Source organism: Mucilaginibacter rigui (assembly GCF_014773275.1).
In the GTDB taxonomy this organism is placed as follows: Bacteria; Bacteroidota; Bacteroidia; order Sphingobacteriales; family Sphingobacteriaceae; genus Mucilaginibacter; species Mucilaginibacter rigui_A.
Window position 1 is genome coordinate 57672 of sequence record NZ_JACWMW010000008.1, and the last position, 45688, is coordinate 103359.

Below are 45688 nucleotides of genomic sequence, written 5' to 3' on the forward strand. Positions count from 1 at the left end.
AGGGAGCTTTAGCTATTAAACAGTAGCTATCAGGTTTTGGATCTTTTCCATCAGTTCATCCGGTTTAAACGGCTTGGCAACATAATCATTCATACCGGCATTGGTCACCTGGTCGCGAATATCAAATAAAGCAGATGCCGTTAAAGCAATGATAGGGATATTAGATTTAGCCGGGTCAGTCATTCTCCGTATCTCCATCGAGGCGTCAAACCCATTCATCACCGGCATTTGCAGGTCCATCAAAATAATATCAAAATTACCGTACTGCACAATCTCCACCGCGCGTTCGCCATTTTCGGCTATGGTTGGTACAATCTTCCATTTAGAGAATAGTTTTTTCATCAGCATCACGTTAACCGGGTTATCCTCGGCTATTAAAACACGCAGGCTGCTGCCCGGGTCTTCAATTTCGGCTAAAACCGGTTGCAGCTCCTCGTTATTATTTCGTTGCTGCTGAGGTATTGCTAAACGTTCTTTTGGCTGTGCAATAACTTCGGTAGATACCGGAAACTCCATATTAAAAGAAAACTCCGATCCTGCACCAACGTTACTACTCACATACATCTGGATAGATTGCAATTCCAACAGGCGTTTAACAATGGCCAATCCCAAACCTGTACCCCCATACTGTCGGGTTGTGGTGATAGATTCCTGAGTAAAAGGCTCAAAAATGGTTTCGAGGTTTTCCTTTTTAATACCTATACCGGTATCCTTTACAGAAAAGCCCACCGTAATGTTATTATGGCGGTCTTCTAAACAAGTTACCCTTACCCACACGCTGCCTTCCGATGTAAATTTTATAGCGTTGCTAACCAGGTTAAATATGATCTGTGTAAGGCGGGTTGGGTCGCCAAATATTACTTTCCTTCTAAGCGTACTATCAATATCCAGTTTAAACAACAGACCTTTTTCTTCAGCTTTGATGATTTGCCCGCCGCAAATATTTTGCATCAGGTCAACCAGGTTAAATTTTATCTTTTCGAACACCACCTTACCTGATTCTATCTTATTAAAATCAAGCACATCATTTACAATGGCCAGCAGGTTGTTGGCCGAAAACTTCAATATCTCCAGGTTCTCACTCTGATCCTGCCGGGGGTTGTTCATCAACAGCAGGTTACTCATCCCGATAACCGCGTTTAAAGGCGTACGGATCTCATGCGACATGGTAGATAAAAATTCCGACTGTACCTGCGATGATTTTTCGGCTTTTTCTATAGCACGCTCAAATTTGATGTTTAGCGCAGCCTGCTCTTCGCCGTTATCTTTAAGCTGTTTGATGTTCTTTAAAAACGCGCTGTAAAAGTGGCTATGGATAAATATAATGAGTATAAAATTGGCAAATACAGCTATAATAGTGGTTGACTCATCTGCCTTTTCAGGCTTAAAATCAATAAAGTAATTATGGTCATACTGCATCACCATAAATATTAAAACAGGCAGTAAATTTAGCAACGAGTAAAACATGCCCCAGTTTTGCCCAAGCATATAAAAGCTAAATACAATTACCAGTATTATAAGTTGTATGGTAATAATATTTACGTCTTGTAGTATAACAAAAACAGTTGCCATATTTACCATGGTGCCAACTACCAGCAGCAAATGCGATATGGTATGCCAGTGCGGTTTATAGGTAAGATATTTAAACAGCGCCAGTACTGCTGCTAATGCAATGGTGGCAGTACTGGTCATAACGCGCAGGTTTTGCAGGTAAACGCTTAAAAACAAAGCGCATAAACCAACAGCTGCAAGTAATAAACCATAATATAGCAAACGGATGCGTGCCTGGTCAAGAATTGACAGTTCGCGCCTGAGTATTTTATTAATCGAAAAATTAAAAAAATTCACTTGTTTGCGTGCCGGTATTAATATTAGGTAAATTAAATAATAATAAACAGTGGTATAATATACACAATATGTTACTATTTGATTATAAATACCCCAACATTATACAATTAGCCTGCCAACCCGCGCAAATTATCTTCAACTATCTTTAAACGGGCTTCTGCATCAGCCTTCTTTTTCAATTCGTTCTCTATTATCTCGGGCTTGGCATTTGCCATAAAGCGTTCGTTCCCTAATTTAGCGTTTACCGATTTTAAGAAACCTATCAAATAATCGCGTTCTTTTTCAAGGCGCTCCCGCTCTGCAATAACATCAATTTCTATGTTAAGCGATACAAAAAACTCGTCAGTACCCGCAATAAAGCTGTTTGCGCCGGTTATAGCATCATTAACTTTAGTCAATTCGGTAACATTACCCAGTTGTTTTATAATGGGCTCGTACAGGTTATAATCAATAGTCGAATTTGCTTTTACCGCCAGCGGCAACGCCTCTTTTGGCGACAACTGGTTACTGTTGCGCGTGTTACGAATTTGTGTTACCACTTGCTGAACTATCTCGATCTCGGCAACAAGCTGGGTATTTATTTTCCCGATAGCTGGCAATTGTGCAACAATGCAACAATCTAATTCGGTACGCGTACCAAATAATTCGTCGTGCCAAAGCTCCTCAGTAAGGAACGGCATATACGGGTGCAGTACTTTTAAAATATCCTCAAAAAATGAAACAGTAGCGTTAAAAGTTTCGGCATCTATCTTTTGCTTTTCAACCCCTTGCTGATAGGCAGGTTTTACCATCTCCAGGTACCATGCACAAAAATCGTCCCATACCAGTTTGTAGGTGGTCATTAACGCTTCAGATAGGCGGTATTGGGCAAAGTCGCTGTCAATCTCAACCAAGGCCTGGCTAAAGCGGCTTGCAAACCACTCAATAGCTACTCCATTTTTGGGGGCGATGCTCTCATCAATTTCCCAGCCTTTTACCAGTTTAAAGGCGTTCCATATTTTATTGGCGAAACCGCTTCCCTGTTCACAGTATTTTTCGTCGAACATCAGATCGTTCCCCGCAGGCGAGCAAAGCAGCATACCTACACGTACCCCATCCGCACCGTATTTTGCGATCAGGTCAAGCGGATCGGGCGAATTACCTAACGATTTCGACATTTTACGGCCAAGCTTATCCCTAACAATACCGGTAAGGTAAACGTTGGTGAACGGCTTAGTCTCGCGCAGCTCATGCCCTGCCATGATCATCCTGGCCACCCAGAAGAACAAGATCTCGGGCGCGGTTACCAGGTCATTTGTGGGGTAGTAATAGTTTATTTCGGCATTATCAGGGTTACGCACACCGTCAAAAACCGATATTGGCCACAGGCCCGATGAGAACCAGGTATCCAGTACGTCCTCGTCCTGGGTAAGCTGGTCTATGGTTAGCGATGCATCAATTTTATGTGCCTCGGCTAATGCTTCTTCTTTTGTTTTGGCCACTACAAATTCACCGTTTGGCAGGTAGTACGCCGGGATCTGCTGGCCCCACCAAAGCTGGCGGCTAATGTTCCAGTCCCTCACGTTCTCCATCCAGTGGCGGTAGGTGTTAATGAATTTTTCGGGGATCAATTTTACATCTCCATTCAACACATACGCTAAAGCAGGCTTTGCCAGCTCAGGCATTTTGCAAAACCATTGCATAGATAGCTTTGGTTCGATAGCCGCATTAGTACGTTCGCTATAGCCTATCTGCGAGGTATAATCCTCCGTTTTTTCGAGCGCACCGGCTTCTTCTAAAAGCACTGCAATTTTTTTACGGGCAATGAAACGATCTTCACCAACCAATATTTGCGCTTTCTCGTTCAGCGTGGCATCATCATTTAATATATCGATGATTGGAAGCTTATGTTTTTGGCCAAGCTCGTAGTCGTTCAGATCATGCGCCGGGGTAACTTTTAAACAGCCGGTACCAAAATCCATGGTTACGTACTCATCCAGTATCACCGGGATCTCGCGGTTTATCAGCGGGATAAAAACCGATTTACCATGCAGGTGCGTATAACGCTCGTCATTAGGGTTTATACAGATAGCGGCATCAGCCATAATGGTTTCAGGCCTTGTCGTCGCGATGGTTAGGTGACTATTTTCGCCCGCTACCTTATAATTTATGTAATAAAGTTTCTGATTAACTTCTTTACGGTTAACCTCTTCGTCGCTAACCGCGGTTTTACTTTGCGGGTCCCAGTTTACCATGCGTACGCCACGGTAGATCCAGCCTTTTTTATGCAGATGAACAAAGTAATCTATAACAGATTCGCTCATGCCCTCGTCCATAGTAAATTTTGTACGCTCCCAATCACATGAGGCGCCGAGCTTTTTTAATTGCTCCAGGATAATACCGCCGTATTTTTCTTTCCACTCCCAGGCGTAGCTTAAAAACTCTTCGCGGGTAAGGTCTTTTTTATTGATACCGCGCTCTTTAAGCATGGCCACAACCTTTGCTTCGGTGGCTATGCTGGCGTGGTCTGTACCCGGCACCCAGCAGGCATTTTTGCCTTTCATACGGGCGCGGCGTATCAGTACATCCTGTATGGTATTGTTAAGCATATGGCCCATGTGCAGCACACCTGTTACGTTTGGCGGAGGGATAACGATAGTGTAAGGTTCACGATGGTCAGGTACTGATCTGAAAAAGTTGTGTTGTAACCAGTAACTGTACCATTTTTCTTCGGCTGCAGTGGGCGAATAGGTTTTTGCAATACTCATAGCCTGCAAAAATAACTATTTGGCGCTAATATTCTCACGCAAAGACGCAGAGACACAAATTTACTCACCCGATCATCGCTTCGCTTCACCACCCTCTCTTCGCTGCGCGCAAAGAGGGTTTTGCTTTTTCTTTCCTCACCCTCTCTGCTGCGCAAAGAGGGTCGCACACGAAGTGCTGCGGGGTGAGTCAACTAATGAAGCGACATATATAACTAAACGTTTATATGGAACAATTATAAATTACAGCATGCTAAATATTAGCAACAATAATTTTACATATAGCCGTTTATATATTATAAATAATGCACCGAAGATGAAAACAATACCTGCAAATCGTTTTTTGGCCGCTTTTATCAGATTATCGAAGTTATCTGTTGTGATCAACTGGTTCAACAAATAGAGTTGCCCCTACTTATTATTTGCTACACGGCAGATAAAAAATTACCTTGATCTTTTTACTGACTAAATCATGAAATTAAAGTTCACCAACTTAATGCTGATGGGTGCGTTGTGCCTGTCGGCTACCGCTTTTGCCGCCAATGGCGACAAACCCGTTAAAGGGAAAACCCAAAGCAAAACCACAAACGATCCGCCCCGTAAATTCATCGACCCGGCCAATATGGACCTGTCTGTAAAACCCGGCGACGATTTTTTTGACTATGCCAATGGTAACTGGATAAAACAGAACGCCATACCGGCAAAAGAAACCCGCTGGGGCAGTTTCAACATCCTGAGGCAGGATAACACCAACCGCCTGTTAGGTTTACTTAACGAAGTAAGTAAAACGCCCGGCCAGCCAAAAGGCAGCCTTAAACAACGTGTTGGCGACCTTTATGCCAGCGGTATGGATAGCCTTGCAATCGAGAAGAAAGGTTACAGCCCAATAACAGCCGACCTGGCACGCATCAATAATATAACTGACCTGAACGGTATTGTTAACGAACTGATTTACGAACGCGTAAACGGCATCGGCAGCCCACTGTTTGGTTTTGGCGTAGGCCAGGACGATAAAAATGTAGAAAAATACATTGTAAGCCTTAGGCAAGGCGGTACCAGTTTGCCTGACAGGGACAACTATTTAAAAGAAGACGCCCGTTCAAAAAAGATCCAGGATGCATTAAGAACTTATATTACTACCCTGTTTACCCTCACCGGCACCAATGCCGATGAAGCGGCTAAAAACGCGGCAGTGATCTTTGACCTGGAGAAATCACTGGCTAAATCGCAACTGAGCCGTGTTGCGCAACGCGACCCGAATGTTACCTATAACAAGTTCTCGATAGCCGATTTCGCCAAAACCACACCACATTTAAACTGGGTAAAGCTGCTACCCATGTTAAAAGTTACCGGGCAGGACACCATTATTGTGGGCCAGCCAGCCTTTTTTAAAGATGCTGATGCTTTATTAGCCTCTGCCCCGGTTAACGATTGGAAAACATATTTGAAGTGGAATATACTGCGTGGTTCGGCTGGTTCGTTAAGCTCGCCGTTTGTGAATGCAAGTTTTGCATACAGCAGTGCGTTAAGCGGCCAAAAAACACAAACCCCGCGTAACGAACGCATGAGCGGCCTTGTTGATGGTAGCATTGGCGAACTGTTAGGCCAGCTTTACGTAGAAAAATATTTTACCCCGGCCGCCAAAAAATACATGGTAGACCTGGTGAACAACCTTAAAGGTACCCTTGGCGACCGCATAAAACGCCTTGATTGGATGAGCGAGGAAACTAAAGCCCGCGCATTGAAAAAACTGGCCGCTTTCCGTGTTAAAATTGGCTACCCCGATAAATGGGAAGGTTATGACGGCCTTGTTATTAACCGCGATGATTATACGGGTAACTTAAGGCGCATTTCGGTTTGGCGCTATAACTTTAATGTGAGCCGCCTTGGCAAACCGGTTGATAAAACCCGTTGGGGAATGACGCCGCCAACCGTTAATGCTTATTACAACCCAACTAATAACGAGATTGCTTTCCCGGCGGGCATCCTGCAGTTCCCGTTCTTTGATTTTGGTGCAGATGACGCAGTGAATTATGGCGGCATAGGCGCCGTTATAGGCCACGAAATGACTCACGGTTTTGACGACGAAGGCCGCCAGTACGATGCCGACGGCACCCTGCGCGACTGGTGGACAAAAGACGATGCTGATAAATTTAAAGTACGCGCAGACCAGGTGGTTGGCCAGTACAACGCCTTCACGGTGTTGGATACCATGCATGTAAATGGCAAACTAACCCTTGGCGAAAACCTTGCAGATCTGGGCGGCCTCAACGTTGCTTACGAGGCTTACAAGAAAACCAAACAAGGTCAGTCGAACAAAAAAATTGATGGCTTTACGCCCGACCAAAGGTTCTTCCTTTCATGGGCGCAGGTTTGGAGAGGTTCGCAACGCCCCGAGGCTGCCGCGCAACGTATCCTGACAGATCCGCACTCGCCGGAGCAATACCGCACCAACGCCCCAATAAGCAATATGGACGCCTGGTACACTGCGTTTGATATTAAACCCGGTGATAAAATGTATAAGAAACCCGAAGACAGGATAAAGGTGTGGTAAGGTTAGAGATTAGAGATCTGTGAATTAGAGATCAGATGAGAGGAAGCCCGGTTGAGAGACCGGGCTTCTTCTTTATTTATCGTATTTATTTAAAAGAATTTCAAGAAAATTTGCCGGGATACGAAAATCTGTACCCTTTATCTTTTCGAAGTACGGTTTTAGTTGTGTGATTACTCCGCGTGTTCTTGCCAGAATTAACACTCCTATGGTTCCGGTGTATGCCAATTGTAATTGTTCGGCTAATTTACGCCCTTTAAGGTCATCAAGAATTAAAGATGGGGAGCTAACTTCTTGTGCTAGTGCAATGGCACTGGCCTCGCCAATATCAACTATTTCGGCATAGGTATAAAGTAAATCCCGATTATCAACTGCGATAACATTTACCCATTGAGGGAGTCGTTTACCATACTCTGCGGCTATTTCGGGAGTGGTTATAACTTGCCCATAAAGGTCTTTAAGAATATTGAGGCCGTCAATTTTATCCAGCAAAATAAAACAGCTGGAATCTGTAATAATTGTGCTAATGTTTGGAGATCCTTTCAACATCTGCAATTACATCTTCGGCGGTGTATTGAAAATAGTTTACATTAAACTGAGCTAACACCGCCGGAAAATCCCACTTTTTCATTCCGCACATTTCGGCCGCTTGCCCTAACGACAATTTACCAGCTTCATATAACTTGGCAGCAATAAACCTTACAGTATCATTTTGATACTCGCCAAGACTATCCGGTACTTGAAGTGTTATAGTTGTCATATATGTAAATATACGATTATTAAAAAAAATGTTTACAATAAATCAAAAGCAAAATAATCTTTACCCCCCACTCACATTTCTGCCTTTTAACACTCACAACCAAAAGCTATCTTTGCGGCACTGACACATTATATGATAGTTCATCAATTTTACGATAAGGGATTGGCGCATGCTTCGTACGCCATTATCCGCTCGGGCAAAATGGTTGTTATCGACCCTGCCCGTAATCCGCAGCCTTACTATGATTTTGCCCAGCTGCACAATGCAGATATCACCGGCGTTATTGAAACACATCCGCATGCCGATTTTGTGAGCTCTCACCTCGAGATCCACCAAACTACCGGCGCGGTTATCTATGTAAGCAAACTTGCGGGTGCCGAATACCCGCACGAAAGTTTTGATGATGGCGATGTTATCCAACTGGATGATATTAAGCTGAAAGCTATCAATACCCCCGGCCACTCGCCCGATTCTATCTGTATTTTGCTGGAGGATGAAAAGGGTAAGGATTGCGCCGTATTTACCGGCGACACCCTGTTTGCAGGTGATGTAGGCCGCCCGGATCTGCGCGAGAACGTTGGCAATATCACTGCTAAAAAAGAAGAACTTGCCCGCCAGATGTACTACAGCACCCGCGAAAAACTGATGGTTTTACCGCCCGATGTAACCGTTTACCCCGCACACGGCCCCGGTTCGCTTTGCGGTAAAAGCATGAGCCCCGATCTGCAAAGCAGCATTGGTAAAGAACTGCGCGATAATTATGCCTTACAGCTGATGGATGAGCTGGCCTTTGTAAAAACCCTGATGGCCGACCAACCCTTTATGCCAAAATACTTTGGGTATGATGTAGAACTAAATAAAACAGGCGCGCCAAACTTTACCGAAAGTATTGAAACGGTATTGCGGCCATCGCAGGATATTGTCTTAGAAAAAGGCGTATTGGTTATTGATACCCGCGTAAAAGAAGCTTACCGCAGCGGGCATGTTAAAAACGCCATCAACCTGCAGGATGCCGAGAAATTTGAAACCTGGCTTGGTTCGGTTGTTGGCCCTAATGAGCTATTTTATTTACTGGCAGCCACTAAGGATGAACTGGAAACCGTTATTAAAAAAACAGCCAAAATAGGTTACGAAAAAAATATAAAAGCTGCTATTTTGATCCCTGCGGATGCTAAAGTGCAATCGCCGGTGCTCAACTACGCTGACTTTAAGAGTGATCCGGACCATTATACCATTGTTGATGTTCGCAACTGGGCCGAGATAAAAGCGGGTAAACTGTTTAAGAATGCTTTGACCATCCCACTGCCCGAGCTAAGGGAGCGTGTTAATGAGATCCCTGTTGATAAACCCATTGTGGTGCATTGCGCAGCGGGTTACCGCTCTGCTGCAGCCGCAGGCATCATTCAGGCTGCTGTTAATCTCGTACCTGTTTATGATTTAGGCGAAGCCATTAATGAGTGGAAGTAATTGAGATATCACTGTATGCTGCCAATGGGGCGCAATCTTGTCAGTATCGAATAATAACAAATCACTGACTATCAGATCATTGCATGCGTTCACGTGTGTTCACGGTAGTGAACGTGAACACTTCGGGGGTTTTGAGGGGCGTTTTTGGACGTTTTAAGGGCGATTTTAGGTGAGATTGATTTATTGTTCGACAAGCTCACCATGACATACAAAACTTTTGACGCATAGCGGTTTATCTTACACCTCTCCCTTTTTTAATGCATCAGCGGCATAGTTTGCAGCTCGGGCAGTTAGTGCCATAAATGTTAATGATGGGTTTTGGGTGCTTGTAGATGTCATGCAGGCGCCGTCGGTTACAAAAACATTGGGGCAGTTATGCAACTGGTTCCATTTGTTTAGCAGAGACGTTTTAGGGTCATGCCCCATCCGGATACCGCCAACCTCATGAATATCCAACCCGGGCGCTTGTTTACTGTCCCTGGTCACTATATTTTTACAGCCTGCTTTATCCAGCATTTCTGTACCCTGCACCAAAAAGTCCTTCAATAACTTTTCGTCGTTATCATCATAATCTACCGAGATACGCAACTGAGGTATGCCCCATTTGTCTTTTGCATCTTTACTCAGCTGTACAAAGTTGCTTTCTTTAGGGATAGTTTCGCCCTGCATCATCATATAAATATTCCATGAGCCGGGTTCGGCTATAGCATCTTTATATTCGGCGCCAATTTGCTGCCCATCCGCGGTGTGCCTCCACCTCGGGCGGGTAGCGGTGTAAAATGTCATATATCCGCGCAAAAAGTCGGTCTCCTGCTTATACACATTCCTAAAGTTAGGCATCATAACGGCAGTGGGCCTGCGGCCATAGTAGTAGCTATCCATAGGCCCCTCAAAACTTGCAGACATCGATCCTCGATAGTTATGAAAAGCCACGTATTTGCCCAACAAGCCATTATCATTACCTAAGCCATTAGGGAAACGGTTTGATGTTGAATTAAGCAAGATAAGATTACTGTTTAAAGCGGCTGCGTTTACAAAAATGATCCGGGCAAAATATTCAATAGCCTTATTGGTATGCGCATCTATAACCCTTACGCCCACGGCCTTTTGTTTTTTCTCGTCATAAATAATGGAGTGCACTACCGAATCGGGCCTTAAGGTAAGTTTACCTGTTTTAGCTGCCCATGGGAGGGTTGACGAGTTAGAACTAAAGTAGCCGCCAAACGGGCACCCCCGTTCGCACAAGCTACGCGCCTGGCACTGCCCGCGGCCTTGCTGCAGGTGTATTTCTTTTGGCTTGGTAAGATGTGCACAACGCCCTATAACTACGTCACGGTCTTTATAATGAGCCATAATACGCTTCCGGATCTCCTTCTCCACCACATTCATTTCCCAGGGTGGTAAAAAGTCGCCGTCGGGCAGGGTTTCCAATCCATCATGGTTCCCGCTTATACCTGCAAACTGCTCAACGTAGGTGTACCACGGCGCCAGGTCATCATAACGGATGGGCCAATCTACCGCGAAACCATCCCGTGCCGGGCCTTCAAAATCAAACTTACTCCAACGCTGGGTTTGCCTTGCCCATAGCAGTGATTTGCCGCCAACCTGGTACCCGCGGATCCAGTCGAAGGGTTTATCCTGCACATAAGGATGCTCCTTATCCTTCACAAAAAAATGTTCAGATGCTTCACCAAAGGCATAGCAGCGTTCTACAATTGGGTTTTCTTGCTGAACAACTAAAGGCATTTGGCCGCGGTGCGGAAAATCCCATGGATTTTTAGTGGCCGTGGGATAATCTTTTAAATGAACAACATCCTTGCCCCGCTCCAGCACCAGGGTTTTAAGGCCCTTGCCGCAAAGTTCTTTTGCTGCCCAGCCGCCGCTGATACCCGATCCTATCACGATAGCATCAAAAGTATTAGCCGCAAATTCGTTTGAATTTACATATGCCATTATAATTGGTTTTGGAAATTGAAATTAGCGATTGTTAATGACAACAACAAAAGCACGGCCTGCAATTTCCGTTTGGTTCGATGGCTCACCATTGCATACCACATTTTATGTCAGTATGAGCTTATCGAAGACCTAAAACCGTACAAAAAGTTATAACAAATAGTTTTTGGATGTAAATGTTATTCTTAAATTTAGATTTCAACTAAACTTTATGGAAACTATTAAACTGAACAACAACCTATTGCTAACATTTGAGCCCGATAACAAAAGGTTGCGCCTTGTTATTACTGATGGCTTTACAGAACTGGCCTGCCGTAAAGAAACACCCGGCAACCTGCGCCGTTTTCTGGCAGGGGGGCAAAACAGCCTGTTTAAAGGGCGTCTGCAATTACATAAAGATGCCGGCGATATTTCTGTTGTAATAAAAGGGCAAGTGGCTGGTCTAATTAAAACTGAAAGCTTTGCAACAACGCTAAATAATTTATAAACCTATACCTTAAACCAAATGACTACTACCATTGCCGAACCTGTTTACTGGTCTGCCGGGCGTAAGATAGCCCTGCGCTTTTTCCTCCTGTTTTTTGTACTGTATGTTGTTTTAAACCCCAATGGGGTACTGCCTTATATTGATGTGGCCTACAGCGCTTACATTCCGCCTTTTCAAAAACTTATTGTTTGGATGGCAGCACATGTACTGCATTTAAGCAACCCTATTACCACCTTTACCAATGGCAGCGGCGATACTACTTACGATTACCTTGCCCTGCTTTTTGCAGGCGTAGTAGCCATTGCCGGTGCCATTATATGGAGCCTGCTTGACCGTAAGGCACGCAATTACAATAACCTGTTTTACTGGCTTACGGTTATTGTACGTTATTATGTGGCTATTACTATGGTTACTTATGGCTGCGTTAAGATCATCAAACTACAATTCCCGGCGCCATCGCCCGACAGGTTGCTGGAGCCTTTCGGTAATGCATCGCCAATGGGCCTGGCCTGGACCTACATGGGCTACTCAACCGGGTTTAACTATTTTACCGGCATAGCCGAACTAAGCTGCGGCTTGCTGCTCTTCTTCCGCCGGACGGCTACGCTGGGGGCAATTGTGGGCTTGGTTGTGGCAGGTAATATTATGGCCATAAACTATGCGTTTGATGTACCGGTGAAGCTGTTATCAACTATGCTGGTGGTGATGTGTATCTATCTGCTGAGTAAGGATGCGATCAGGCTTATCAACTTCTTTTTTTTAAATAAACCGGCGCAGCCTGCAAACCTTGGCAGGCACCTGTTTAAAAAACGCTGGAAAAACGTCACCCTAACTACTGTAAAGTACCTGCTGATTGCCTATACTTTAATATTAACCTTTTACGTTGATATACAGGCAATGAGCCAATATGGGGATGCCGCTAAGAAGCCGCCGTTGTATGGTATATATAATGTACAAACCTTTATACGCAATAAGGATACTATTGCACCTTTAAAAACTGATACCACCCGCTGGGATAAGTTAACCATAAGCTACCCGGGCGCGGCCAGGCTAATCATGATGAACGATAGCAGCAAACGTTATAATTTTGTAATAGATACCGCTAAGCATACTATTGTGATGAATACATATGCCGATACCGTTAACAAAGCTTATTATACTTACAGCCTGCCCCAAAAAGATGTGTTGCTGCTTAAAGGCAAATTTAAAAACGATTCGCTTAGTATCAGCCTTAAAAAGTACGACCTGAATAACTTTTTGCTGCTAAGACGCGGGTTTAATTGGGTTAACGAATATCCTTTTAACAGGTAGATCAATAAAATCCTGCATAAAAAAGAGCGGCTACCCTGTGGGTAACCGCTCTTTTTTTATGTTCAATGTTGTTAATTATTTTACAGCACCTGGTGTAGTGTAAGGCATAACTTGTGCATTAAAGTTAGTCCAACCGGTAGTCCAATCAGTAGTACCAACCGCACCGCGGAATGTTACCACTTCAAAGAATGGATCTTTTAATTTATTATCTGTAAATAACGCTCCTGAAGCTGCAAGAGAACCCGCTTTAGGTGTAAAGATTGGTGTACCAGGGTTTGCAAATTCTGAAGCAAATTTAAATGGATCAGTAATTAATGCATCAGCATACAGAGTTGCATCAAAGGTATTATCGGCCCTTAGTTTAGCTTCAAACAATGCTTTTTGTGTAGCATTGTCACCTTTAACTTCGTTACCTTTTTTGTTTGAACCGTATATAAGGTTGTTTTTAATTACAAGGCTACCAGAAGTAAAGTTGGTAGATGTTGCACCTGCAGTAGCTACTTTAGAATCGTCAATATAAATACCTTCAACATAGCCTGCAATTACAGAGTTAAATATGCTGATAGATGAATTACGGCGAATTTGAGCCGCGTGCTGGTGGTTAGCATTTACGTTTGCAGTTGTTGCAGAAGTTTGGGGGCCTAACATTGTCATGTTAGTGAATATAGCTGAAGTTTTTGGTGCATTGTTTGAACCATCTTTATCGTTATCAGATTCGAACCCATTTGAACCAGATACATCCGCAACAGTATTATAACGCTGAGCAATACCAAATTGAATTTTACCTGAGAAACCGTTATCGGTATCAAAATCATCATCAACGTTACCGATAGCTAAAAGGTGTTTACAATTAACTGTACCACCAAACCATTCAAAGCCATCATCGCCCGAACGGAAAACCTGTACATAATCAATAGTTGTACCTGCTCCAACACCACCAAAAGTGATACCGTTTATCTCGTTATCTGGTGAGAATGGGATACCTGCGTATTCCACACGTACATATTTTAAAGTACCAGAGTTGTCGTTTGCATCAGCACCACCGTATTGAATGTATTTTGCAGGATCGCCTTTAGCATCTAATCCGCCTTCGATGGCAGCATTGCCACCATTGTTTGAAGGTGCTTTACCTAAAAGTATTAAACCACCCCAATCGCCTGGAGCACGTGTGCCAGCAGCAAATGATGAAGTAAATACAATTGGTTTGTCAGCTGTACCTACTGCCATAATCTTAGCTCCGCGTGTTATGGTTAATGTACCTTTACTTGCTTTGTCGCCTTTGATAATGGTGCCGGGCTCAATTGTAAGCGTAGCGCCATTGGTTACATATACAAAACCTTTTAAGGTATAAATTTTGTCAGCAGTCCAGGTAGTGTTGGTTGCTATATCACCGGTAATCTCAACAGAAGTGCCGTTTGTAGGAGGTACAACTATCGGATCGATAATGGCGTTGTTCTTAGAGCAAGAACTTGCCAGGATAATAGCGCTAAACGCTAAAAATAATAATGGTTTTTTCATGTTGTTTATTGTTCGATTTCTATCAAATTTCGGCTATTAATATTAAGCCAACATTAACTGTAGTTTATCAAACTACTATTAGTAAACTATTTCTTAAAATGAGTAATTAAATGATAATGAATAATTTGCACCCCAGTTGTAATTCCTGAAGATGTTACCCAAACCCGATGGCACATACGGTTTTCCATCAAGTTCGTAAGTAAAATTATATTTCTGATTAAGGATATCACTGCCGCTCAATTTGATCTCACCACGGTTTTTAATAACCTTGTAACCTACCTGGAAATCGAGCACGTTACGTGGGCTTTCCCATACACTTGGGTAGGTTGAACCACCTGCATAGAATATACGTTTACCAAGGCGATTGAACAGTATGTTTAATGATAGTTTATTATCCATTTCGGTATGAGTTAAACCGGCATTGATAACATATGGCGATTGACCAACCAGCGGCCTGCTTTTTTCTAACCTTACTATGCCGTCATCAGGGTTTGTAACTTTTGACCTGTTGATAGAAAAGTTGGCATACGCTGTAGTATTTTTAAAGAATTTACTTTCGTCAATAAAATCAAGCGATTTACGCGCTTCTAATTCAAAGCCATACACGTATGCAGATTTTGAGTTAAAATAACTGATTGTGGTTGAAGAATTCCTGTCATCAATTATGGGCTCTATAGCATTAGCAAACTTTTTGTAAAATGCCGAAACTGAAAATATTTGCCCGGCAGCAGGGTAAAATTCGTATCGTAAATCTGCATTATCAATAGTTGTTCTTTTCAGTGTCGGTTCGCCCTGTACTGTAGCTAATAATTCATAATCATAATAAGCAAAGTTTGCTAATTCCCTAAATTCCGGGCGTGCAACTGTTCGCGAATAAGATGCCCTGAAATTGGCTTTCTGCGTTAAAGCATAGGTTAAATTAACCGATGGAAGAAAGTCGAGGTTATCAAGTTTACTTCGGGGTTGCGTTTGGTTTGTTTCTGCCGTTCTTAAATTAAGGTCAAATTTTTCAACACGTAAACCGTAAACAATCCTAAGCTTTTCGTTTAGCTTGCTATCCAACATCGCATAACCCGCGTTTGTATAGCTCTTAGCGTTATAGGTATCGGTTGGGTTAGATAACTCATCAAGATTATAATAACCAGCGTTGATAATATTAGGACCAAATAAGGTAGAAATAGGGCGTTCCAGGTTACTTTGATCGGCGTTATTATAAACCAAACCCAAAAACCTTGCAGCGAAATCTCTTTGGCGATACTGTGAACTAACCCCAACTTTAAGGTTGCTTTTCCCTAAAAAATCCACCGGTAAATTATAATCAACTTTACCTGAGTAAATATTCTCATTTAAATGAGAGAACAAGCGTGCATTCTCTTTTTGCAGGCCCGTAACCTGGGCTATATATGGTTGGCCGGGGGCACTGCTCCTGTAATTAACTTTTCTTTGATCGGGCTGATCATTTGTTACGTTGCTGTAACCCAGGTTCCATTTTAATTTAGAGTTTTTTTCACCTATTTGGTGCTCACCTTCAAGGTTTGTTTTAAATAATCCTTTTTCTAAAAGATCATAAGCGTAATAGCGGTTATCGCCTGTTTCGCCACCCGTACCTAAGTTTTTACCTGTACGATATGTAAACTGATCATCAAATACGCGGTTATATAAATTCTTTAAGGTTATCTTATTCTTACCAAAGCTGTATGCAAAATTTGCTAAAGCACCTACGTTGGTAGAGAATTTATTAATGCTGCTTACATAATCAAAATCGCTGAAACGTTGTATCTGATCTGGAGCGATAGTTTGAGAGTTACGGTATGTTAAAGCTATGGTGGTACCAAAACGATTTTTGTTTGCACCTATTTCTTTTACGTTACCAATAGTTAGCTGGTAGTTTTGGCCAGGCAAGGCCTTATTGTTGTAAACGTTAAAATCGTTATTTAAGCTTCTTATCGACTGTATAGTTTGGGTTGGGGTAAGCTGCCTGTTAACAATCTGGGTAGTTGTAGGGAAATTGCTAACCAGTTTACGTGTGCCATCATCAAAGCCAAAATAATCGCTTGCGTTACGGTAACCACTTTTAAAATCCTTAAATGTGCTCTGGTTATTATAGCTGTAACCAATACCTACAGTAACAAAATTCTGCTCAGGTATATCTTTAGTTAATATCTGAACATTACCACCGGCAAAATCGCCCGAAAGATCTGGCGTAGCTGTTTTGCTGATAATGATATTGTCAATAAGGTTTGAGGGTACAATATCAAATGAAAATGCTTTGCGGTTAGGTTCTGTACTTGGCAGTGGCGAACCATCTAAAGATGCAGTATTGTAACGGTCGCTCAGGCCACGAACTACTACAAACTTGTTATCTTGTATTGTAGCACCACTCACACGCTTTAAAACGTCGCTGGTGTTCCTGTCCGGTGATCTTCTGATCAACTCTGAAGATATACCATCAGATATAGATACGCTGTTTTTCTGAATAGCGTACAGCGCACCCACTGATTCCTGGCGATAGGTGGCTTTGATCACAACCTCGCTCAGGGCTTTTGACTCAGACTGGCCAAGCGTAATATCAAGCGGAGTAGTTGCGCCTGCTTTAACCTCCACATCTGAGATGGTTTTAGATTGATAGCCCATGTACCTTACCAATATGGTGTATTTTCCGGGCTGTAAGCCACTTAAAGCGTAATGGCCTTCAACATCGGTAGCAGAGCCCTTGGTGGTGCCCTCAATGTTAACTGTTGCCCCAATTAAGGTTTCGCTTGTTTTCTGGTCAATTACCTTTCCAGAGATGCGCCCTGTGGTTTGGGCAAATAAATTACTCGCCGTTAAGGTAAAAACGAATAATACGATGATCGCGGATAAAAGTTTTTTCACGTGTATTAATTTAATACCGCAAAACTATTACCCCGATGTTAGTTGAATGTTATGTATTGATTACCATAACCACCACTTAATATTACTATAATGTTAAGCACTGTGGTAAACCTGTTGTTAACCAGCTTTTTGCTGTGAACCTTCTGCATGCTGCTGTATTTCCTGTAGCTGTAGTTCGTAAGCACGCATACGGGCGTGCAAAATATCTACCTCGGTGCGCAGCATTTGTATCTCGGTTATCAGTTTGGCCGAGTCTTGTTTGTGGATCATTTTATCGCCTGTGCCCAGTATCAGCCACTCGGGCGAGTACTTTAACTGGAAACATAATTTACGGATTAGATAGTAACTAATGTCCTGCTTTTTGTTGATGACCTTGCTGATAAAGCCCTGATCAACACTTATAGCATTAGCCAGTGCCAGCTGACCGCCGTGCTCCTTCACTATAATTTTTATCCGCTTTAATACTGCATCGTCAGACATGCTACAATTATAAACATTTTTGATAAAGTTGAAACTATCGAATAAAACTTGTTATATATCGGTAACCATTCCCATTTTCGTTCCATTTTAAAAACGGGACAATATGTGACAGGCACTTTTGGATAATCGGGCCTTTCATTACGCTACAAATAATAATAAATAACAAAGAAGCGGACGTGCTATAACTAATTACAACTATAAAAACTAAAAATAATATTTAACAAAAAAATAGATAGTATATTGTTTGGGGTTTACAACCATTAATACATTCTATTAAATGCCCTTAAAGTACAGATCCAGAATCAGAAAAATGCGGAAGTTTTTCGGCCTCTTAGGGCCGGGGCTAACCACCGGCGCAGCCGACGATGATCCATCAGGAATTGCAACCTATTCGCAAACCGGCGCACAATTTGGCTACGGGCAGTTATGGACAGCATTATACATGCTTCCATTTATGATAGCAGTACAGGAAGCCTGCGCAAGGATAGGGCTGGTAACGGGCAAGGGCATTGCCGCAGTAGTTAAAGAACATTATAGCCGTAAAGTGCTTTACGCCGTTGTAGGGCTTGTGGTTGTGGCTAACACTATCAATATCGGTGCCGATATTGGGGCTATGGCTGAGGCAGCGCAGTTGCTGGTGCCTGTTAATTTTGTTGTGCTTACTTTACTTTTCACCACTGGAATATTGATACTGGAGATCTTTACGAATTACAGGGTTTATTCTAAAATATTAAAATGGCTGGCGCTGGCATTACTGGCCTACCCTATTACAGTTTTTATTGTTCACCAGCCCTGGCCAACCGTTTTAAAGGCAACCGTAATCCCTCACTTTGAATTCTCTTTTGCTTTTCTGTTTATTATAACCGGTGTATTTGGCACCACTATTACCCCGTACATGTTTTTCTGGCAGGCATCGCAGGAAGTTGAGGAAGAAAAAGCTAAGGGATTGATAAAAAATGGAAAGCCAAGAATTGGCTGGCCGCATATCCATGCCATGCGTAAAGATAATAACATAGGCATGGTTATCTCTGAATTTACAACTTGGTGTATACTTTTAGTTGGCGCAACAGTTTTGCATAACAGCGGTGTTACCGATGTAAAAAATGCAGCCGACGCCGCAAAAGCGCTGGAGCCCTTAGTGCATTCCTTCCCCAACTCGGGCTACCTGGCTAAACTCATCTTCTCAGTAGGTATTATAGGGCTTGGGCTACTGGCCGTGCCTGTACTTTCAGGCTCTGCAGCCTACGCCGTGGCCGAAGCCTTTGACTGGAACGCCAGCCTAAACCTTAAACTAAAAAAAGCGCATGGTTTTTACGGCGTAATTACCATTGCTACACTTATTGGCCTAACCATCAACTTTGTGGGTATCGATCCGGTAAAAGCTTTGATCTACACCGCTGTAATAAATGGTGTGGCAGCAGTTCCCCTATTATTCCTGATCATTAAAATTGCTACGAGTGATAGCATAATGGGCGAATTTAAAAGCGGGTGGTTATCAAAAGCTTTATTGTGGGCAACGTTTTTTATTATGGGCGCTGCTGCCGTAGCTTTGTTTTTTACCATATAAATGTGTATAAAGTTACCGCAAGCGTCCCGTTTGTGGGTTTAGGACAGTAATGGACAAATACGGGTGTGCACTTAGCATGCGGCCACAAGCGGGACACTTGCGGTAGCGACTGATCAAATCAATCTTTAATAAAAGCTTCAATTTTATTAATAAGTTTTTCTCTTAAATCATTTGAATCTTTCCACACTATATGTTGATAATTCCTTGTATCAAAATGAGTCTTTCCCAAATCTGTATCCTTACAAGTATAGATAACTTTTTGCCCTCTTCCCAAAGCATATCCAGCTTCAAAATATACACCTGCCTTGTGCCCAGTAAAATCCGCGATAGTAAATTTTGCTCTTTTAATCCCAGCTAAAATAGCGTCATTTATTGTTGTATCAGATTCTATATTAATGTTGCTTACAATGTACGGAGCAAAACCGCATTGCTTAATCGCAGGTGAAATAGCTTCATTAAATATAATGTTCATATCGTCATCAAATGACATAGCCACAAAACACTGTTTTGACATTTTAATTTCAGAATTATTGATAATCTTCGTCAAACCTTCAACTATGAGAGATATATAACTAGCTGTTGTACTATACTTTCCTCTATTTATTAATTCTTTGTTTTCAGCTGTCGCAACGTAAAAAATACATTCCTCTTCATTCTGAAAATATAAATCACTCAGCATTTGAGAGTCCCCAAACTTGAATAATATACTTTCTCCGTCATATAAAGTTTTACTATGTATGTATTCTAATAAATTATTTATTTTGTCTTCGGGAAATAACTTAGGAAGATTTATGTCTAAAAAAGCGTCAATATTAGTTGAATTATAAATTATTGATTTGTCAAAAGCGACTTTTCTGTTCAATAATAATTTAAGTTTTCCCTTAATTGAATTTGATAGTAATTTATCTTGTTCAGAATTTTGCCACTTCAAAATAGTCGAAAAAGTGCCGTCAAGACTGTGAATTATAAAAGCTCCCCAAATGGAACATACTCAACACTTTCTTCAACTACAAAACCTAAATCTCGAATTACTTGCTTCATGTTGTTTTTATTATTAGCTAATATATCAAATACAATATATATGAGGCGTGTTAAAGTTTGAGAAACGTATTTCTCCCCCATCATCCCTCTGTAAATTCCCCAATACAATTCCTACATCCAACCCAAAACCCCTATCTTTGCGGCACAAAATTAAACACCTATGTTAAAAGGATTTTTTAACGTTCCTGTCCCTGTAAATGAGCCCGTATTAAACTACGGCCCACGCAGTGTAGAACGTGCAGCGCTGAAAGCCGCTTTAGATGAAGCCCGCTCAAAACAAGTAGATATTCCGATGTACATCGGTGGCCGGGAAGTTCGTACAGGCAAACTGATGGAACTGCGCCCGCCGCACGATCATAAACACCTTTTAGGCACTTTCCACTATGGTGATAAAAGCCATGTGACTGCCGCTATTGATGCCGCCCTTGCCGCAAAAGCCGACTGGGAAAACCTGCCATGGGAACAGCGTGCTGCTATATTCTTAAAAGCTGCCGACCTGGTTGCAGGCCCATACCGCTATAAAATAAACGCGGCTACCATGCTTGGCCAAAGCAAAAACGCTTATCAGGCCGAAATTGATGCTGCCTGCGAATTCATCGATTTTTTGCGCTTTAACGTGCAATACATGACGGAGATCTATCAGCAACAGCCGCCGGTATCAGGCAAAGGTGTTTGGAACCGTTTGGAACAACGCCCGCTTGAAGGTTTTGTGTTTGCGCTTACGCCGTTCAACTTTACAGCTATTGCGGGTAACCTGCCTGCCTCAGCAGCTATGATGGGTAACGTGGTGGTTTGGAAACCTGCCGATACGCAGGTGTACGCCGCCAATGTTATTATGCAGATATTTAAAGAAGCCGGTTTGCCTGATGGTGTTATCAACCTGATCTACGCTGATGGGCCTGAAGTTGGCAACGTGGTATTTAACCACCCTGATTTTGCAGGTATCCACTTTACCGGATCAACTAAAGTTTTCCAGCATATATGGCAGGAAATTGGAACCAACATACACAAATATAAAACCTACCCGCGCATTGTGGGCGAAACTGGTGGTAAAGACTTTGTGCTTGCCCACCCAAGCGCCAATGCCGACGCGGTTGCTGTAGCCTTGTTACGCGGTGCGTTTGAATACCAGGGGCAAAAATGCTCGGCTGCTTCACGTGCTTACATCCCTGCAAGCCTTTGGCCGGCGGTTAAGGAGCACATGGTACGCGAGATGGCCAGCTTTAAAATGGGCCCTACCGAAGATTTTGGCAACTTTATTAATGCCGTTATCAGCGAGGTATCGTTTGATAAATTGGCTAAGTATATTGATGCCGCTAAAGCAGATAAAGGCGTTGAGCTTGTTGCCGGTGGTGGTTACGATAAAAGCCAGGGCTGGTTTATTGAGCCAACCGTATTACGTGTTGACGACCCTTACTATGTAACCATGTGCGAGGAGTTGTTTGGCCCGGTACTAACCATTTATGTTTATGATGATAATGAATGGGATAAGATACTTGACATTGTAGATAAAACATCCATCTACGCTTTAACAGGCGCTATCTTGTCGCAAGACCGTTATGCCATTGCCGAGGCTACCCAACGCCTGCGCAATGCTGCCGGTAACTTCTACATTAACGATAAACCAACCGGCGCCGTTGTAGGCCAGCAGCCATTTGGCGGTGCACGCGGCTCGGGTACTAATGATAAGGCCGGATCAATGATCAACCTGCTGCGTTGGGTATCCCCGCGTACTATCAAAGAAACGTTTGATTCGCCAAAGGACTACAGGTACCCGTTTTTAGAGAAAGAAGTTTAAGAGAGGCAAGATTATTAGAGTCAAGACAGGAAAAATATATGCATAAATAGGAAGGGCCGGAATAAATATTCCGGCCCTTCCTATTTCCCACTTGTCATTCTAAACGATAGTGAAGAATCTAATAACGAGCTATACAAACGGATCTGCATCTCGGTGAATAGATCTTTCGCTATCGCTCAGGATGACAAACTGGCTATGTATTGAGTCTTAATTCTAATGTCTTGACTCTTGATTCTAATAGTCTTGGCTCTACTTAGCAAACCTAAAAACATCAGCCATTTTAGAGTTGTTGCTGGTGCTTACTTTCATATCGGTTATAATGCCCGAGGCAAGGCTGTACACCCAACCATGTACGTTAAGTTCCTGGCCATTTGCCCAGGCATTTTGCACAATGGATGTTTTGCAAAGGTTGCTTACGTTCTCTATCACGTTCAGTTCCACCAGGCGGTCGCCGCGTTTGGTTTCATCTTCAATGGCATCAAGTTCCCGGGCATGTACGCGATAAACATCTTTTATATGGCGCAGCCAGTTATCAATAAGGCCAAATTGTTTATTAGTCATGCTTGCCAGTACGCCGCCGCAACCATAATGGCCTGTAACTATTACATGCTTTACCTGCAATACGTTTACGGCATAATCCAAAACCGAAAGCATGTTCATATCGGTATGGATTACCATATTGGCAATGTTACGGTGTACAAATATCTCGCCCGGGTTGGTATTGGTTATCTGGTTAGCAGGCACACGGCTATCGGCACAGCCAATCCATAAAACAGGTGGTTTTTGGCCATTCGCCAGTTTTTCAAAATACTGAGGGTCTTCTTTAAGTGTATCTTCGACAAACTGTCGGTTGCCATTCAGCAAACTCTCGTAAGAGATATGGCTGGTATCGTGAATTAACTTAGTAGCGCACATAGATAGGTATATTTAGTTTTTGATATTTTTTGTTTTAACAGGATAAATTACCTGGAATATTTTGTGAAAAAACAGGGGCAACATATCATAATACAATATAGTCAGTAGTATAACAGGCACAAAATAAAACACTTTAAATTCGTACAGGTTAAAAAAGTAGCCGCCCATCAATCCGCCAAAAATAAAAAAAGTAAGGATAGTTAGCCGCACGTATATTTTGTTCTTCACGTCTTCACTTTCCTTAGTTTTGGGGTGCATCCAGTCGGCCAGTTCGCTGCCCAGATCTGTAAACAAGCCGGTAAGATGGGTTGATTTGATCAACCCGCCTGATATATTTGAAACCAACCCGTTTTGTAACCCCATAGCAAACAACAACGAGCCTATAACAACCTTACGCTCAAATTCCGTTTCCTTGTAAAACTTATGCCCATAAACGGCAACAAACAGTAGTACTACTATTTCCAGTATTATTGGTACCGAATGCGCCCTGTAATAGCTTTTGTGTTTTAGAGATTGCACAATAAAGTTAGATACGAACGAACCTACCATAAACATCAGCAACCATATTGCAAATATGATAATATCATTAAAATCCTGCTGAAGGATGTTTTTTGCGAGGTTTGCCACATGCCCTGTAACATTTGATGTAAAGGCTAAAAAAGCCAGTAGCCCCACTACATCTGTTATGCCCGCCACAAATGCCGACGATGATGCCAGCATAAGGTTATGCTTAAGGGTACGTTTCTCTCTGAGTTGGCGCAGCATATAGTGTTATTACAGCTTAAACATATAAAAAATAATCCTGTTTTACTGTAGCAAAAAAAACCCGGCTGCATCATACAACCGGGTAATTAATATATAGATAGAATATAGGGCTTATTAATTTGCAGCTACAGTTTCATTATCAAACTCGTATACATAACCCAGTTTGTGCGGGTTGCTGGCGCTTACGCCAAGATCCTTAATGAGGCCCGAGCTTAAGTCAATTACCCAGCCGTGTACTTCCAGATCTGTACGGTTCATCCATGCGTTTTGTATAATTGATGTTTTACAAAGATTGTACACCTGCTCGGTAACGTTAAGCTCAACCAGGCGGTTAACCTTAGCTTTTTCATCTGTAATACGATCAAGCTCGTTGGCGTGCAGGCGGTAAACATCCTTAATATGGCGCAGCCAGTTATCAATAATACCAAACTGCTTGCTGGTTAAAGCTGCTGCAACCCCGCCGCAGCCATAGTGCCCGGCAACAATTACGTGTTTTACTTTTAATACGTTAACAGCATAATCAAGCACGCTAAGCATGTTCATGTCAGAGTGCACACACACGTTAGCAATATTGCGGTGCACAAACACTTCGCCTGGCTTGGTACCGGTAACTTCGTTTGCAGGCACGCGGCTGTCAGAGCACCCAATCCACAATACCTCGGGGCTTTGGCCTTGTGCAAGTTTCGTAAAAAACTCAGGGTCTTCCTGTACCCTTTTCGCAGCCCAATCGCTATTATTTTGTTTTAGTTTATTATAGCTGGCACTTTGTGCCAGTGATATACCTTTGGTATCTATCCCGTTTTTTCCGTTTTTATTTTCTGTATTGTTCATGGTAGTTTTAATTTATTAAGGTTTATAAACCAGGTCTTTCAATGGCGGTATTTCATACCGCTCTTTTATATCTTGTAATTGCACAATAATGCCTTTGGTGTAAGCATTGTGCTTATAATTGTTGATTATCTCCAGCACATCCGGGTCAATATAACGCGAGTTTGAACCATCAATAACCACGTCGCTGCCTTTTGGCAGGCTGGTTAAAGTTATTTGTATGGCGGCTTTGTTTAAAAAGGATACCTCTTCGGCCAGCTTTATGCGGATGGTGTTTTTTTCGCCGTTTGGTGCAATGTTGTAGAAGTAAGGGTTACGCAGATTAGTGCGCAGTATATAAAATACCCCTACCAGCATACCAATACCCACACCTACAAGCAAATCGGTAAGTATAACAGCCACAATGGTTACTACAAACGGCACAAACTGATCAAGCCCCTTATGCCACATGTGCTTAAACAGCCCTATCCTTGCAAGTTTGTAACCTACCGTTAACAATATGGCCGCCAAGCATGATAGCGGAATTTTGTTGAGCAACGATGGGATAGCCAGCAAACATACCAACAGTAAAATGCCATGAAAAATAGCACTCATTTTTGTACGGGCGCCTGCATTTACGTTAGCTGATGAACGCACGATAACGGCCGTCATAGGCAAACCGCCCAACATACCGCTCACCAAGTTCCCCGCACCCTGGGCAACCAACTCGCGGTTTGTAGGCGATATACGTTTAATAGGGTCAATTTTATCAACCGCTTCAAGGCTCAGCAAAGTTTCTAAACTGGCTACAATGGCAATAGTAGCTGCTGTTATCCAAACCTGCTTATTGCCTATGCCGCTAAAATTTGGTGATTTAAACAGACCAAAAAACTCTCCTGTACTGTTTACCAATGGTATTTGCACATACTGTTTATCTAACAAGGCCAGGCCAGTGCCCGAAAACACCGTGGCTAACACCACGCCGGCAACAACAACCATTAAAGGTGCGGGTACAACAGCCAGCTTTTTAAACTTAGGCCAGTATATCATCAGCAATAAAGAAACAGCGGCAATAATTACCGCGCCATAATTTATTTTAGCTAACGCGCTGAATATGCCCGAAAAGGTATTATCCTTATCTATCTGGCTAAAACCCTCATCACCCTCAAAATCCGAATCATAGCCCACCGCGTGCGGGAATTGTTTCATGATAAGAATGATACCGATAGCGGCCAGCATCCCCTCAATAACTGATGAAGGGAAATAGTTGGCAATAGTGCCCGCTTTAACTAAACCAAAAACAATCTGCATACCACCTGCCAGCACCACGGCAAGTAAAAATGCATCAAACGAGCCAAGGGTGGCTATTGAGTTTAACACAATAACGGTTAAACCCGCTGCAGGCCCCGCCACACTTAGCTGCGAACCGCTTAAGGTGCCTATGACTATACCGCCAATAATACCCGATAATATCCCCGAGAACAATGGTGCGCCAGATGCCAGGGCTATGCCTAAACACAGTGGCAATGCCACAAGGAATACAACCAACCCGGCGGGCAGATCTTTTTTTAAATTTTTAGCCAGAAAATATTTCTTCAGGTTAAGGTCGCCGGCGGAAACGCCGCCTTGCTTGATTTGCATAACAATAATTTTATAATGAAAACTTAAATAAACAGCATGTTAAGCAACACCCGTAGGGTTGAAAACAGCGCATCGTTTTACGCCCTTGTTAAAAAAACAGGGTGTGTAGTGATTCACCGGATATGAAAATATCCGGCCATAAGTGTTATGCGTTGGGAGGCGGTGTGGGCACCACAGGATGATACACCTGCTTGTAAAGAGATTTTTCTAAGTTATGCAGTATGTTGTTTTCAACAACAAGCGGCCTGTAAACGATAAGGTGGTTTACATTTTCATCAAAAAACTTCTTGTCTTTAAAAATTTCCTTATCAGGATCTTCTTTTTCGTTTTTTGATTCATGCTCAAGCTGCATAATAACCGCACGAACGGTTTTGTTATCCATACATAAAAAAACAGGCGCAATTGATATAACCATCTTTATTAAAAAGATGCCCATAAACAATACTGCTATTGAATTTTTGAAAATTCTGTTTTTCATGAGTCACAAAGATAACGTTTTTTAGAAACGTAAAGTATCATTGTGGCGTTTAAAGCTAATCTTACAATATAATTACTAATTTTATCGCTTTACCAATAAACCGCATAGTGAATAAAAAGCTGGAGATTTTACAAAAAAAGCGCGATCAGGCGCTTGAGGGTGGTGGCGCTGTACGCATTGAAAGTCAGCATAAAAAGGGGAAATTAACTGCACGCGAAAGGCTGCATTTTTTATTGGATGATGGGTCGTTCCAGGAGATAGGGATGCTGGTTTCGCACCGCAGTACAGATTTTGGGATGGAGAAAGAAAAATACCCCGGCGATGGTGTGGTTACCGGTTATGGTACCGTAAACGGCCGTTTGGTGTACGTTTTTTCGCAGGACTTTACCGTTTTTGGCGGCTCGCTCTCAGAAACCCACGCCGAAAAGATCTGCAAGATAATGGACCTGGCCATGAAGAATGGCGCGCCCGTTGTAGGCCTGAATGATTCGGGCGGTGCGCGTATCCAGGAAGGTGTTGTATCTCTTGGTGGCTACGCCGATATATTTTACCGTAATACCATGGCCAGCGGCGTAGTGCCGCAGATCTCGGCTATTATGGGCCCATGCGCGGGTGGCGCAGTATACTCGCCCGCCATTACCGATTTTATTTTGATGGTAGAACATACCAGCTATATGTTTGTAACCGGCCCCAATGTGGTAAAAACGGTAACACACGAGCAGGTAACATCAGAAGAATTAGGTGGCGCTAATACCCATGCCACCAAAAGCGGTGTAACCCACTTTGCCTGCGCTAACGAGATAGAGGCCATCAACAACGTAAAAAAACTATTAAGCTATATACCGCAAAACTGCGAGGACCGTGCCCCTGCCCTGCCTTACGAGGTAAAGAATGAGGACCGCCCCGCATTAACAGATATACTACCCGAGAATGTTTCACAGCCCTACGATATCCGCGAGGTGATTGAGCAGGTGATTGATGATGGCACGTTCCTTGAAGTGCATAAAGATTTTGCCGAAAACATTGTGGTAGGCTTTGCCCGCCTTGCCGGTCGCAGCATTGGTATAGTGGCTAATCAGCCTGCATTTTTAGCGGGGGTTTTAGATATCAACTCATCAACCAAAGGAGCACGCTTTGTGCGTTTTTGTGATAGCTTTAATATACCCCTGCTGGTATTTGAAGATGTACCTGGTTTTTTACCGGGCACCGACCAGGAGTGGAACGCCATTATTACCAATGGCGCTAAACTGCTTTATGCTTTCTGTGAGGCTACCGTGCCGCGTATTACTGTGATTACCCGCAAAGCCTACGGCGGCGCATACGATGTAATGAACTCCAAACACATTGGCGCTGATATGAATTACGCCTGGCCAAGCGCCGAAATAGCCGTTATGGGTGCCAAAGGTGCTGCGGAGATCATCTTTAAACGAGAGATAACCGCAGCCGAAGACCCGGAAGCCAAATGGCGCGAAAAGGAAGAGCAATATGCCACCATCTTCGCCAACCCGTACCGTGCCGCCGAACGTGGCTTTATTGACGAGGTAATTGCCCCGGCCGAAACCCGCGTAAAGCTGATCCACGCCTTTAAAATGCTGGAGAATAAGGTGGTGAATAACCCTAAGAAAAAGCACGGGAATATCCCGTTGTAGGAAGTAAAAATGCAAAGCAGAGTCTCGTGTGATTCGCTCCCAATGAGAGGGTGCAGGGAGGGGTTTAACAAAGCGATATATAGCGTTCAATCCCCTCCCTGCCATCGCATTATCCTGCCCCCTCCCAAGGGAGGGAATTAATAAGAATAAAAAGAAAACCACTACCATGCTCTCCATCGAACAAATACCCCCTCGCCTTACCTGGCGCCTGCGCAGAGATATCCTGTACCCGGGCCAGCATCTGCACAATATGGAGATGGAGGAGGATAACCATGGCTACCACTTTGGGGCATTTAACGATAATTTGCTGATTGGTGTGGTATCGCTGTTTCAAAACGGCACCGACTGGCAGTTCCGTAAATTTGCGGTAATAAGCGATGTGCAGAAACAAGGCATCGGCACGCAACTGTTAAATTATATTACCGGCTTTGCCGAGCGCGAAAATGCTACAAGGCTTTGGTGTAATGCGCGCCTTTCGGCTACTGGGTTTTATATCAAAAATGGTTTTACCGAAACTGGAGAGGTATTTTATAAAAACGGCTTTGATTACATTATTATGCAGAAAAGCCTCCCCTTAAAATAAAAAAAGTCAGCCTGCCTTGCGCAAACTGACCTTTATTAACTAACTAAATTAACTGATCTTATTATTACGCCGCAAAGGTGGGGTTACATTGTAAAGTGAATGTTAAGTAATAAATAAGGTTTTACTGCTTTACATAGATATTGCTTCATTATCAACAGCTTTATTATATTTGCCCACGGCTACCCTCCCCCTGGTAGCGTTATTAGATACAACACATGGCAAAAAAGAAACCAGAGGCCGAACAAAAACCGGCTATAGTAAACGAAGCATCATTAGCATTTTTTGAAAAATACATCAACAACCCTTCTCCAACCGGTTTTGAGTGGAAAGGCCAGCAGCTTTGGCTTGATTATTTAAAACCTTATATCGATGATCATTTTGTAGATAATTACGGTACCGCAGTTGGTGTTATCAACCCAAAAGCCGAATACAAGGTGGTTATTGAGGCACATGCCGATGAGATCTCGTGGTTTGTAAATTATATCACAAACGATGGTTTGATCTACGTTATCCGTAACGGAGGCAGCGATCACCAGATAGCTCCATCAAAACGTGTAGATATCCATACCGATAATGGCATTGTAAAAGCCGTATTTGGCTGGCCAGCTATCCACACCCGTTTAGGCGGCGAAAAGGAAGAAGCACCGACTTTAAAGAACATCTTTTTAGATTGCGGCTGCACCAGTAAGGAAGAAGTTGAAGCACTGGGCATACATGTAGGTTGCGTTATTACTTACGAGGATGAGTTTATGGTATTAAACAACCGCTATTATGTTGGCCGTGCGTTGGATAACCGTGCGGGCGGCTTCATGATAGCTGAGGTTGCGCGTTTATTAAAAGAGAACAAGGTTAAGCTTCCTTTTGGTTTATACATTGTTAATGCCGTACAGGAAGAGATTGGCCTTCGTGGCGCCGAGATGATAGCGCACCGCATTAAACCAAACGTAGCTATTGTTACCGATGTTACGCATGATACCGGCACCCCTATGATCAACAAAATAACACAGGGCGATTTGGCCTGTGGAAAAGGCCCGGTTATATCATACGCCCCTGCAATACAAAACAACCTGAATAAGTTACTGATAGAATCGGCACAAAAAGCAGGAATACCATTCCAGCGCCAGGCATCATCACGCTCAACAGGTACAGATACCGATGCGTTTGCTTACTCAAATGATGGCGTGCCATCGGCCTTAATATCTTTACCGCTACGCTATATGCACACCACGGTTGAGATGATCCACAAGGATGATGTAGACAACGTTATCCGTTTGATATATGAATCGTTGTTGAACATCAAGAACGGACAGGATTTCAGGTATATTAAATAATTTTTAAAACTTTAATACGCAATAAGCCTTTGTGTATTACAACATACACCTATACCCCAAATTTTAGAATGAAACCTACATTATTAATTTTGGCCGCAGGAATGGCCAGCCGCTATGGCAGCATGAAACAAGTAGATGGCTTTGGCCCTAACGGCGAAACCATTATTGACTATTCTATTTACGATGCTATAAAAGCAGGTTTTGGAAAAGTTAGCTTTATCATCCGCGAGGAGTTTGCCGAGCCATTTAAAGCCATATTTGAGCCAAAATTAAAAGGCCGTATTGAAACTGATTACGTTTTTCAGAGTTTTGACCTGGAGCCTTTTGGCATAACCGAAAAAATTGAACGTGCAAAACCATGGGGTACCGCACATGCTGTTTTGGCTGCACGTAACCAGGTTAACGAGCCTTTTTGCGTTATTAATGCCGATGACTTTTATGGCTTTGATGCTTTTGATAAAATGGCCAAGTTCCTGAACACTGAGGTTGCCGACGATCAGTATGCTATTATTGGCTACCAGATAGATAAAACCCTGTCAGACTATGGTACCGTATCGCGCGGTGTTTGCGCGGTTGATGCCAATGGTAATATGACCGAAGTAACCGAGCGTACAGAAGTTTACTTTAAAGAAGATGGCACTGTTGCTTATAAAGACGCTACAGGCGAGCATGGTTTACCAAACGATACACGCGTATCTATGAACTTCTGGGGCTTTACCCCTGCGGTTTTCAAACAAAGCCAAGACCTGTTCAAAAAATTTGTTGAAGAGAACAAAACCAACCCAAAATCAGAGTTCTTTATCCCACTGGTGGCTGATAACCTGATCAAAAACGGGACTGCTGCATTTAAAGTGATCCCTACTGCCAACAAATGGTTTGGTGTAACTTATAAAGAAGATAAACCTATCGTTCAAAATTCGATTTCAGAATTAGTGGCGAATGGTACTTACCCAAGCAACCTTTGGGAATAATACCTGTATGGATAACTCAAAAAGTCCTGCCCTAAAAGCGGGACTTTTTGGTTATACCCCATCCGCTCGTAACTTTCTTGTTAAATAATATTAATATTTATCATTTATCTATCCACCTAAGTAAATAGTTAAAGGGCTTCAGTATATTTATATCCTTAACTATTAATATGAAACTAAAATTATCACTTATTTTACTGCTGATGGGCGGCTACGCAAGCCAGTCATCGGCACAAACCACCAATGCATGGAAAACGGCAACATCGGGCGGTTACACCTATAAATATGTAACCGGCGACCCAACCCACTCGCGTTTTTACACCTTAAAGAATGGCCTTACGGTTATACTTAGCCCCACCGCAAAACAGCCCCGTATACAGGCTTACATTGCCGTAAAAGCGGGCAGTAAAACCGATCCGGCCGACCATACAGGCCTTGCCCATTACCTGGAACACATGATGTTTAAAGGTACCGACAAGTTTGGCTCGCTTAACTGGGCTAAAGAAAAACCTTTACTTGACCAGATAGACGAGCTTTACGAGCAGTACAACTCCACCAAAGACGAGGCTAAACGTAAAGAGATTTACAAACAGATAGATAAAACATCTGGCGAGGCGGCAAAATTTGCCATCGCTAACGAGTATGATAAAATGATGACCGGCATGGGCGGCCAAAACAGTAACGCCTTTACATCGTTTGAACAAACTGTTTACACAGAGGATATCCCAAGCTCATCCATTGATAAATTTTTGACCATGCAGGGCGAGCGCTTCCGCATGCCGGTACTGCGCATCTTCCACACGGAGTTAGAAGCTGTGTACGAAGAAAAGAACCGCGGGCTTGACAGCGACCCCAGCAAGGTGCAGGAAGCTATGTTCGAGGCCTTGTTCCCCAATAATAACTATGGTAAACAAACCACCATTGGTACTATTGAGCACTTAAAAAACCCATCATTAAAAGCTATCCGTAAGTACTACTACAGCTATTACGTACCAAATAACATGGGCGTTATCCTGTCGGGAGATTTTAATCCCGATGTGATGATAAAAAAAGTGGCGCAGCATTTCAATTACATGAAGCCCGCTACCGTGCCACCATACAAATATGCCCCCGAAGTGCCTATTACCACGCCTGTACAGCGTGATGTTTACGGCCCTAACCCCGAAAACCTGACCATTGCATACCGTTTCCCGGGGGCAAGCACCCGCGATGCCCGTTTATTAAGCCTTGTGGGTTCGTTATTAACCAATGGCAAGGCCGGCCTATTTGACCTCGACCTAACCAAAAAACAAAAACTACTAAGCGCATTTGCATCGGCCAATACTTTAAAAGATTACAGCGTACTTGTTTTACGCGGTACACCGGTTAAAGGCCAATCGTTAGACGATGTGAAAGCTTTAATGCTGGGCGAAATTGATAAACTACGCAAAGGGGAGTTCTCTGACGACCTGATCCAATCTATAGTAAACAACTACAAAAAAAGCAAAATAGAGCAGGATGAAAGCTACAACCAGCGCGCAAGCAACCTGATGGACGATTTTACATCGGGTGTTGACTGGCGTACAGATGTGGCTTCTATAAGCGAGTTATCAAAAGTAACCAAACCACAAATTATCGCTTTTGCTAACAAATACTTAAAGGACAACAACTTTGTAATTGTTTACAAACACCAGGGAGCCGATAAAAACATTATTAAGGTTGAAAAACCACCTATTACCCCGGTTGAGGTGAACGCAGGTGAACAATCGGCCTATGTAAAAATGATCAACGCCATACCAGCCACCCCTGTACAACCCGTTTGGCTTGATTATAATAAGGATATCCAACGCGCAAAAGCAGGCCCGGTAGATGTATTGGCTGTACAAAACAAGGATAATAGTATTTTCCGTTTGTATTACCGTTATGATATGGGTAGCTGGAACAATAAAATGTTACCGATAGCTGCCCAGTACCTGCAGTTTTTAGGCACCGACAAGCTGAGTGCCGAAGACATCAGCAAGGCGTTTTACAAGCTGGCATCGGCATTTAACGTTAGCGCAGCTACCGAAAATGCAACCATCAGCATTAATGGGCTGCAGGAAAACTTTGGTGCCTCTGTAACCCTTTTTGAAAACTTGCTGGCCAATTGCAAAGCCGATGAAAAGGCGTTAACCGGTTTAAAAGCCCGCCTAAAAAGGTCGAGAGAGAACTTTAAGCTTAACAAAGGCGCTATTATGCAGGGCCTTGTAAGTTATGCACAATATGGCCCGCAAAACCCGTTCAATTATGTATTAACCGACGAGGAAATTGATAACATTAGGGCCGACGACCTGGTAGCTATACTGCATAGCCTGGTTAATTACAAACACACCATATTATACTATGGCCCGCAAACCGCGGTACAGGCAGGCGCTGCTTTAACCAAATTGCATAAAACACCCGCCACATTTACGCCCTACCCGGCCGCAAAAATATTTACACGCGTAAAAGCCGATAAAAACACCGTACTGTTTGGCAACTACGATATGGTGCAGGCCGAGATACAATGGATACGTAACGAAGATGCTTACGACCCGGATAAAGCACCAACTATTGAATTATTTAACAATTACTTTGGCGGCGGCATCAGTTCAATTGTTTTCCAGAACATCCGCGAATCAAAAGCACTGGCCTATTCAACCTATGCTTATTATATAGAATCGCAGAAGAAAGAAGACAGCAACAGTTTTGTGGCTTATGTAGGTACACAAGCAGATAAGATGAATGAAGCAATACCTGCAATGAATGAGCTATTGAACAAAATGCCCGAATCTACCGAGGCCTTTAAATCGGCAAGGGAAAACATCCACAAATCAATTGAAACAGAACGTATTACCCAGGACGGGATATTGTTTAATTATTTGGCCGCGCAACGCAAGGGGCTGAATTACGACATCCGGAAAAACGTATTTGAAACCGTTGGTAAGATCACCTATACCGATCTTAATACTTTTCATGATTACGAATTGAAAGCCAAGCCATACACCTACTGTATAGTGGCTTCAGACAAACGTGTTACTGAAGATGATCTCAAAAAATATGGCGAACTCTTGAAGCCAGACATGAAACAAATATTTGGATATTAATCCTCACTAAATAAACACGGGCAGAAATTTCCTTTCGGCCCGTGTTTTTAATTACTACGAACATTTAGTTTCTAAATTTTACAATACAATTTTTAAAAAGTATTTTAAAATCGAAAAAGAACGGGCTTATACAAATCTGTATCTGAAAAGCTTATAAATGAACAATATGACTAATAAAAGAACTCTCAGGAATAAATTATCTTAAGTTGTTAACAATAGCACAATGTAAGTTAAACCACTACTTTAACGTCATATAAAACATACATACAGCAAACTATTTATTAATACAGTTCGTATCTTATAAATATTTATTCAACATATAGCACATAAAATTGAGTCACTCCGCGAAAGTATCCAGCACGTATTGTCCAAAATGCGGCAATTTATTTCATCACCAGCTCCATAGAAACTGGTTGATCAAAAAAATATTCTTCTTTTTACCATTAAAAAGATACTTCTGCGCCAACTGCAAAAAAGCGAGGTATATCATAAAAAAATCCGATTAATCTTTCCATTTCCGTCTTTTGGTATAAGTATTGCTATTAAGTAACCATATTATATACAGATACTTATTGATACATACATGAGACGGATTTTAGCTGTAGACGATGACCACGACATACTAGAGGTGCTGCAATTTATATTGGAAGATTCGGGTTATAAAGTAGACACTCTTTCTGACGGCCGCCAACTAATGGATACTATACAGGAAAAACACCCCGATCTTATACTGCTTGATATTATGCTGGGTAATATGGATGGCCGCGAACTGTGCAAAGAAGTTAAAAGGCAGGCAGCTACTCAAAAAATCCCTGTTATAATGATTTCTGCAAGCCATAACATAGCTGATAGTTTAAAACAAGAAAATGGCCCTAACGATTTTGTTGCCAAGCCATTTGATATTAACGTACTTCTCGATTCTATCAAAAAGCAGTTAACGCCATCGGCCGCAGCTTAAAGGGATTATTTCTTTATTCCCCCCGCAGATAATTGATCATCTATCTTGTTGTTACATAACTGTTGCTGGCAAGCATTGGTACTATGAGCAGTTACTGCATCATGTTTCTTTTGCATATCGTGCACCTCTCGCAAAGCATCCAGGTAAGCCATATTGGGTACTATCGTAATCATTGGATGATATTTTACCATAACATTCTGTTTAAAATGTTCAGTCACCAGTTTGGCATCTCAAAACGCCTGGCTCGTGGTCAATGTTATTTAAAGTTTTCCACAAGCATACCATGTACATATTCAGATTCGTTTAAAAAAGTGCTTATCCACATTTGTTAATTACTAATGTGGATTGCATTTTTGCGTTTAGCTAATTTAGCACCATCATTAATGCGCTTTATGATCAAACTTAAATACATTACCTTAATTGCACCGGTATTTTTAGCCCTGCCAACGCTGGCGCAGCAAAACCCATCTTTCCATACTAATCGCACTTATCAAAATGCGAATAACCTGATGGCTATGGGTAAATATGCTGCGGCTGCAGAGCAATATCGTTTGGTTGAACAAACCAGGTTAAAAACCGGCCAGCAAGCAAAATTTGAATCTGAACTATCCCTTTTAAAAGAGAATGCGCAATATTACGAAGCTGTTTGTGCGCTTGAACTTGGAAACGATGATGCCGAAAGTATGCTTACCCGGTTTATTAAAGAGCACCCCGAAAACCCGCTAACCAAGCAGGCTTATTTCCAGGTAGGTAAATCATACTTTAAACAGGGTAAATATGACGAAGCTTTGGTTTGGTTTAATAAAGTTGATGCTGTTGACCTGAACGGCTCGCAAAATACCGAATACAAATTCAGGAAAGGTTACGCATATTTTGTTACCAACGATTATAAGAACGCGCAGTTACTATTCGCCGAGGTAAAAAACAAGCGGTCGCCTTTTATGGATGATGCTACTTATTACTTTGCCTACATTGCCTATTTAAATAAAGACTACCACCTGGCGCTTGTAAATTTTGAGAAACTAAAAAATTCAAAAAAATACGAGAACAGCTATCCATATTATATCACAGCCGTTTACTTTTTAGACAAACGCTATGATGATGTTATCAACTACGCCATCCCTATCATTAACAGCACCAAACAGCAAAATGAAACTGAGATGCTGCGTATTATTGGTGCTTCATACTTTGCAAAGGCCAATTATGATAAAGCCGTTGAATATTACAGCCGTTTTGAAGATGCGGACCAGGGCCGCACTCAAAACACACAGGACAGCTATCAAATGGGTTATGCCTATTACAAGGTAGGCAATAACGGCAAAGCTGCCAGCATATTGGAGAAGCTTGTTGCACAGAATGATAATTACAGCCAAAGCGGTAGTTATACTTTAGGCGATGTGTTCCTGAAAATGAATAACAAGCAAAGCGCCCGTAATGCTTTCCTCACGGCATCAAGGTTGAATTATGACAAGCAGTTACAGGAGGATGCGCTTTACCAATACGCCAAACTATCGTACGAACTTGATTTTAATAACGAAGCACTTGTTGCCACACGCACATACTTAAAAAATTATCCACGTGCTCCGCGTACCGACGAGGTGAAGATATTATTGGGCGAAGCATTATTAAACTCTAAAAATTATAAAGAAGCAGTTGAGATACTGGAACCGATACCAAATAAATCCGAAAGCGCACAGATAGCCTATCAAAGAGTAACCTATTACCGCGGTTTAGAATTTTATAACGAGCGTGCTTTTGAGAACGCAATAGGTATTTTCTTACGGTCGTTACGTAACCCTGTTGATACTAAAGTACAAGCCTTAACCCTCTATTGGATGGCCGAATCAATGTACGAGGTACGTAAGTACACCGAATCAGTTGAAAACTTTGAGCAATTTTTGGCTATGCCCGAAGCTAAAGAAACAGATGTTGCCAACTTTGCCAACTACGCATTGGCTTATGCGGCCTTTTATGATGAACAGTACGGCAAAGCAGCCAAATACTTCGAGAAGTTTTTACGGGGTGACGTAAAAGACCAGGCTACAGAAAACGATGCCATAAGCCGTTTGGGAGATAGTTATTTTGGGATGAAAAGCTATGGCAGCGCGTTAGATAATTATAATAAAATTATTGCCCGCCACAGCCAGGGGCAGGAATACGCCTTATTTCAGCGTGGTATTATCCAGGGCTTGCAGGGTAACCCCGATGCTAAAATAGCAACGCTTAACGGCTTATTGAGCCAGTTCCCCAATTCAGATTATGCCGATGACTCTGCGTTCGAGATCGCTTATGCCTACTTCCTGAAGAATGATGGCGAGCGCGCAAAATCAGACCTTACCGCTATGATACAAAAGTACCCGCACAGCAGTTATGTGCCGCGTGCGTACACTACTATCGGTTTGATAGATTATAACGCCGGTAATGATGACCTCGCTACAGAATCGTTTAAAAAAGTAGTATCAGACTACTCATCTTCAGACGAAGCCAAACAGGCGCTGAAACAGGTTGAAAAGATCTATACTGACAAAGGTGATGCGGGGTCGTTCTTAACCTATGCTAACTCAACTGCTATTGGTAATTACAGCACTTCTGAGCAGGAAAACATTATGATAACCGCTGCTAACAACCTTTATTTAAAAGGCGACTGGCAGGGTACGGTGAATGCAGTTAATGCTTACTTTGATAAATTTCCAACCAAGCAGATCTACGAGAAACAGGCAAGGTTTATACGCGCACAGGGTTTAGCCAACCTGGGCAAAGCAGACGAAGCTGTTGTTGACTACAACGTTATCCTGAACGACTGGACAAGCACCTACAGCGAAAAAGCGTTGATAAGTATGGCTAAGTTGTACATGAGCCAGAAGAAATATAACGATGCCATCGTGTTCCTGAAAAGGCTGGAAACTAATTCTGAGTATAAGGCCGATTACACCTTCGCGGTTAACAACTTATTGTTATGCTACTCGCAGATAAATATGGCCGATGATGTGCTTAAGTACGTTAAGCTTGTACGCGATAACGAGAAAACATCACAAGAAGATAAGTTTAAAACCGGGTTGTATGCCGGTAAAGCCTATTTACAACGCGGCGATACTACTGCAGCTGTAAAAGAGTTGAACTACACAGTTACCAATACCAAAACCATAGCGGCAGCCGAGGCTAAATACAACATTGCCAATATAGAGTATTTACAAGGCAAGTATAAAACATCGCAAAAAACCTGTTTCGATTTGGTGAAGGACCTGCCAAACTACGATTACTGGGTGGCCAAAACCTACATTTTACTGGCAGATAACTATGTTGGCTTAAAAGATAATTTCCAGGCTAAAGCAACATTGCAAAGTATTATAGATAACTATAAAGGCAACGATGATATACTAACCGTAGCCCGCCAGAAAATGAATGTGCTTGAGCCGCAGAAAGCCAAGCAACAGGAAAAACCGGCAGAAGAAACCAAACCGGCAGAACAGGAAAAACCGACCACAACCGAGCCTGCTAAAACAGAACCAACTACACAGGAAAACAAAGAACAATAGAACAAGACAAGCAATGAAATTAAGATACACCATAACACTGCTTACCTTTTTAACGGTATTTTACTTTGTTCCTGCCAGCGCACAAACAAAGAAGACGACAGATAAAAAGCAACCGGCAAAAACCGCAAAAAAACCTGCGGCCAAGGCGGCAACCACAAAAAAGGCTAATGCAAAAACGCTGGGCGATGCGGCATCTAAAGTGCAGGCAGCCGATACCACCAAAAAAGGCGGACAAAATAACGCACCCAACAATAATAGCAGCCTTGCCGAAGAGATTGTGGTAACCACATCATATAAACCGGTATTGGCAGAGGCGGTAAAAATTCGCCGTAACCCCGATCTGGAAGATAAAATGCCATACAAGGCACCTTTAAGCTACACCCCATTAGATAAAAAACTGGCACAGGATAATAACATACGCCAGCTTGATGCCATGAAAAGGCCGCAAGAGCAGGATTCTACCCAATATAATAATTATGCAAAAGCCGGTATTGGTAGCATGAAAACCACCTTTGGCGAAGCTTACTTTGGCAACGGTAAAGACGAAGCCTTACAGGTTGGTGGTTATGTAAAGCACCTTGCACAATCCGGCAGTTCGCTAAACAAACAGAACGACAGTCGCCAGGAAGTTGGTGTTTTCGGCAAAAGCATCGGTACTGATAATACCCTTACCGGCCGTATCACCTACAAACGCCATCAAACTTATTTTTATGGGCTTGATCAGGATTTAACCCCTCCTCCTGTATTTGAGCCGGCAAAACAAACCTTCAACACCATTGGCGCCGAAGGTGAGATAGCTAAAAATTTCAAAGATGAGGAAAACGCTTTCACTTATGCGGCCAAATTTAACGGCTACATATTTAGCAATGCTTACAGCGCCAAAGAAAGTAACATTGTTTTAAGCGGCTATTTAAACAAAACCGTTAAGCAATTTTATGCGGGTTTAAGTGCGTCGTTAGATCTGGGTTCGCAAAAGGATATCGCCTATTCCAATAACAACAGTATCATTAGGGCCAACCCTTACATCAAGTTCCAGGGCGATAATTATAAAATAGATGCGGGTGTAAACATAGCCAAAGAGTTTGGCATGTCAGATCGTTTTTACATTTTCCCGGCTGCAAAACTGGAGTTACAGGTGGTACCAAAATATGTTCGCTTATTTGCCGAAGCTAAAGGTGATATAAATAAGGCATCCATCAGAGATTATACCGATATCAACCCTTTCCTGGGCGAGAATATCAATCTGATCAACTCTGTAGATAAGCTGGATATCACATTGGGCTTAAAAGGAACACTGGCACCGGGCCTTGGTTTTAAAGCTGCTATTTATCGCAACAGCATAAAAAACCTGCCATTATTTGTAAACAACTTTGCTGCTACAATAAATAAATACCAGGTAATATATGATAATGGCGATGCGCGCGTAAGCGGCTTTAACGGCGAGCTTGATTTTAAAGCAAGCGAAGACGTAAATGTTTACGGCCGTGTTGAAATTAAAGATTATAAAATGGCCAGCGAGGCACAGCCATGGAACCTTCCTAAATTTATCCTTACCGCGGGTACAAGCATCCACGTGAATGATAAAGTTGACATTAACGGTTCATTAATGTTCCGCGGTTCAACTCAGGATCCATTGCAATTAGCCACCAGTACCCCCACTTCCTCTGTTTATACCAATGTTAAATCATTTGCCGACTTAAGCGGCGGGGTTACTTATAAAATAAACAAACAGTTTTCGGTATTTGCGCAGGCAAATAACATACTGAATGCTACCAGCAAAACATGGGTTTACTACCCAAATTACGGGTTTAATATATTTGGTGGCGTAGGCTATGCGTTTTAAGCTTTTTGATGTTTTATAATTATCCGTACTTTTAGCGAATGGATGTAGGCTATTTTATAAGCGAACTGCTGGCGCAACATGGCGACGTAAATGTGCCCGGTTTGGGTTATTTTGCCCGTACGCGCATAAACGGCCACTATAACGAAAAAGAAGGCAAATTATACCCGCCTACTTATAGCGTACAGTTTGATCCGCAAACTATTGAGGATGAAACGCTGGCCCAATATATAGTAGATAAGAAAAATATCTCGCTGGCATCATCCAAGTACTTTACCGAAAAATTCATCACCAATATAAAGTTGCAGGCACAATCTGCCGAGACTCCGTTGGCCGGCCTTGGCTGGTTTTATACAGAAGGTTCGCAGTTGTACTTCCGGCCAAACACCGGTTTGAGTACCGACCCTGATTTTTTTGGTTACCAACCTGTTAACCTGCATAAATTAGGCAGCGCACCTGTGGTAGCTGAACCTGCCGCTACACCTGTAGAAGCTGAATATACAGCTCCGGTAACTGTGCCCCCGCAACCGGAAGTAACCGACGGCTACCGGTTTGAAACCGACGAGGAGCATGAGGCCTACCTGGTTGATCTGGCCCGTAAAAGGAGCAGAAACTCAACCATTACATTTGTGGTACTGGCATTGTTATTTACGGGCCTGGTTGTATACCTGGTAAACAGGTATAATCCATCGGTATTTAACCTGGAAGCCCCAAAACATAAGGTAACCAAAACCGAAGCTGTAATTAATGCAAAGGTGGAACAGCCTGAAGATAGCACGGCCACCGCGAAAGATACAGCTAAAACAAGTGTTAAGCCAGATACTATTTCAACCACTAAAACCACGGTAATTAAAGATACTTTGGCAAAAACACCTGCTACTGCAAACAATAATATCGCAGGGCCACGTTATGAAATATTAGGAGGCTCGTTTGCTACTATTGAAGAAGCCAACAGGGCAATAAAAAATTATAAAACTTTAGGCATAGAGGCAAGGATATTAGAAAATGTGCCGGGCAGGAAACGTAAGGTTACCTTAGGCACTTATGTTACCAGGGCTGAAGCTGTTGCCGCCCAGGAGAAAATTTTAAGTACAAAAAAAGTAAAGGAAGCTGATACTTATATTCAGCCATATAATATTAAATAAAAACAAGAGGCCTTTTAACCAGGGGGCCCGCAATTTACACCACGATTTATATAGACACTATGACGCTATTAATGCAGGTTACAGACACCGCCGCAAAATTAATTGATACCGCGCACCAGGCTACGCAACAGCTGGCAAAAATACCGGAAGAAGAATTACGCTTTGGCGACCTGTTGATAAAAGGTGGTTGGGTAATGGTACCTATTGGTATACTGGCCGTATTAGGGCTTGTTATATTTTTCGAGCGTTTTTTCACCATCCGTAAAGCATCAAAAGATGAATCGCATTTAATGAGCCAGGTACGCAGCAGCATCCACTCAGGCGATCTGCAATCGGCCATTGCTATTTGCCGCAACAGTAACTCGCCGCTGGGCCGTATGCTGCAAAAAGGTTTATTACGTATAGGCCGCCCCATAAAAGATATTGAAGGCGCTATAGAAAACGTAGGCAAGCTGGAAGTATCAAAACTGGAAAAGAATATAGGCATCATTGGTATAGTAGCCGGTATAGCGCCCATGTTTGGTTTCCTGGGTACTATCGCCGGGGTAATCAAGATATTTTATGATATTTCAAAAACCGATAACATCAGCATGGGTGTTATATCGGGTGGTTTATACGTAAAAATGGTAACATCTGCAGCGGGTTTGTTTGTAGGTATCATTGCCTATGTATGCTACCATGTTTTAAATATGATGGTTGATAAAGTTATCCTGAAACTGGAGACCGATGCCATCGAATTTATTGACCTGTTAGAAGAGCCAAGCAAATGAATTTAAGAAAAAGACATAAAGGCGCATCAGCAGAAGTGCATACTTCGGCCATGAACGATATCATGTTCTTCCTGCTTTTGTTCTTCCTTATCGCGTCAACAGTAACCAACCCTAACGTGGTGAAACTGTTGCTTCCAAAATCATCAAGCGGGCAATCGGTATCAAAAAAAACTATTAACGTATCTATTGATAAGAACCTGGTTTATACGATCGATAAAAAACAAGTGCCGGTTGACCAGATACAGCCAACACTGCAAAGCTATAAAAGCCTGGCTACCGAGCTTACAATAGTTTTATACGTAGACCGCACCGTGGCCATACAGGATGTGGTACAGGTAATGGATATAGCACAAAAATTAAATATTAAAATGGTACTGGCAACAGAACCAAAGGGATAAACAGACATACGTATTGAGTATCTGGTATCAAAAAAATTGGTACGGTCTTGATACTTGATACTAACTACTCGATACTAATGGATTACAGGGAAGACAATAATTATCCGAAAGCATTTGCCGCTACCGGTATCATACTGGGCGTGGTAATGGCCTTGTGCTATTTTATTGTTTTTAAGCAACCGCCGCCTCACGAGGAGGGTACCGGAGGCATACTGGTAAATTATGGTACGGTTGATGAAGGTATGGGTAACGACTATATGAGTACCGAAGAACCCTCTGTAGCCGAAAAAGCCAATAACACAAAACCCGATAAGGTAACCCCTGCCCCGCCAACCGAAGAAAAACAGCAGGTGGATAACAGCGACAAAAACGTAGTTACCCAAACCACAGATGATGCGCCTGAAGTTGCTGCAAATACCAAAAAGCCAAGCACCACAGTAGCCACGCAACCCACTACAAAAACGGTTGCAAAGCCTGCTGTTAACCAAAATGCACTTTACAAAGGCAAAACCAATAACGGCACCGGCGAAGGCGACGGAACCGGCAATACCCCTGGCAACCAGGGTAAACCAACAGGCACAACCCTAACCAATAACTATAACGGAACAGGATCTGGTAACGGAGGCAATTTAAACCTAACCCAGCGTAGTTTTGTTAGCCGCCCCACTGTTGACGGAGGCAACCGCTATACCGGCAAAGTGGTGGTTGATATACGGGTTGATAAGGAAGGTAATGTAATACAAGCAACAGCGGGTGCCCGTGGCACTACCATAACAGATGCTGCCCTGCTTCAAAAATGCGAGGATGCGGTAAGAAGATCAAAATTCAACCCTTCAGATACCGCTCCCGAAAATCAAAATGGCACTTTAACATTCGTATTTAAGGTAAATTAAATTGCAGTTTGCAGATATAAGTTTGCCATTTGCATGTATACATTTGCAATGCATATTGCCAACTGCAAACTAAAATGGACTACCAGCAAACGCTCAATTACCTCTACACCCAACTACCTGTTTTTACCCGGGTAGGCGCTTCGGCCTATAAAGAGGACCTTACCAATACCATTGCCCTGCTAAACATATTGGATAATCCCGAGCATAAGTTCAAGAGCATCCATGTAGGCGGCACCAATGGTAAAGGTTCTACATCGCACATGCTGGCCGCTATATTGCAGGTTGCAGGATATAAAACGGGTTTATACACCTCGCCCCATCTTAAAGATTTCCGCGAACGCATCCGTATAAACGGGAAGATGATAGGCGAACAGACTGTTATAGATTTTGTAGCAAAACACCGCCCCAATTTTGAGCAGATCCAACCTTCTTTTTTTGAGATGACCGTTGCCCTGGCTTTTGATGTTTTTGCGAAGGAACAGGTTGATATAGCCATCGTAGAGGTTGGTTTGGGCGGAAGATTAGATTCTACCAATGTAATTAACCCGCTGCTATCCATCATCACCAACATAGGGTGGGACCACATGAATTTACTGGGCGATACGCTACCCAAAATAGCAGGCGAAAAAGCGGGTATTATTAAGCCTTCCATACCGGTCATCATTGGCGAATACCAGCCCGAAGTTGCTGAAGTATTTACCAATAAAGCGCAGCAGGTAAACGCGCCTTTGGTATTTGCATCCGAAGTAAAGTCGGAAGTAGGAAGTCGGGAGTCAGAAGTTGATAGTCTACAGTTCTTAACACTCACCGTTCCAGCCACAGACTCAAGACTTAAAACTTACAACTTAAGGCTCGACCTGCCCGGCACCTATCAGCTCAATAATGTACGAACAGTTTTAACTGCTGTTGACGAATTACGCAAGCAAGATTTTGTTATTACCGATGAGCATATCATCACGGCGCTAAAACAAGTTAAAACTCTAACCGGTCTGCACGGCCGCTGGGAGGTGATCAATAACCAGCCACTCACCATTTGCGATACGGGCCATAACCCCGAAGGCATCACAGAAGTACTGAAGAATATTGCCAACGTTAAATACGAGCATTTGCATTTTGTAATAGGCATGGTGAATGATAAGGATATCAGCAAGGTATTGGCCATGCTGCCAACCCATGCTACCTACTACTTCTGCCGCCCCGATATCCCCCGCGGATTGGAAGCAGAAAGCATCAAACAGCAAGCAGCAAGTTTCGGCTTACATGGCGAGACTTATCCATCCGTTAAGGCAGCACTAATGGCCGCACAAGAAGCAGCTACCGATAAAGACCTGGTTTTTGCAGGCGGGAGTACGTTTGTGGTGGCAGAGGTGGTGTAAGAAAAGATTCCGCCGTGTCATTGCTGTAAAGGTCAAGTAATTCGATAACAGAATTAGCTTTAACAAATAAAGCTAAAGTTATGCGAAACATTAACAATGACCTGACCTTAAAGCGCAACTATCTGAACAAGT

Annotated in this window: 36 protein-coding genes (1 of these 36 running past the window's edge); 20 read left to right on the forward strand and 16 right to left on the reverse strand. The window is 42.7% G+C overall.

The genetic code is table 11. The features are described 5' to 3' along the window. Positions 1–12, forward strand: partial view of a type I restriction enzyme HsdR N-terminal domain-containing protein gene (locus IDJ75_RS20770; RefSeq protein ID WP_191177582.1) — the 3' portion only. The gene continues 447 nt to the left of window position 1, outside the view; only the last 12 of its 459 coding nucleotides appear in the window; its start codon lies off the left edge, out of view; the stop codon is at positions 10–12. Between the two features lie 3 nt (positions 13–15). Here the strand turns inward: IDJ75_RS20770 and IDJ75_RS20775 are convergent, their stop codons facing one another. Both IDJ75_RS20775 and IDJ75_RS20780 read right to left on the reverse strand, forming a co-directional pair. Then, entirely contained in the window at positions 16–1848 is a 1833-nt protein-coding gene (locus IDJ75_RS20775) for an ATP-binding protein (protein WP_191177583.1), read from the reverse strand. Between the two features lie 107 nt (positions 1849–1955). Further along, positions 1956–4595, reverse strand: coding sequence for a valine--tRNA ligase (locus tag IDJ75_RS20780; protein ID WP_191177584.1), 2640 nt, complete (start codon positions 4593–4595; stop codon positions 1956–1958). 469 nt (positions 4596–5064) lie between these two features. On the opposite strand from IDJ75_RS20780, the gene IDJ75_RS20785 reads away from it, so the two are divergent. Further along, the gene (locus tag IDJ75_RS20785) at positions 5065–7146 is read left to right on the forward strand and encodes a M13 family metallopeptidase (RefSeq protein ID WP_191177585.1); all 2082 of its coding nucleotides are present in this window, start codon (positions 5065–5067) and stop codon (positions 7144–7146) included. A gap of 72 nt (positions 7147–7218) precedes the next feature. Here IDJ75_RS20785 and IDJ75_RS20790 read toward each other — a convergent pair whose 3' ends face one another. Continuing rightward, positions 7219–7692, reverse strand: a complete 474-nt coding sequence (locus IDJ75_RS20790) for a DUF3368 domain-containing protein (RefSeq protein ID WP_191177586.1) — start codon at positions 7690–7692, stop codon at positions 7219–7221. Then, positions 7667–7903 carry a UPF0175 family protein gene (locus IDJ75_RS20795; RefSeq protein ID WP_191177587.1) on the reverse strand — a complete coding sequence of 79 codons (237 nt, stop codon included), beginning with the start codon at positions 7901–7903 and terminating at the stop codon, positions 7667–7669. The genes IDJ75_RS20790 and IDJ75_RS20795 overlap by 26 nt, the downstream gene beginning before the upstream one ends. A 132-nt stretch (positions 7904–8035) precedes the next feature. On the opposite strand from IDJ75_RS20795, the gene IDJ75_RS20800 reads away from it, so the two are divergent. Continuing rightward, the gene (locus tag IDJ75_RS20800; RefSeq protein ID WP_191177588.1) at positions 8036–9370 is read left to right on the forward strand and encodes an MBL fold metallo-hydrolase; all 1335 of its coding nucleotides are present in this window, start codon (positions 8036–8038) and stop codon (positions 9368–9370) included. Positions 9371–9607: 237 nt separating this feature from the next. On the opposite strand, the gene IDJ75_RS20805 is transcribed toward IDJ75_RS20800, so the two are convergent. Beyond that, on the reverse strand, positions 9608–11323 hold the full coding sequence (locus IDJ75_RS20805) for a GMC oxidoreductase (RefSeq protein WP_191177589.1): 1716 nt from the start codon (positions 11321–11323) through the stop codon (positions 9608–9610). Positions 11324–11534: 211 nt separating this feature from the next. Here IDJ75_RS20805 and IDJ75_RS20810 point away from each other — a divergent pair, with 211 nt between their 5' ends. Continuing rightward, positions 11535–11810, forward strand: coding sequence for a hypothetical protein (locus tag IDJ75_RS20810; RefSeq protein ID WP_191177590.1), 276 nt, complete (start codon positions 11535–11537; stop codon positions 11808–11810). 18 nt (positions 11811–11828) lie between these two features. Next, complete coding sequence (locus IDJ75_RS20815) at positions 11829–13121, forward strand: hypothetical protein (RefSeq protein WP_191177591.1); 1293 nt, start codon at positions 11829–11831, stop codon at positions 13119–13121. A gap of 75 nt (positions 13122–13196) precedes the next feature. On the opposite strand, the gene IDJ75_RS20820 is transcribed toward IDJ75_RS20815, so the two are convergent. The 3 genes from IDJ75_RS20820 to IDJ75_RS20830 form a co-directional block, all read right to left on the reverse strand. Next, positions 13197–14639: a hypothetical protein gene (locus IDJ75_RS20820; RefSeq protein WP_191177592.1), complete on the reverse strand. Its 1443-nt coding sequence runs from the start codon at positions 14637–14639 to the stop codon at positions 13197–13199. 93 nt (positions 14640–14732) lie between these two features. Further along, positions 14733–17513, reverse strand: a complete 2781-nt coding sequence (locus IDJ75_RS21240) for a TonB-dependent receptor (RefSeq protein ID WP_317173801.1) — start codon at positions 17511–17513, stop codon at positions 14733–14735. A gap of 117 nt (positions 17514–17630) precedes the next feature. After that, on the reverse strand, positions 17631–17993 hold the full coding sequence (locus IDJ75_RS20830; protein WP_191177593.1) for a helix-turn-helix transcriptional regulator: 363 nt from the start codon (positions 17991–17993) through the stop codon (positions 17631–17633). A gap of 310 nt (positions 17994–18303) precedes the next feature. Between IDJ75_RS20830 and IDJ75_RS20835 the strand changes: the two genes are divergently transcribed. After that, on the forward strand, positions 18304–19560 hold the full coding sequence (locus IDJ75_RS20835; RefSeq protein WP_224746700.1) for an NRAMP family divalent metal transporter: 1257 nt from the start codon (positions 18304–18306) through the stop codon (positions 19558–19560). Between the two features lie 118 nt (positions 19561–19678). Here the strand turns inward: IDJ75_RS20835 and IDJ75_RS20840 are convergent, their stop codons facing one another. Both IDJ75_RS20840 and IDJ75_RS21250 read right to left on the reverse strand, forming a co-directional pair. Then, complete coding sequence (locus IDJ75_RS20840; protein ID WP_191177595.1) at positions 19679–20491, reverse strand: TIR domain-containing protein; 813 nt, start codon at positions 20489–20491, stop codon at positions 19679–19681. A gap of 32 nt (positions 20492–20523) precedes the next feature. Continuing rightward, complete coding sequence (locus IDJ75_RS21250; protein WP_224746701.1) at positions 20524–20685, reverse strand: hypothetical protein; 162 nt, start codon at positions 20683–20685, stop codon at positions 20524–20526. A gap of 76 nt (positions 20686–20761) precedes the next feature. Here IDJ75_RS21250 and pruA point away from each other — a divergent pair, with 76 nt between their 5' ends. Next, positions 20762–22399: an L-glutamate gamma-semialdehyde dehydrogenase gene (pruA, locus tag IDJ75_RS20845; RefSeq protein ID WP_191177596.1), complete on the forward strand. Its 1638-nt coding sequence runs from the start codon at positions 20762–20764 to the stop codon at positions 22397–22399. A 249-nt stretch (positions 22400–22648) separates the two neighbouring features. On the opposite strand, the gene can (IDJ75_RS20850) is transcribed toward pruA, so the two are convergent. From can (IDJ75_RS20850) to IDJ75_RS20870, 5 genes are all read right to left on the reverse strand, one after another. Next, positions 22649–23314: a carbonate dehydratase gene (gene can / locus IDJ75_RS20850; protein WP_191177597.1), complete on the reverse strand. Its 666-nt coding sequence runs from the start codon at positions 23312–23314 to the stop codon at positions 22649–22651. Between the two features lie 12 nt (positions 23315–23326). Further along, entirely contained in the window at positions 23327–24079 is a 753-nt protein-coding gene (locus IDJ75_RS20855) for a YoaK family protein (protein ID WP_191177598.1), read from the reverse strand. Between the two features lie 114 nt (positions 24080–24193). After that, positions 24194–24910: a carbonate dehydratase gene (can, locus tag IDJ75_RS20860; protein ID WP_191177599.1), complete on the reverse strand. Its 717-nt coding sequence runs from the start codon at positions 24908–24910 to the stop codon at positions 24194–24196. 15 nt (positions 24911–24925) lie between these two features. Beyond that, positions 24926–26527 carry a SulP family inorganic anion transporter gene (locus tag IDJ75_RS20865; protein ID WP_191177600.1) on the reverse strand — a complete coding sequence of 534 codons (1602 nt, stop codon included), beginning with the start codon at positions 26525–26527 and terminating at the stop codon, positions 24926–24928. A gap of 145 nt (positions 26528–26672) precedes the next feature. Next, complete coding sequence (locus IDJ75_RS20870; protein WP_191177601.1) at positions 26673–26909, reverse strand: hypothetical protein; 237 nt, start codon at positions 26907–26909, stop codon at positions 26673–26675. Positions 26910–27112: 203 nt separating this feature from the next. On the opposite strand from IDJ75_RS20870, the gene IDJ75_RS20875 reads away from it, so the two are divergent. From IDJ75_RS20875 to IDJ75_RS20900, 6 genes are all read left to right on the forward strand, one after another. Continuing rightward, positions 27113–28654: an acyl-CoA carboxylase subunit beta gene (locus IDJ75_RS20875; protein WP_191177602.1), complete on the forward strand. Its 1542-nt coding sequence runs from the start codon at positions 27113–27115 to the stop codon at positions 28652–28654. Positions 28655–28820: 166 nt separating this feature from the next. Continuing rightward, entirely contained in the window at positions 28821–29237 is a 417-nt protein-coding gene (locus IDJ75_RS20880) for a GNAT family N-acetyltransferase (protein WP_191177603.1), read from the forward strand. 215 nt (positions 29238–29452) lie between these two features. Further along, complete coding sequence (locus tag IDJ75_RS20885; RefSeq protein ID WP_191177604.1) at positions 29453–30568, forward strand: M42 family metallopeptidase; 1116 nt, start codon at positions 29453–29455, stop codon at positions 30566–30568. Positions 30569–30636: 68 nt separating this feature from the next. Next, a complete protein-coding gene (locus tag IDJ75_RS20890) occupies positions 30637–31539 on the forward strand; it encodes a nucleotidyltransferase family protein (RefSeq protein WP_191177605.1) in 903 nt (300 codons plus the stop codon). 167 nt (positions 31540–31706) lie between these two features. Next, entirely contained in the window at positions 31707–34640 is a 2934-nt protein-coding gene (locus IDJ75_RS20895) for a M16 family metallopeptidase (protein ID WP_191177606.1), read from the forward strand. 583 nt (positions 34641–35223) lie between these two features. After that, positions 35224–35598 (forward strand): response regulator, encoded by a 375-nt coding sequence (locus tag IDJ75_RS20900; RefSeq protein ID WP_191177607.1) that lies wholly within the window; start codon positions 35224–35226, stop codon positions 35596–35598. Positions 35599–35603: 5 nt separating this feature from the next. On the opposite strand, the gene IDJ75_RS20905 is transcribed toward IDJ75_RS20900, so the two are convergent. After that, complete coding sequence (locus IDJ75_RS20905; RefSeq protein ID WP_191177608.1) at positions 35604–35771, reverse strand: hypothetical protein; 168 nt, start codon at positions 35769–35771, stop codon at positions 35604–35606. Positions 35772–35990: 219 nt separating this feature from the next. Between IDJ75_RS20905 and IDJ75_RS20910 the strand changes: the two genes are divergently transcribed. The 7 genes from IDJ75_RS20910 (at position 35991) to IDJ75_RS20940 (ending at position 45556) form a co-directional block, all read left to right on the forward strand. Next, positions 35991–39134 carry a tetratricopeptide repeat protein gene (locus tag IDJ75_RS20910; protein WP_191177609.1) on the forward strand — a complete coding sequence of 1048 codons (3144 nt, stop codon included), beginning with the start codon at positions 35991–35993 and terminating at the stop codon, positions 39132–39134. A gap of 13 nt (positions 39135–39147) precedes the next feature. Then, positions 39148–40977: a porin family protein gene (locus tag IDJ75_RS20915; protein WP_191177610.1), complete on the forward strand. Its 1830-nt coding sequence runs from the start codon at positions 39148–39150 to the stop codon at positions 40975–40977. Positions 40978–41015: 38 nt separating this feature from the next. Further along, the gene (locus IDJ75_RS20920) at positions 41016–42119 is read left to right on the forward strand and encodes an HU domain-containing protein (RefSeq protein WP_191177611.1); all 1104 of its coding nucleotides are present in this window, start codon (positions 41016–41018) and stop codon (positions 42117–42119) included. Positions 42120–42178: 59 nt separating this feature from the next. Beyond that, positions 42179–42889 (forward strand): MotA/TolQ/ExbB proton channel family protein, encoded by a 711-nt coding sequence (locus tag IDJ75_RS20925; protein WP_191177612.1) that lies wholly within the window; start codon positions 42179–42181, stop codon positions 42887–42889. Next, positions 42886–43287: an ExbD/TolR family protein gene (locus tag IDJ75_RS20930; protein WP_191177613.1), complete on the forward strand. Its 402-nt coding sequence runs from the start codon at positions 42886–42888 to the stop codon at positions 43285–43287. Before IDJ75_RS20925 ends, IDJ75_RS20930 begins: the two co-directional genes overlap by 4 nt. Before the next feature lie 47 nt (positions 43288–43334). Next, positions 43335–44180: an energy transducer TonB gene (locus tag IDJ75_RS20935; protein ID WP_224746702.1), complete on the forward strand. Its 846-nt coding sequence runs from the start codon at positions 43335–43337 to the stop codon at positions 44178–44180. 74 nt (positions 44181–44254) lie between these two features. Further along, positions 44255–45556 (forward strand): bifunctional folylpolyglutamate synthase/dihydrofolate synthase, encoded by a 1302-nt coding sequence (locus tag IDJ75_RS20940; protein ID WP_191177614.1) that lies wholly within the window; start codon positions 44255–44257, stop codon positions 45554–45556. Positions 45557–45688 lie beyond the last annotated feature (132 nt).

Excerpts from the sequence above, each read along its gene's own strand:
- IDJ75_RS20780 (WP_191177584.1), bottom strand. The coding sequence starts at position 4,595 with ATGAGTATTGCAAAAACCTATTCGCCCACTGCAGCCGAAGAAAAATGG.
- IDJ75_RS20785 (WP_191177585.1), top strand. The coding sequence starts at position 5,065 with ATGAAATTAAAGTTCACCAACTTAATGCTGATGGGTGCGTTGTGCCTG.
- IDJ75_RS20790 (WP_191177586.1), bottom strand. The coding sequence starts at position 7,692 with ATGTTGAAAGGATCTCCAAACATTAGCACAATTATTACAGATTCCAGC.
- IDJ75_RS20795 (WP_191177587.1), bottom strand. The coding sequence starts at position 7,903 with ATGACAACTATAACACTTCAAGTACCGGATAGTCTTGGCGAGTATCAA.
- IDJ75_RS20800 (WP_191177588.1), top strand. The coding sequence starts at position 8,036 with ATGATAGTTCATCAATTTTACGATAAGGGATTGGCGCATGCTTCGTAC.
- IDJ75_RS20805 (WP_191177589.1), bottom strand. The coding sequence starts at position 11,323 with ATGGCATATGTAAATTCAAACGAATTTGCGGCTAATACTTTTGATGCT.
- IDJ75_RS20810 (WP_191177590.1), top strand. The coding sequence starts at position 11,535 with ATGGAAACTATTAAACTGAACAACAACCTATTGCTAACATTTGAGCCC.
- IDJ75_RS20815 (WP_191177591.1), top strand. The coding sequence starts at position 11,829 with ATGACTACTACCATTGCCGAACCTGTTTACTGGTCTGCCGGGCGTAAG.
- IDJ75_RS20820 (WP_191177592.1), bottom strand. The coding sequence starts at position 14,639 with ATGAAAAAACCATTATTATTTTTAGCGTTTAGCGCTATTATCCTGGCA.
- IDJ75_RS20830 (WP_191177593.1), bottom strand. The coding sequence starts at position 17,993 with ATGTCTGACGATGCAGTATTAAAGCGGATAAAAATTATAGTGAAGGAG.
- IDJ75_RS20835 (WP_224746700.1), top strand. The coding sequence starts at position 18,304 with ATGCGGAAGTTTTTCGGCCTCTTAGGGCCGGGGCTAACCACCGGCGCA.
- IDJ75_RS21250 (WP_224746701.1), bottom strand. The coding sequence starts at position 20,685 with ATGATGGGGGAGAAATACGTTTCTCAAACTTTAACACGCCTCATATAT.
- pruA (WP_191177596.1), top strand. The coding sequence starts at position 20,762 with ATGTTAAAAGGATTTTTTAACGTTCCTGTCCCTGTAAATGAGCCCGTA.
- can (WP_191177597.1), bottom strand. The coding sequence starts at position 23,314 with ATGTGCGCTACTAAGTTAATTCACGATACCAGCCATATCTCTTACGAG.
- IDJ75_RS20855 (WP_191177598.1), bottom strand. The coding sequence starts at position 24,079 with ATGCTGCGCCAACTCAGAGAGAAACGTACCCTTAAGCATAACCTTATG.
- can (WP_191177599.1), bottom strand. The coding sequence starts at position 24,910 with ATGAACAATACAGAAAATAAAAACGGAAAAAACGGGATAGATACCAAA.
- IDJ75_RS20865 (WP_191177600.1), bottom strand. The coding sequence starts at position 26,527 with ATGCAAATCAAGCAAGGCGGCGTTTCCGCCGGCGACCTTAACCTGAAG.
- IDJ75_RS20870 (WP_191177601.1), bottom strand. The coding sequence starts at position 26,909 with ATGGATAACAAAACCGTTCGTGCGGTTATTATGCAGCTTGAGCATGAA.
- IDJ75_RS20880 (WP_191177603.1), top strand. The coding sequence starts at position 28,821 with ATGCTCTCCATCGAACAAATACCCCCTCGCCTTACCTGGCGCCTGCGC.
- IDJ75_RS20885 (WP_191177604.1), top strand. The coding sequence starts at position 29,453 with ATGGCAAAAAAGAAACCAGAGGCCGAACAAAAACCGGCTATAGTAAAC.
- IDJ75_RS20890 (WP_191177605.1), top strand. The coding sequence starts at position 30,637 with ATGAAACCTACATTATTAATTTTGGCCGCAGGAATGGCCAGCCGCTAT.
- IDJ75_RS20895 (WP_191177606.1), top strand. The coding sequence starts at position 31,707 with ATGAAACTAAAATTATCACTTATTTTACTGCTGATGGGCGGCTACGCA.
- IDJ75_RS20900 (WP_191177607.1), top strand. The coding sequence starts at position 35,224 with ATGAGACGGATTTTAGCTGTAGACGATGACCACGACATACTAGAGGTG.
- IDJ75_RS20905 (WP_191177608.1), bottom strand. The coding sequence starts at position 35,771 with ATGATTACGATAGTACCCAATATGGCTTACCTGGATGCTTTGCGAGAG.
- IDJ75_RS20910 (WP_191177609.1), top strand. The coding sequence starts at position 35,991 with ATGATCAAACTTAAATACATTACCTTAATTGCACCGGTATTTTTAGCC.
- IDJ75_RS20915 (WP_191177610.1), top strand. The coding sequence starts at position 39,148 with ATGAAATTAAGATACACCATAACACTGCTTACCTTTTTAACGGTATTT.
- IDJ75_RS20920 (WP_191177611.1), top strand. The coding sequence starts at position 41,016 with ATGGATGTAGGCTATTTTATAAGCGAACTGCTGGCGCAACATGGCGAC.
- IDJ75_RS20925 (WP_191177612.1), top strand. The coding sequence starts at position 42,179 with ATGACGCTATTAATGCAGGTTACAGACACCGCCGCAAAATTAATTGAT.
- IDJ75_RS20930 (WP_191177613.1), top strand. The coding sequence starts at position 42,886 with ATGAATTTAAGAAAAAGACATAAAGGCGCATCAGCAGAAGTGCATACT.
- IDJ75_RS20940 (WP_191177614.1), top strand. The coding sequence starts at position 44,255 with ATGGACTACCAGCAAACGCTCAATTACCTCTACACCCAACTACCTGTT.